The sequence below is a fragment of the Streptomyces sp. NPDC055506 genome, assembly GCF_053643595.1.
Genome location: NZ_JBSHKH010000001.1, coordinates 1 through 56,220, shown reverse-complemented (window position 1 = coordinate 56,220; position 56,220 = coordinate 1). Strand labels below are relative to the sequence as shown.

Sequence of the window (56,220 nt, the reverse complement as noted above, 5' to 3'; positions counted from 1 at the left end):
CGCGACCTGCGTGACCCGCTCCCCAAGCCAGCTGTTCCAGGTCGCCGCCGTGCGCCCCAGCTTCTTCGCCTGGTCGTACTCGCCGCGCAGCCGTGCCCCGACCTCGGGAACGGCCTTGACCTGCGCATCCAGGTCGGTCTCTGCCGCTTTGACCTGCTTCTGCAGGTCGCTGAGGAGGCTCTTGCGGTCGATCACGGACTGCTCCTGAAGTGGTGACTAAAAGGCGAGACGAGAAGGGGGAGAGAGGACAGAAGAGGCGACAACCAGCCGCACGTCAGGCGACGCCCGGCGCCAGATGTTTCCGCGCCACCCACGCGTCCGGCACGACGATCCACTCGTCGAACCCGGCCTGGTACGGAACACTCTGCCCGGCCAGCCTCGGCGCGCGGGCCGGGTCGGACTGGGCGACGAGCAGCCACAGCGGGCTGCCGCCCTGCCGGGACTCCTCCGCGAGGCGGCCCAGGAGGTCGAACGCGTCGTAGCGGGCGAGTGCCGCCGTGTCGGTGAGCAGTAGCGGACCGCCAGCCTGGGCCAGACGCTCGCGGAGCAGCGGCTCGACGCGTCCCCACGCCCTGTCCGTACGGACCCGCAACTGCTGGTGAGACCGCGTGCCCGCCTCGGCGGCGTCCGCCTTGAGGACGGTCTCCCAGGTCGGCTTGGCCGCCTCGGCGATCACACCGCGCAGCTCGGCGAGGAACAGCCCGGTCAGCGAGACGACCGCGGCCCCGTACGGCTGGCCGGCCAGCCGTCGTACCGCCGTCTCCGCACCCAGGTGCGGCACGGTCAGGACCCGGAAACCGTCCTGCCCCGCCGAGTGCACGAGCCGCTGCTCGGCCTTCACTGCCGCCGCGACCGCCGCGTCCGCGTCGTACTGCGTCGGCGCGGACCGCCGCGCCGCCGAGCCCGCGACACCCCAGCTCGCGGACGTCAGTCCGCTGGTGAACTCCCCGGCGGGTCGGTCCGGGACGAGCCGGAGGGTCTTGTCGTAGCGGGTCGCCAGCTTCAGCTCGAAGCCGGCCTGCTTCAGCAACCGCACCAGCGCGCTGCCGACCGGCAGTTCGCGCGGGACGAGGGGATCGTCGCCCAGGTCGGGGAAGCGGGTCGCGACCCGCTTGTGCAGAGCGTCGACGGTGAGCCCCGGCTGGCGCTCCTCCTCGACACCCGGCTGCACGGCTACCACACCGGCCTGGGTGATCCGCAGTGCGCGTACGAGGTCCAGATCGCGTGGATAGATCTCCAGGCGGGGCGTGAGCGCGGCCCCCGGGGAAGCCGCGACCGCGATCTCGGCCGTCCGCCGCTCGTCCCAGCCGAGCGCCCCCGGCGGCTGCCGGATCGCGGCCAGCTTGGTGAGGACCGTGCTCGCCGTCGGCAGGGACTCCAGGCTCGCCAGCTCGTCCGCCTGCGCGCCCAGCTTGAGCGCGTACTCCCGGAGAGCCGGCAGGGTCGGGGTGTCCGCCCCGTCGTCACTGTCCTCTCCGTCGCGGACGTCGATGACGATCAGTCCGAGCACCGGGTCGGCGCCCTTGGGCAGCCGGGCGTGGAAGTAGCGGAAACGCGGTGGCGTCTCCTCGTACTGCTCCCGGAACTGCTCCCGCTCCACCACCGCACGCAGCAGCGACAGCGCCAGCGCACGCCGGTCCCGACGCTTCGCCACCTTGCTGCCGCGCTGGGCCAGCAGTGCGTCGGCGAGTTCGAGCACCGGCACGACCCGGCCGCGCTCGGCGACCAGCTCGATCACCTGCTCGCTCAGCAGCTTCAGCGCGAGATCGTTGTACCAGCGCTCGCGCGCTTTCTTCACGATCTGCGGGATGCGGCCCACGGTGAGGCCGAGGGCCTTGGCGACGTCCGCCTGCCGGACCCAGGGCAGCCCCGCGGGCAGGTCACCGTTCTCGTCGGGAAGCCGGAGCAGCAGCCGGACAGCCTCACGCTCCTTCGCGTTGGAACGGGCGTTGCCGCCCGATGGACGCGGCACCAGGCGGGAGGCGAGTGCGTCCAGACTCAGTGCGCGCAGCACCTCCAGGCCGGTGTCGCCGCCGTCCGCCGCGACCGATTCGGCGGCCGCCCGCTCCAGCTCGGTGGCCTCCTCGCGGGCGGCCTTGAGCGCCTCCTTGCTCATCGGCGCCGGTGTTTTGCCGAGTCGCAAGTTCCACTGCTTCTGCCGGTTCTGGATCTCCGTGCGGGTCCGAGCGCCCATGCCCGGCGCGGTCAGGAACTTCCGCACCGAGTAGTCGAGGACGTCCCCCACGGTGTTCAGGCCCAGGTCGAACAGCTGGGACTGCGCCGCGAGCGTCAAGCCCGCCACCGACAGCGGTGTGGAACGGTCGGCCCGCTCCGCCTGCTCGTCGCGGATCTCCTCGGCCGAGGTCTCGTCGTCGCTTTGGCCGATCCGCGGCGCGGCGCTTTCTACCGCCACCGCCTTGTTGCCGTGCCCGGAGCTCGGAGCGGTCGTCCGCTGGGCGTCCAGGAAGATCGCGTTCCAGGCGCGCTCCATCGGCTTCAGGTCCGGGAAGCGGTCCTTCACGTCCCGGGCCAGGGCCTTGCGGAAGAAGGCCACCAGGCCGTCCCGTACGGGGTCGTCGAAGGCGTCGGAGGCCAACTGCGGGTACGGCCACTCCTTCGGATCGGTCTGCCGGGGCGTGACCGAGCCGTCGCCCCATCGGGGCAGCTCGCGGGACGCCATCTCGTGCAGCGTGACGGCCAGCGCGTACCGCTCGGCGTGGCCGTCGTACGAACCGCGCGTGATGATTCCGACGAAGGGGTCGAGATAGCCCTCGGTACCCGCCTCGATCTCCTTCGCGGGGTATCCGGCCAGCGAAAAGTCGATCATCACGAGCTGCCGGGTGCCGTTGGGACGGATCCGGATCGCGATGTTGTCCGGCTTCAGGTCCCTGTGCCAGATGCCCTCCGCCTCCAGGTGCTCCACCGCGCCGAACAGGTATTTTCCGTACGTCTCCAGCTGGTCCATACGGAGGCGGCCGTAGTCCCGCAGCTGACGGGCGACGGTGTCCTCACGTCTGCGTGCGGCCTTGCCCGTGCCCCCCTCCGTGTCCAGTGCGCGGCTGTCGCCCACGTACTCCAGGGCGAGCACCCTGCGGCCCGCGAGGGTCAGCGGCTCCCGCTCGTACAGCGCGATGATGCTGGAATCCCGGTGGATCCGGCCCAGGACATCGGCCTCCCGGTCGAGCACCACGTGCTTCGCCTCGCTGAGCGCGACCTTGAGCACCGCCACCGGCATGCTGCCGCTGCGACGGGGCTCGCCGGCCAGGTCACGGACCAGGAACGCCCGCGACGTCGAGCCCGTGCCGAGACGGCGCACGATCTCCCAGCGCCCGGCGAACACATCACCGGCCACCGCTTCCAGCGGGTCCTTCTCCGGCTCGGTCTGTTCTCCACCGGCCTCCGAGGCCGGGGAGGCGCCGACAGCCGACTCTCCACCCGCGGCGTCCTTCTCGGCGAACGCCTCCTCGACGAATTCCAGCATCTCCAGGAAGTCGTCGACCGTGGAAAGACGGCGGCTCGGCTCGTACGCGGTGGACGCCTCCACCAGGTCGTCGATGTCGGGATTGAGGCCGTCCACCAGCGCGCTCGGGGCGAGCGTCTCACCCGCCTCCAGACGGGACAGGACCTCACTCTGGGTCGCACCCGGCGCCTGGCCGGTGACCAGGAGATACGTGAGAACGCCGAGCCCGTACACATCGAGCCGGACCGGGTCTGCCTTCGGGATCCGCAGCTCGGGCGCCAGATACGGGTCGGCCTGCTGGGAGACGTGCAGACCGGACACATGGGAGGTGGCCAGCGTCAGCGGCTTGCCCTGACTGGCGCTCTGCCCGGAGGCGATCTGCCAGTCCGCGATCTGCAGCCGAGGGCTCAGCCAGCGCTGCTCCTCGCCCAGTTCGCGCCCGCGCGGACCGCGGTTGCGCGGGATCACGTGCACCGCGTGCGCCGACAGCGTGCGGTGATGGAGCCGGTTGGAGTGCGCGGAACGGAGCGTCTCGGCGAGCTGGCGGACCAGCGCGAGACGGCCGGGCAGGCCGAGGAGCTCTCCGTGCTCCACCAGGTAGTCGTCGAGCCTGAGGGTCTCCGGGTGGTAGTCGAAGAGAATCGTCGGACCTGCGGGATGTCCCGACGGCAGGTAGCTCTTCAGCTGGACGGCGCCCGGGTGCCGGAACCGGCTGAGCACCGCGGCCTCACGCGCGGCGGCCTTCTCCACCGAGGCGCGCTCAGTGTCCGAAGCACCCCGCTCGCTGAGGAAGACCCGCACCCGCGCCAGATCGTGGAGCTGGGTGTGACGCCCCAGGTAGTCGGCCCAGGTCGGACCGGAGTCGAACGACTTCGTCTCCAGGAGGTACGACCCCACCTCGTGCTGACGGCGGACGGACGCGATGCCGAGCTGCTTGAGGGCCGCGTCGACCTGGCGCGAGACCCCGGCGGTCACCTGCCCCCGGGCCCCCTCCGGCGGAACGGCGAGCATCTCCACCAGCTGCCTGATCTTGAAGACGCCATTCAGGTCGGCGCCCGTCAGATTCACGCGGAACCTGTCGTCGGTGAAACAGACCGCCTCACCCACCCAGATCCTCGGCCGCCCGGGGCCACGCCCCACGACGTTCCCGATCAGGCCCGCCAGCTCCTTGGCCTTCTGATTGGTCAGATGCAGCGGATTGCCGTGCCGACGCTGGGTACCGCCGGGTGTCGTCTGCACCCAACTGTTGCCGCCGCCACTCACCGACCCGTGCCAGTCCTTCAGCTCGACCAGGAACACTCCGGCCGGCGCGGTGACCATGAGATCGATCTCGCGGACGTGCCCGCTGTTCGCCGTGAAGGTGAAGTTCGACCAGGCACGCCAGGGCTCCTCGTTCGGCAGGAGCCTCCGGATGGCCTCAAGACCGCGGCGCTCGTGCTCGAACTCGGACTCGGTGACCGTCGTCCACCGGCCGTCCTCCATGTCGCTCCCGCCCCGTGTCAGCTCATGTCCGTGCGTGCCGGTCGCATTCTTGCTGGTGCGGCCTAGGCAGCCCGGCTGAATTCCCGGAAGAAATCCTAGACGGTGACACCGACACCGAGCGGTCCAGAAGTGACAGCGGCCACACCACGGCAGGCCGGGGAGCGGACGGCGTGGGCGAGTGACCGGAACGCGCGCCCTGTGGTTCGTCCGAAGATGTACTGGTCGGAACGCGCCACTCTCCCATACATATGAAGGATTGTGCGGGGGGATCAGGGGGTTCAGTGCTACTTGTCATGGGATTGCTTGGCATAGGCGGATGTGTGCTGGTGTCCCGTTGCGGTGGACCGACGCAGTACCACCGGCCGTGCCGCCGCAGGCGCAAAGGGCTGTTCGCCCGTTGCCAGGATCACGGCTTCACCCTTGTCACAGTCACCGACCTTGCGGGACTCGCGCTGTTCGGTCTGGCCTTCGGAGTGTGGACGCTCTTCGGGGCAGCCGGCTGATGCGGCGCAGCCGCAGCCAGGGCGGGTGGGCCGCGATTCCCTGGTGGGTGTGGGGGCTCGGAAGCATGGCAGGGCTCGTCGTGCTGTGGCAGGTGGCCCAGCAGTGGCCGGTGCGGACCGGGTTCGGGCTGGCTTCCGCAGCTGCCGGGCTGACGCTGAAGCCGGGGGGATCGGCCGTAATGGCGTGGGCTGGCCGCTCGGCGCTTGCCGCAGGGCCCGTGCGCTATTCGCTGGCACATCTCGATTCCCTGGACCCCACGGCGTTCGAACTGGCGATCTGCTCCCTGCTGCGCAGGGACGGGCTGGCCGCGCAGCATGTCGGCCGAGCAGGGGACAAGGGAGCCGACGTACTGGTCGTCGACGGGTCCCGACGGCGGGTGGTCGTGCAGTGCAAGCGGCTGCGACCGGACCGAAGGGTCGGAGACCAGGACGTAAGCGGGTCAACGGAACCTACCGCCACGACCACGGTGCCGAATTCGCTGTGATCGTCACCACCGGAGGGTTCACGACGGCCGCGAGAGCCAGTGGCCCGCGCTACGGGATCCACCTGGTCGACCGGGACGCGCTGGAGCGGAGCTCGTCCAGCGATTCCGGCAGACGACGCCGGAACTTCTCCCGGTAGGGCGCGAGGTCGTAGGCGACACCTCGCTGCCCGAGAGGGCTGACCAACTCCGTTTTAGGAGAAGTCACTGGGGTGAAGCGGTTCCCGGTGACGATGCCTGCGACAACGGCGCGATCAACGCAGGGGCTCGGCGGCCGGTGCGAGGCCACCCGGGCGAGCTCGTCCACACGAAGGCTGCCGGCTTTGGACTTCTCCGTCAGGTCGAGCACCAGCAGTTGTCCGAACGGGACGTTGGTGTTGCTGTGCTCGGCGGCCTGCGCCAGGTATGTCCCTTCTCTTCCCTCCAGCCGAGCCCACGAAGGCGGTTCGCGCTCTGCGTTCGAGCGCAGCCTGCTCGACGGCAGTCCGATCTCACAACAGTGTCGCTCACGCGACGAAGTCGCCCGCTCCCTTGGATTCCCTGATGTGCACGAGGGTCGCTCCGACGAGGCAGGCAGCGGCCCCCACGGACAGGAACGCCCGGCTGGAGCGCCAAGACAGAACGGACCACGTCGACTGAGCTGAGAGCACCGATCCCGTGCTCAGCCACGATCCGGCCGAGAGCAGAGACAGTGATGATCCGATCGAGCCGACGGACAGAGAACTTCCGATCGACCCGATTGAAAGAGCGGAACCGACGGAGCCGATGGACAGCACGGATCCCACTGAACCGATGGACAGGATGGAGTCTTTCGACCACAGAGACAGTACGGATCCCAGCGACGTCGGCTGGGACTCGGCGGAGGTTCTTCTTCTCATGTACCCATCCTGACCGTCCGCCGCTGCGTGCGCGCCGTCATCGGCCGGCACACGCGCTGCCGGCCGGCAGCCTCGGCAGCTCCGACCCTCGGCAGGCCACACTCACCTCGTCACATCCGGCGAGCGCCTTCGAACACCGCCTCAGGCGAACCGCCGGGAGTCGGCATCGCCCTCCGAACCTCGTCCAGCCCCGGACCCCATGCCCGCTGGGGCCGGTGGACGCCGAGATCCGGTCCGGCGTAGGGCTCACAGAGGTCACGTCCGGTCTTTGTCCTGCGCGTGGAAAAAGTAGTGCCTTAACCATGCGTAAGTACTTCCCAGTCTGGAAAATCGTTGTTACGTTCCTCCCTGAGAGGTGGGATCGTGAGACGGATGACTGCTCGACCTGAGAACGCGCATCAGGCGCGGCTGCTTCGTCTGCTGCGTGACAACGGATCCAACTCTCGTGCCCAGATGGGTGATCTGGTGGACCTGTCCCGTTCGAAGCTGGCAGTCGAAGTGGACCGGCTGCTGGAGACGGGGCTGGTTGTCGCGGACGGGCTGGCTCCGTCCCGGGGCGGCCGGCGGTCGCACAACATCCGGCTCGCGCCGACCCTGCGTTTCCTCGGTGTCGACATCGGTGCCACGTCGGTCGATGTCGCCGTGACCAATGCGGAGCTGGAGGTCCTGGGTCAGCTGAATCAACCGATGGATGTCCGGGAAGGGCCGGTGGCGGTCTTCGAGCAGGTGTTGTCGATGGCCGCGAAGCTGAAGGCCTCCGGTGTCGCGGAGGGTTTCGACGGCGCCGGTATCGGCGTCCCGGGACCGGTCCGCTTCCCCGAGGGCGTACCGGTCGCACCGCCGATCATGCCCGGCTGGGACGGCTTTCCCGTACGGGAGGCGCTCAGCCAGGAGCTCGGCTGCCCGGTCATGGTCGACAACGACGTGAACCTGATGGCGATGGGAGAGCAGCACGCGGGCGTCGCTCGTTCCGTGGGCGACTTCCTGTGCGTCAAGATCGGCACCGGCATCGGCTGCGGCATCGTCGTCGGCGGTGAGGTCTACCGGGGGACGACCGGCAGTGCCGGCGACATCGGTCATATTCAGGTGGAACCGGGAGGTCGCGCGTGTATGTGCGGCAACCGGGGCTGTCTGGAAGCTCACTTCAGCGGTGCCGCGCTGGCCGGTGACGCGGAGCAGGCCGCACGTGAGGGCCGGTCGGTGCAGCTCGCTGCCCGGCTGGACACGGCCGGGCGTCTGACGGCCGAGGATGTGTCGGCTGCCGCGGCGGCAGGGGACGCGGTGGCTCTGGAGCTGATCCGGGAGGGCGGGAAGCGTCTGGGGCAGGTCATCGCCGGTCTTGTCAGTTTCTTCAATCCTGGGCTGGTGGTGATCGGCGGCGGTGTGACCGGGCTCGGGCACACGTTGCTGGCCAGCGTCCGGACCCAGGTGTACCGGCAGTCGTTGCCGCTGGCCACGGGCAATCTGCCGATCGTGCTGGGCGAGTTGGGACCGGCCGCCGGAGCCATCGGCGCGGCCCGGCTCATCAGCGACCACGTCTTCTCACCGGCCTGATCGCTGCCGCCTCTTCGGCGACGGGCCACCACTCGGGCCACTGCAACTCTGCGGCGCCATACAACCAAGCGCCACTACAACCAAACGTCCGTGCAACCAGGCGTCACTGCAACCGCATTGGCGATGCTGCACCCATTACGCCTCGGCAACCCCATGGCGCCCCCGCGATACCCGTAGAGCCATCGCACCACCCACATCACCGCCGTAACACATGAAGTGTCGGCGGCTGCCACCACCGCATGGTTGCCAGGCCATCAGGCCTGCCCTGCTCTTCTCAGCCCCTACGCCCCAGCGCACACGACGCCAGGGGCTCCAGAGTCGTCTCCCCGAACCACCCAGCCCTGCCCGCTCACGGCCCGCATCCGCCGAGGGGATTCCCAATGGCACCACAACCACCCCTGCTCGCCATGTCCGGTATCACCAAGTCGTTCCCGGGCGTTCGCGCCCTGGACGGCGTGGATCTCGAGGTCCAGGCCGGCGAGGTCCATTGCCTGCTCGGCCAGAACGGGGCAGGCAAGTCCACTCTGATCAAAGTGCTCGCCGGAGCCCACCAGCCGGACAGCGGCGAGATCACCTGGCGCGGTGAGCGCGTGACCCTGGGGTCGCCGGTCGCTGCCATGCGTCTCGGCATCGCCACCATCTACCAGGAACTCGACCTGATCGAGGGGCTGTCCGTCGCGGAGAACGTCTTCCTCGGGCACGAACCCACCTCCGCAGGATTCGTCGTGCGCGGCTCTGCCGCCCGTACGGCGACCGCGGAACTGCTGAAACGTCTGGGACACTCGGAGATCGATCCGACGACGCTCGTCGGCGACCTGTCCGCGGCGCAGCAGCAGATCGTCTCGATGGCCCGCGCGCTGTCCCACGAGGTTCGTTTGATCGTGATGGACGAGCCGTCGGCGGCGCTCGACCCCGAAGAGGTGGACAACCTCTTCAGGATCGTGGGCGATCTGACGGCGGAGGGTGTCGCCGTCATCTACATCTCCCACCGTCTTGAGGAGATCCGGCGCATCGGCGACCGGGTCACGGTCCTGAAGGAGGGCCGGTCGGTCGCGGGCGGTCTGCCCGCCGAGTCGACGCCGACCGATGAGGTCGTGGCCCTGATGACCGGGCGGAATGTGGAGTACGTCTTCCCCGAGCGCCCCAAGGCCGGGTTCGCCGCGGGGAGAGAACCAGTGCTGAAGGTCGAAGCGCTGACCAGGCGAGGGGAGTTCGCGCCCGTCGATCTGGAGCTGCGGCCCGGTGAGATCGTCGGTCTGGCCGGGCTCGTCGGGTCCGGGCGCAGCGAGATCCTGGAGACGATCTACGGGGCTCGCAAGCCCGACGGCGGCCGAGTCCTCGTCGACGGCACACCCCTGCGCCCTGGAAGTGTCCGCGCCGCCGTCCGCGCCGGCATCGGCCTCGCGCCCGAGGAACGCAAGGCTCAGGGCCTGCTGATGCTGGAGTCCGTCAGCAGCAACGTCTCGATCTCCACCCTGTCCCGGTTCGCCCGCGCGGGCTGGCTCGACCGGCGCGCCGAGCGAGCAGCGACGCACCAGGCGGTTCGGGAACTGTCCCTCCGGCCGGACAATCCCGATGCCGCGATCAGGACCCTGTCCGGCGGCAACCAGCAGAAGGCGGTGCTCGCACGGTGGCTGTTGCGAGGCTGCAAGGTGCTGCTGCTGGACGAGCCGACCAGAGGTGTCGACATCGGCGCCCGGGCGGAGCTTTACGCAGTGATTCGCCGGCTGGCCGACGAGGGCCTGGCCGTACTTCTCGTGTCCAGTGAGGTGCCCGAAGTCCTGGGTCTCGCCGACCGGGTGCTGGTGCTCCGTGAAGGCAGTGTCGTGCACACGGCGGACGCCCGGGAGCTCGACGAGCACCGAGTACTTGATCTTGTGATGGAAGGGAGCCTGACGCCATGACGCAGCCGGCCACTGCGGCGCAGAAGGAAGCGCCGACGTCCGCCGCCAAGTCCGCGGGGGACCAGCAGAGTTCGCGCCGATCCGGACTGCGGTGGGATGTGCGCACTCTGTCCCTGCTCGGAGTGCTCGCCGTCCTCGTCGTGGTCGGAGGGATCACCGCGCCGGACCAGTTCCTGGCGACGAGCAATCTACAGCTCGTCCTCACTCAGGCGTCCGTGATCGGCGTCGTCACCGTCGGCATGACGTTTGTCATCACCAGCGGCGGGATCGACCTGTCGGTCGGCGCGATGGTGGCCCTCGCCTCGGTGTGGGCGACGACCGTGGCCACACAGGAGTTCGGCTTCGCGGGCATCCTCTTCACCGCCGTGATCGTCGGTGTGGGCTGCGGGCTCGTCAACGGTCTGCTGATCGCCTACGGCAGGATGGTGCCGTTCATCGCGACGCTGGCCATGCTCGCCTCCGCCCGCGGTCTGGCGTTGCAGATCACGGACGGCAGCACCCAGGTCGTGACCGTCCCATCGGTGCTCGATCTCGGTGCAAGGGATGCCTACATCCTCGGCATCCCGCCCCTCGTCCTGATCTTCGCCGCTGTCACGGTCATCGGCTGGCTGCTGCTCAACCGCACCACCTTCGGCCGTCGCACCGTCGCGGTCGGCGGCAACGCGGAAGCGGCACGCCTCGCCGGCATCGACGTCCGCCGCCAGCGTCTGTACCTGTACCTGCTGTCCGGACTGTGCTGCGGTATCGCCGCGTTCATGCTGATCGTGCTCGCCGGCTCGGGGCAGAACACCAACGGCAACCTCTACGAACTGGACGCCATCGCCGCGGCGATCATCGGCGGCACCCTGCTCAGCGGCGGCCGCGGCACCATCATCGGCTCCGTCCTCGGTGTCCTGGTCTTCACCACGATCACCAACATCTTCGCCCTGAACAACCTCGAGACCGCTGTCCAGCAGATCGCGAAGGGCGCCATCATCGTCGCCGCCGTCCTGGTCCAGCGCCGCTCGATGCGCGGCGGCGATGCCTGACGCCGTGCAGCGCCGCCGTACGGCGGCCCCTGACACCGCCGTACGGCACCCCCACATCCTCCATCTGACGCACACCGCCCAGCCGAAGGGTCCATCCGCCATGGCACGAACCCCCGCCACCAGCCGCAGATCACTCCTGTTCGGCACCGCAGCCGTCTCCGCCGGCGCGCTGCTGACGGCCTGCACCAGCAATGAGCCCACGAACCAGGAAAAGGCCGCGGACAACGCCGCCCCGGTCGCGGACGACAAGCCGGGCAAGCCCGTCACCATCGGCTTCGCCGGCCCCCAGGCCGACCACGGCTGGCTCAACGCCATCAACGACAACGCCAAGTCGCGTGCGAAGAAATACTCCGACGTCACGCTGGAGATCACCGAGGGGTCCAACGACACCGCCCAGCAGATCGGCCAGATCCAGACGCTGATCAACAAGAAGGTCGACGTCCTGGTGGTCCTGCCGGCCGACGGCAAGGCGCTCACCCAGGTCGGCCTGCAGGCCATGAGGGCGGGTATCCCCGTCGTCAACCTGGACCGTGTGTTCGCCTCCCCGCAGGCGTACCGCTGCTGGATCGGCGGCGACAACTACGGCATGGGCCTCAACGCCGGCCACTACATCGGCGAACAGCTCAAGGGCAAGAAGAACGCCAAGGTCGTCGAACTGGCCGGCCTCGACAACCTCGAGCTGACCCAGCAGCGCACCAAGGGCTTCAACGACGCCTTGAAGAACTACCCGAACATCAAGAAGGTGGCTCGCCAGGCGGCCGACTTCACGGTCGAGTCCGGCCAGGCCAAGATGGCGCAACTGCTGCAGGCCCAGTCGAGCTTCGACGCGCTGTGGAACCACGACGACGACCAGGGCGTGGGCGCGCTGCGCGCCATCGACCAGGCCGGTCGTGACGACTTCCTGATGGTCGGGGGCGCGGGTGCCAAGTCCGCGATGGACGCCATCAAGGCCGGCAACAGCGTGCTCAAGGCGACCGTCCTGTACCCGCCGACGATGGCCGCCTCCGCCATCGATCTCGCCCGGGCGCTGGGCCAGGGCAAGGGCGTCGGTGGCCTCGCAGAGTTCGAGATCCCGTCTTCGCTGACCCTCTACTCGGCCGTGGTCACCAAGGACAACGTCGACCAGTACCTGCCGACCGGCTTCATCTGACCGGTCCGGGCCGTGCGGTGACCCGTCGCCGCGTGCCCCGCGAACACAGCGATGAGTCAGTGACACTCCGACGAGGAGGAATCCGTATGGAACAGAGGGACAGTCGGACCGCACCGCCGACACTCGGCGTGGGCATGGTCGGCTACGCGTTCATGGGCGCCGCCCACTCACAAGGATGGCGCACCGTAGGGCACGTGTTCGACCTGCCGCTGCGGCCGGTCCTGGCCGCGATCGCCGGCCGCGACGCGCACGCCGTGCGGGCGGCTGCCGACAAGCACGGCTGGGCCGCGGCGGAGACCGACTGGCGCGCCCTCATAGCCCGCGACGACGTGCAACTCGTCGACATCTGCACACCGGGCGACAGTCATGCGGAGATCGCCATCGCGGCGCTGGAGGCGGGCAAGCACGTACTGTGCGAGAAGCCGCTGGCCAATTCGGTCGCCGAGGCGGAGGCCATGGCCACGGCCGCCGAAGCGGCCCGCTCGCGCGGCCAGTTGGCCATGGTGGGCTTCAACTACCGGCGCGTGCCCGCCCTCACCTACGCCCGCAGGCTCATCGCCGAGGGCAGGCTCGGCACCTTGCGCCACGTGCGCGTCAGCTACCTCCAGGACTGGCTGGTCGACCCCGACTTCCCGCTGACGTGGCGGCTGCAGCGGGAGCACGCGGGGTCGGGAGCGCTCGGCGACCTCGGCGCGCACATCGTCGACCTCGCCCAGTTCCTGGCGGGTGAGGTGCTGGTCGGGGTCTCCGCCCAGATGGAGACCTTCGTCAAGGAACGCCCCCGCCTCGACGGTGCCTCTTCCGGCCTGACCGCCTCCGGCGGCACCCGGCGCGGGCCGGTGACGGTCGACGACGCGGCCGTCTTCACCGGCCGGCTCGCCTCGGGGGCGCTCGCCACGTTCGAGGCGACGCGGATGGCGACGGGGCGCAAGAACGCCCTGAGGCTGGAGGTGAACGGCGAGTCCGGTTCGCTCGCGTTCGACCTGGAGCGGCTCAACGAGCTGTCCTTCCACGACCATCGGGAGCCCGCCGCCACGGCGGGGTTCCGCAGGATCGACGTCACCGAGGCCGAGCACCCGTACCTGGAGGGCTGGTGGCCACCGGGCCACGCGCTCGGCTACGAGCACACCTTCGCCCACCAGGCCCGCGACCTCGTCGAGGCCATCGCGTCCGGTACCGATCCGAGGCCGTCGTTCGCCGACGGTCTGCGGGTGCAGCGGGTGCTCGCCGCGGTGGAGGAGAGCGCGCAGAAGAACTCCGTCTACACCCCTGTCCAGGCCGTCGAGGCCGAAGTCCGGTAGAGATCCGGCAAGGAACCCCGCTCGGAGGCACCATGCCACGCCCGTTCACCCTGTTCACCGGTCAGTGGGCCGATCTGCCGTTGGAGGAGGTCTGCCGACGGGCCGCCGACTTCGGCTACGACGGTCTCGAACTCGCCTGCTGGGGCGACCACTTCGAGGTCGACAAGGCCCTGGCCGATCCGTCCTACCTGGCCGGTCGGCACGCCCTGCTGGAGAAGTACGGCCTGAAGTGCTGGGCGATCTCCAACCATCTCGTCGGCCAGGCCGTCTGTGACAACCCCATCGACGAACGGCACCAGGGCATCCTGCCCGCCCGGATCTGGGGTGACGGGGAGCCGGAGGGCGTGCGCCGACGGGCCGCGGCCGAGATCAAGAACACGGCGCGGGCCGCGGCCGCCTTCGGCGTCGACACCGTCGTCGGTTTCACCGGATCGTCGATCTGGCATCTGGTGGCGATGTTCCCGCCGGTACCGGAGCGGATGATCGAGCGTGGCTACGAGGACTTCGCGGAACGCTGGAACCCGATCCTGGACGTGTTCGACACCGAAGGCGTCCGCTTCGCCCACGAGGTCCATCCGAGCGAGATCGCCTACGACTACTGGACCACCAAACGCGCCTTGGAGGCCGTGGACAACCGCCCTGCCTTCGGGCTCAACTTCGACCCCAGCCACTTCGTCTGGCAGGACCTGGACCCGGTCGGCTTCCTCTACGACTTCCGGGACCGGATCTACCACGTCGACTGCAAGGAGGCCCGCAAGCGGCTGGACGGGCGCAACGGGCGGCTCGGCTCCCATCTGCCCTGGGGTGACCCGCGGCGCGGTTGGGACTTCGTCTCCGCCGGGCACGGCGACGTCCCCTGGGAGGACGTGTTCCGGATGCTCCGTTCGATCCGTTACGGCGGGCCGATCTCCGTGGAGTGGGAGGACGCCGGCATGGACCGCCTCGTCGGTGCGCCGCAGGCACTCGCCCATCTGAAGCGCTTCGACTTCGACCCGCCTTCGGCGTCCTTCGACGCCGCCTTCGGAGGCGGCGACAACTAGGCGCTCCGCTGTAAGGGTTCCTTGCACTGGGGCGCGACATGCCGTCGCTATTGAGCGGCGATCAGTGCCCGGCAGTGGAGAGCCGCCGGGCTGGTCCGCGCTGCCCGGAAACTGCTTTGTCCTGACCCGGGAAGAAGTCCGCCGTCTTCGTGCGCAAGGGGTTCCGGCCAAGGACGAACGGGGCTACGGTCCCTTCGTGCACAGGCACCACACAGTGGTTCGAGACTGACGGCGTGTTCAGGTCGCACGGCGCGCAGCTCGTTCGACCGGCCTACGGAGGAAGGCCCTCCACAGCGCAGGGCCAAGAACCCCTCAGGTAACCCGCATTCCTCACCGGCGGCCATTTGCCGCCCACTCGCACGCCGTAACCGCGCCAACCACGGGGCAGTTCTCCCGGGTCGCGGCCAAAGCCGCCCAAATGCCGGCGGTGGACGGGAGGCACTCGAGCCCCCGCCCACCGTCCTCCATCCACATCGGAACATCGACATGGCAGGGAGGCAGCCCGTGAACAACGACGGGAACGCATCGGAGCCCCAGACCGGCGTGCGGACCGCACGCACAGGTGTCTGGTTCATGGCCCCCGGGGGCGCGGGGCCGGGGCGCGGGCGGCGGGCACGGCTGCGGGGCTGGGCCGAACTGCTCCGTGTCTCCGCGCTGTTCACCGTGCCCGGTGACGCCCTCGCCGGTGCCGCGGCCACCGGGCTGCGGCCGGGCCGGGGCACGGCGTACGCCGTGGGCGCCTCGCTCTGCCTGTACGAGGCGGGCATGGCGCTCAACGACTGGGCCGACCGCGACGAGGACGCCGTCGACCGTCCCCATCGACCCGTCCCCTCCGGCCGGATCTCTCCGACGGCGGCGCTGGGTGCGGCCGGACTCCTGACCGCGGCGGGACTGACGCTCGCCGCCCGCGCCGGCCGCCCCGCGCTCGCGGTGGCGTCGGCACTGACCGCCACGGTCTGGGCGTACGACCTCCGGCTGAAGCACACCGCTGCGGCCCCGGCGGCGATGGCCGCGGCCCGCGCCCTGGACCTCCTGCTCGGGGCCACGGCCACCATGTCGGCGCCAGGTGCGACGCCCTCCAGGCGAAGGGGCGTCGGCACGGCACCGTCCGCTCGCCGCGAGCTGCCGGGCGAGTCTGTCGCCGGGAGCGGGGAGCCGCGATACCTGATGTTCCGTCATGAGCGAAACAACGGTGAGGGGTTGGGCGGGAGGTATGGCGCACCGCCCGGTGCCGCCCGCCGCACCGCCGCCTCCGCCGTCGCGCTGGCCGCCCACACCTACGCCGTCACCTCCGTCTCGCGGCACGAGGCGCACGGCGGTTCCACACTCACCCCCCTGGCCGCGCTCGGCGCGACCACCACGCTCGGACTGCTGTTGGCACGGACACGCGCTACCGCAGGGCACCTCCCGGCATTGACGGCCGCCGCGTACGTCCGTACCGCAGCCATTCCTTGCCTGCACGCCGCTCTCAACCCGTCCCCGCCCCTCACACAGCGCGCCGTCGGCGGCGGGATCCGCGCCATGATCCCGCTCCAGGCCGCGCTCGCCGCCCGGTCCGGGGCGAACGTCACCGCTCTCGCCGTGCTGGGGCTCGTCCCCGTGGCACGCACCCTCGCACGGAAGGTGAGCCTCACATGAGCCGCCGCAAGCGACTCCGCCTCGGTTACGGCACCAACGGCCTCACCGACCTCCGTCTCGACGACGCCCTCGGCCTGCTCGCCGACCTGGGCTACGACGGCGTCGGGCTCACGCTCGACCACATGCACCTCGACCCGCTCGCCCCCGATCTCGCCGCCCGCACCGCCCGGGTCGCCCGGCGGCTCGGCGCACTCGGTCTCACCGTGACCGTCGAGACCGGCGCCCGCTACGTGCTCGACCCGCACCGCAAGCACGGTCCGTCGCTGCTCGACCCGGACCCCGAGGGGCGTGCAGCCCGCACCCGACTGCTGGTCACGGCGGTCAGGGTCGCGGCGGACCTCGGAGCGCACGCCGTGCACTGCTTCAGCGGCATCACGCCGCCCGGCACCGACGACGACACCGCGTGGCAGCGCCTTCAGGAGGCGCTCGCGCCCGTGCTCGACGCCGCGGCCGCCGCCGGCGTGCCGATCGCGATCGAGCCCGAACCGGGCCACCTCCTCGCCACCCTCGCCGACTTCCATCACCTGCGCACGTCCCTCGGCAGCCCTCCTCCTCTCGGCCTGACCCTCGACCTCGGCCACTGCCAGTGCCTGGAGCCGGATCCGCCCGCCGAGTGCGTCCGCGCGGCCGCGCCCTGGCTGCGGCATGTGCAGATCGAGGACATGCGCCGCGGGGTGCACGAGCATCTGCCGTTCGGCGACGGCGAGATCGACTTCCCGCCCGTGCTGGACGCGCTCGCCGCCACCGGCTACCAGGGCCTCACCGTCGTCGAACTGCCCCGCCACTCCCACGCCGGCCCTGAACTGGCCCGATCCTCCATCGAGTTCCTCCGGACCGCGGCAGCCACCACCACGAAGGGAGCGTCGGCGGCATGACGCAGACCTCTACCTGGACCCGTGACAACGTCGCCGCGGCGCTGCCCGACGACACCGCGCGCGCCTGGTTCGACGAGGCGCTGGCCGACGCCGCGTGTGCGGCACCGGCACCGTCGGCGGCCTCTTCCCCGTACCCCGCCCGTACGTGGGAGCTGCGGTTCGCCGCCGCCGGGCGGTACTGCGGCCACGGCAACGCGGATGCCGTCCGTACGCTGCTGCTGGTCGAGGCCCGGGCGGGACTCGAGACCCTGACCCGGCTCTGCCAGCACGGCAGCGCCGCCGAACGCCGCCCCGTGCTACGGGCGCTGCCGGCCCTGGTTGAAGGACCACACGCCGTACACCTCGTCGAGGACGCTCTGCGCAGCAACGACACCCGGCTCATCTCCGCCGCCGTCGGCTCCTACGCCGCCGCCCACCTCGATCCGCACGCCTGGCGTCACGCCGTCCTGAAGTGCCTGTTCACCGGCGTCCCCGTCGACTCGGTCGCGAGCTTGGCGCAGCGGGCGGCCGGCGACGGCGAACTGGCCCGCATGCTCACCGACTACGCCGCCGAGCGAACAGCCGCCGGCCGCGAAGTCCCCGACGACCTCGGTCGCGTGCTGACCCTGACGGGCGAAGAGCCCAAGGAGCTTTGATGCGTATCTTCGACCCGCACATCCATATGACGTCCCGCACCACCGACGACTACGAGGCGATGTACGCCGCCGGTGTGCGCGCCGTCGTCGAACCGTCCTTCTGGCTGGGCCAGCCCCGCACCTCGCCCGCCTCCTTCTTCGACTACTTCGACGCCCTCCTCGGCTGGGAGCCCTTCCGCGCCGCCCAATACGGCATCGCCCACCACTGCACCATCGCGCTCAACCCCAAAGAGGCAGGCGACCCGCGCTGCACGCCGGTCCTGGACGCCCTGCCCCGCTACCTCGTCAAGGACGGCGTCGTCGCCGTCGGCGAGATCGGCTACGACTCCGTGACACCGGCCGAGGACACCGCGCTGGCCGCCCAACTCCAGCTCGCCGCCGACCACGGCCTGCCCGCTCTCGTGCACACGCCCCACCGCGACAAGCTCGCCGGCCTGCACCGCACCGTGGACGTCGTCCGCGAGTCGAGCCTGCCCATGGAGCGGGTGCTGCTCGACCACCTGGGGGAGACGACGGTCCAGCAGGCGAAGGACAGCGGCTGCTGGCTCGGGTTCTCCGTCTACCCGGACACCAAGATGGACGAGGACCGCATGGTCGAGATTCTGAGGACGTACGGAACGGAGAAGGTCCTCGTCAACTCGGCCGCCGACTGGGGAAAGAGCGACCCGTTGAAGACCCGCAAGGTCGCCGACGCCATGCTCGCGGCCGGCTTCGGCGAGGACGACGTCGACCAGGTGCTGTGGCGCAACCCGGCCGCTTTCTACGGACTCAGCGGCCGTCTCCGGCTCGACGTCCCGGAGGCGGAGGGCCTGCACGAGGGCAACTCCATCCTGCGCGGGGGCGAGTAGGGCATGCGCTTCCGCCACCCGGACGGCTCCACCGTCCACCTCGCCTACTGCACCAACGTCCACCCCGCCGAAACCCTCGACGGCATCCTCGCCCAGCTCCGCGACCACTGCGAGCCGGTCCGCAAAAGCCTGGGACGAGACCGCCTCGGCATCGGCCTGTGGCTCGCCAAGGACGCCGCACGCGCACTGATCACCGACCCGGCGGCGCTGCGAGGACTGCGTGCCGAGCTGGACCGGCGCGGCCTCGAAGTCGCCACCCTGAACGGCTTTCCCTACGAGGGATTCGGCGCACAGGAGGTCAAGTACCGCGTCTACCAGCCCGACTGGGCCGACACCGAACGCCTCGCGTACACCACCGACCTGGCCCGGCTCCTGACGGCGCTTCTGCCGGACGACGTCACCGAGGGGACCATCTCCACCCTTCCGCTCGCCTGGCGGACCGACTTCGACGAGCGCGCCGCCGCCACCGCCGGTGCGGCCCTGACCACGCTGTCGGGGCGGCTCGACGCGCTGGAGGAGCTGACCGGCAAGTCGATCCGTGTCGCCCTCGAACCGGAGCCCGGGTGCACGGTGGAGACGACCGCCGACGCGATCGGACCGCTCACCGCCCTGCCCGGCGACCGTATCGGTGTGTGCGTCGACACGTGCCACCTCGCCACCTCCTTCGAGAGCCCGGCATCGGCGCTGGCCGCGCTCGAGGCGGCCGGTGTCGGCATCCCCAAGGCGCAGCTGTCGGCGGCCCTGCACGCCGAGGAACCCCGTCGGCCGGAGGTACGCGACGCCCTCGCGGCCTTCGCGGAACCGCGCTTCCTGCACCAGACCCGCACCCTCACCGCCGCCGGACTGCGCGGCACCGACGACCTCGGCGAGGCGCTGGCCGGCGATGCCCTGCCCGACGACGCACCCTGGCGCGCCCACTTCCACGTCCCCCTGCACGCCCCGCCCGCCGCACCGCTCACCTCCACCCTGCACGTGCTCCAGGAGACCCTGACCCTGCTGGTGGGAGGCGCGGAGCCGCTCACCCGTCATCTCGAGGTAGAGACCTACACCTGGCAGGCACTCCCGCCCGAGCTGCGCCCCCGCACCAAGACCCAGCTCGTCGAGGGCATCGCCGCCGAACTGGCCCTCGCCCGTGGCCTGTTGACGGACCTCGGCCTGAAGGAGCTGCCATGAGCACCCGCCCCACTCCGCTCCTGGTGCTCGACGTGGTCGGCCTCACCCCCCGTCTCCTGGACCACATGCCCCGCCTCAAGGCGTTGGCGGCCTCCGGCTCGCAGGCGAACCTGTCCACCGTGCTCCCGGCCGTCACCTGCACCGCGCAGTCCACCTTCCTCACCGGCGCGCTCCCCACCGAGCACGGCATCGTCGGCAACGGCTGGTACTTCCGCGAACTCGGTGACGTACTCCTGTGGCGCCAGCACAACGGCCTGGTCAGCGGCGACAAACTCTGGAACGCGGCCCGCCGCGCGCACCCCGGCTACACGGTCGCCAACATCTGCTGGTGGTACGCCATGGGCGCCGACACCGACTTCATCGTCACCCCCCGTCCGGTCTACTACTCCGACGGCCGCAAGGAACCGGACTGCTACACCCGGCCGCCGGCCCTGCACGACGAACTCACCGAGAAACTCGGCACCTTCCCGCTCTTCCACTTCTGGGGCCCCGGCGCGGACATCGTCTCCAGCCAGTGGATCGCCGACGCGACCCGCCATGTCATGCGCACCCGTCGGCCCGACCTGACCCTGTGCTACCTGCCGCATCTCGACTACGACCTCCAGCGGTTCGGCCCCGACGACCCGCGCTCCCACCGGGCGGCCGCCGAACTCGACGCCGTCATCGGCCCGTTGCTCGACGACGCCCGAGCCGAGGGCCGCACGGTCGTCGCGCTGTCCGAGTACGGCATCACCCGCGTCAGCCGCCCCGTCGACATCAACCGCGCCCTGCGGCGTGCCGGACTTCTCGAGGTCCACACCCAGGACGGCATGGAGTACCTCGACCCGATGGCCTCCCGCGCCTTCGCCGTCGCCGACCACCAGCTGGCGCACGTCTACGTCCGCCGGCCCGAGGACCTGGCAGCCACCCGCGAGGCGTTGAAGGACCTGCCGGGCATCGACGAGATCCTCGACGACGACGGCAAGAAGGCGAACGGGCTCGATCACCCGCGTTCCGGGGAACTGGTCGCGATCGCCGCACCGGACGCCTGGTTCACGTACTACTACTGGCTCGACGACGCCCGCGCCCCCGACTTCGCCCAGCTGGTCGAGATCCACCGCAAACCCGGCTACGACCCCGTCGAGCTGTTCATGGATCCCGAAGACCCTTACGTGCGGATCAAGGCGGCCAAGGCGGTGGCCCGCAAGAAGCTCGGCATGCGCTATCGGCTCGCCGTCGTACCCCTTGACGCCTCACCCGTACGCGGCAGCCACGGCCGCCTCCCCACGAGCGACGAAGAAGGTCCGCTCGTCCTGGTCTCCACCCCCCGCGCAGTGTCCGGCCGCGTCGCGGCCACCGAAGTGAAGTCCCTTCTCCTGCGGCTCGCCGGCCTCTCCTGAGGGCGGCGAGCCGTCGGGCACCCGCAGCACCGCGACAACGAAAGAGAGAACCACTGTGACCGCGTTCAACGACGAAGCCGTCACCGGCGATGCCCTGCGCCGGGCACTCGGCGTCAGCCGCCGCCGTTTCCTCAGCACCTGCACGGCCGCCACCGCCGCGGCGGTCGCCGCCCCGGTCTTCGGCGCCGCGCCCGCCCTGGCGCAGGACAGCGCGGAAGCCGCCGGCCATGGCGGTGGGCGTTCCGCTCTGGTCCCGCCGCACAAGCGCGGCATCATCCTCTACACCGTGCGTGACGCGGTCGGCCGCGACCCACTGGCATCCGATCTGCCCTCCGGCTTCCGCGAGGTGTTCAAGCAGCTGTCGCGCTTCGGCTACCGCCAGGTGGAGTTCGCCGGCTACGGCCAGCACGCGGGCGCGCCGGGCGGCGCCGATCTGGGCACCGTCCAGGGCGCGAAGCTGCTGCGCGCCTGGCTCGACGAGTACGGCCTGCGGGCGCAGGGCAGCCACGGCTTCATCCCCCCGTCCTGGCCGCTGACCCCGTCCGACCTGGACACCTTCAAGCGGTATCTGGAGATCGCCAACATCCTCGGTATGGAGCACATGGGTACCGGCGCCGACCCCACAGGCACCCCCTACCGGGCCGACTGGGACGTCGCCGCGCAGAAGTGGAACACCCTGGGCGCCATCGCCCGCCGTGAGGGCATCAAGCTCTACACCCACAACCACGACAGCGCCTACGACTTCCTGCTCGACGGCGGCCCGCTCGACGCCCAGGGCCGGCCGACCCGCAGCTCCGGTATCCGGAAGCTGGAGTACTTCCTCAAGGTGACGGACCGCAAGAGCGTCTATCTGGAGCTGGACGTCTTCTGGGCGCACGTGGCCCAGTACAAGTTCCACACGTACACCGCCCACGACGGCTCGCAGCGTGAGCGTGTCTTCGACCCGGCCGGACTCGTGGTCCGCAACACCAACCGCTTCCCTCTCTTCCACGCGAAGGACGGCGTGGTCAATCCCCAGAGCGGCCTGGGCTACGACATGGTGCCGTTCGGCACGGGCGACATCGACTACCGGAAGTTCTTCACCCGGGTGGGTGCGAAGAACTACCACAACCCCATGGTCGAGCAGGACACCGCACCGAGCGCGAGCGCTCCCGGTCAGTCCCTGGAGTTCGCCCGGATCGGCTACGACAACCTCGCGGCCCTGCGCGCCCGTAACTGACGGAACGTCATGTGCAGTGCCCGCCCGGCGTCCTGGCGCGGGGCGGGCCTCTCAGATGTGCCCCGAAAAGGAGTGAAATACAAGGGCAAACTTTCCTTGAAGCGACGGGAACTTTGTCCTTGACGAGTTGAAAGTGGTCGCCTTAGCGTCCAACTCACGCATTTCGCCTGGCTTTTCACCCGCTGGCCGGACCAAAGGAGTTCTGAGTGCGCAACAGACGGATTGTCACCCTCGTGGGGGCGGCTGCGTTGGCCGGAGCCGTCGGCCTTCTGCCCCTCTCCCCAGCCCAAGCCGCCAAGTCAGACCCCGTACCGCCGGCTTCGTCGGACTTCCAGAAGGTCACCCTCAACGACCGCCCGGGCGAGCCCATGGCCCTGGCGGTCCTGCCCGACCGGCGGGTGCTGCACACGGCGCGTACGGGAGAGGTCCGCATCCACGACCCCAAGAGCGGCGTGAACTTCCTCGCCGCCGACATGAAGAAGAGCCCCGCCGGGCTCTACCAGCACGACGAAGAAGGCGTGCAGGGCATCGCCGTCGACCCCGGCTTCGCCAAGAACCACTGGGTCTACCTCTACTACTCGCCCCGCCTCGACACCCCCATGGACGACCCGGCCACCCCGGGCGTCAACGAAGGGGACGCACCGCAGTCCGGCACGGCCGATGACTTCGCCAAATACAAGGGCGTCACACGGCTGTCGCGGTTCAAGCTCGCGGGCGACAAGCTCGACTACGCCTCCGAGCAGAAGATCATCGACGTACCGGCCGACCGCGGACTCTGCTGCCACGTCGGCGGCAAGATCGACTTCGACGGCAAGGGCAACCTGTTCCTGTCGACCGGTGACGACTCCAACCCGTTCTCCTCCGACGGCTACGCCCCGATCGACGACCGACCCGACCGCAACCCGGCCTACGACGCGCGGCGCACCTCGGGCAACACCAACGACCTGCGCGGCAAGGTCCTGCGCATCAAGGCCAAGCGCGACGGCGGCTACGTCATACCGGGCGGCAACCTCTTCGCGCCGGGCACCCCGAAGACCCGCCCGGAGATCTACGCCATGGGTCTGCGCAACCCGTTCCGCTTCGGGGTGGACGACAAGACGGGCGAAGTCTACGTCGGCGACTACTCACCCGACGCCAAGAGCGCCGACCCCGACCGCGGCCCCGCCGGCCAGGGGCGCTGGATGGTCATCGACCGCCCGGCCAACTACGGCTGGCCGTTCTGCGTGACTCAGGACATGCCGTACCAGGACTACGACTTCGCCACCAAGACCTCCAGCGGGGCGTTCAACTGCGCCAAGCCGGTCAACGACTCGCGGCACAACACCGGCCGGAGCGTGCTGCCCCCGGTCACGGACGCGGAGATCGTCTACGGCTACGACGCCTCCCCGACGTTCCCCGAACTCGGCACGGGCGGCATCGGCCCCATGGGCGGCCCGGCGTACCGCTACGACAAGCGCAACAAGGCCCAGAACCGCTGGCCCCAGTACTTCGACGGCAAGCCACTCTTCTACGAGTGGACCCGCGACCAGATGAAGGCCATCACCCTCGGCAAGAGGAACGAGGTCCAGAAGATCGAAGACGCGATCCCCTCGATCAAGACGGACGGCCCGATCGACGCCGAATTCGGCCCGGACGGCGCGCTGTACGTCCTCGAATACGGCACCGGGTACTTCGCGGAACTGCCAGAGGCCCAGCTCTCCCGCATCGACTTCACCCGGGGCAACCGCACTCCGGAGCCGAAGGTCGCCGCGGACGTGGTCAACGGCACCAGCCCGCTGACGGTCCAGCTCTCCAGCGCCGGCACGAAGGACGCCGACGGCGATGCCCTGCGCTACGCCTGGGACTTCGACGCCGACGGCACCGTGGACTCCAGGGAGGCGAACCCGAAGCACACGTTCACCAAGAACGGCGTCTACGACGCCACGCTGAAGGTCACCGACAGCACCGGGCGCTCGGCCTCCGCTTCCGTTCCCGTCGTCGTCGGCAACAAGGCACCGGTCGTCTCGCTCACCACCGACCCGGCTCCGCACGGCGGCACGGCGTTCCACTGGGGTGACACCGTCACCTGGAAGGTCACCGTCACCGACGACCAGCCGGTGGACTGCTCGAAGGTCAGCGTCTCGTTCATCCTCGGCCACGACTCGCACGGCCACCCGCTGTCGACGAGCAACGGCTGCTCCGGATCGTTCAAGACGTTCGTGGACGGCGGTCACTCCGGTTCGGACAACCTCAAGGCGGTCTTCAACGCCACCTACACGGACACGCCCCCGGACGGCCTGCCGTCCCTCTCGGGCAGCGCCGAGGTCGCACTGACCCCGGCCGACTGACCGGCGGCTACACCGCGGCGGGGCGCCCACCCTGGGCTGCCCCGTTGCCGTGGCACCGCGACCCGATTCCCAGACGTCCACAGGCGCGATACTCCGGGCAGTAGTGGACGTATCCGCTGCGGGCCTTACGGTTCTCCGGCCGTGAGGCCCGCAGCGTTTCGCCGCGCGGGCAGGTGTTCGCGGGCGCTTCGTATCGCTACGTCACCGATGTGGCGAATTCGGGGTGAGTAATCGAGCCCTCAGGCGGCAAAGGCTTCGTCGTCGGTCCACTCGGCGCCCGCGAGGTTCGTCGATCTGGTCCGGCGGCATCAGAAGGGCCTTAGGCCTCGCCGCCTTCGGCCAGTCGCAATGGATGCAGCGGATGCCTGCGTACACGTCATCGCGGTTGGTGTCCACGGCGCTCCAGCTCTCCCATTCCGAGCTGGGCGCCCCGCAGCGGGGCAGCCAACGGCCGCGCTGTACCCAGGGAAGTGCCTCTCCTCGATGCCGGATTCCTCGAGGGTCTGCCGCATCGCTTTGTTGATCTCTGCTTGGGACTTGATTCCCGTGATTTCCCGAGCAGCTCGGTCAGCATCCCCTCGGCCGGCGAGACCCACAGTCCGCATAGTCCCCGATCGCCACGTCGTCGCAGAAGGTCTCCCAGAACCCGTCCTCCGCGAGAGCGGTCACGTCGACGCCGGAGAGGAGCTCGCGCAGGTCTTCCGCCACCTCCTCGCACCTCTCCTCGCCGCCCTCCGCGTAGAACGGGAAGCGTGCGATCACGGCCGCGATGCATCGGCTGAAGGAGTCGAGGTCGCGGTTCACGTGATGGGTCGTCGATGACTCGACATTGGGGATCTGCACCACGTGACCACCTGCCACGTCGACGGCGATGCGTCCGAACAGGTCACTTGTCGCGATGGAGACCAGCCCCCGTTCACCGATCCCCACGAAGTACACCGGCTCTCGCTCAGTGGCCGGTACTCGTATCCGATCACCCTGCCTGGGATGCCGGTCTCCCTGAGATCTGCAGTGATCTGGGTGGGCACCTCGGGTGGGGCCTCGATGGGATCAAGACGAACTCGGGCTTCGACAACTGCGGCAGGGGCTGGCTCACAGGAAGATCCTCTCCCGATGGACTGCCCGACAACACTCATAGGCCCGCGAGGCGGGCAACTCCCGCCGGGCAGCCGGCCCCGGCATCACCTATTCAAGTTCAGTAGTCGCGGCGTACTGGCGCATGAACTGGACGATGTGCCATCTCGCCTAGGACATCGCCTTAGGGCCATGTGGCCGATCTTGTCTTGCGCGGCGGCTCCGAACCCCAGAGCATCCATTACATCATCGCAGCTTCCCCACCTTCGACTGCCCGGGAGATCAGCATGTCCAGAACAGGTGACTCATATTCCAAGGTTCCAGTGAATCCATTGGTGGCCACGCTCATCGAGAAAGACGTGGGGAACAATGTAAGGATTATTCGGGGATTCGTTGGCCCGTCAGACGATGACGCCACTGTCGTCGTCTACCAGCGGCTAGACCGCCTGTCTGACAAGGTGGAAATCCCGGAGGCTGACATCCTGCACCACGCCGAGGCACCGTCTTCCCCTTTCGGATGCATGATTCTCTGGGTCAAGAAGGATGCCGAAGTCCTCATCAATCGAGTTGAGGAATCAGAACCCTCGGACGGTCCTCTAAAGGGTGAGATGCGAGAATCCAGAAAGGGAAGACTACGCATGCACGTTCCAGAACGCCAGGTATGCACCTCGAATTGTGCACCCTGCTATTCACCGTACTGCGAGGTGTGCACGTCGTCCTGCTGGATTCCGCTGCGATGAGATTCGACGATTTGTGTACAGCACTGCAGGCACTCGAGTTCCCATCGGACGGCGAGCGGGACCACCCGGAACTCCGAGCCGTTCTCGCTGCGCGATCGAGTATCCAGGATGCCGTCCTCGATGACGATTTCCTCGCGAGCTGCCTTCATTTGGAGTTGCAGCTGCTCGAGAGAAAAGACTTGCGGCGGGGATTGGTGCCGTTCTTCACGATGCCGGGGCTCGGGATTCGATTCGCTTTTGGGTACTGGCCCCCGGGAGGCTCGCCAGGGCCACACGAGCACACAGCTTGGACGATTACTGCCGTCTGCCGCAATGAACTCGAGGTAGTGACCTACGACCGAGAGGAATCGTATTCTCGTCGGGAGTTGGTTCTCAAGAATCGATTTCCCGCCTCGGCCGGGAAAGTCGGCTACATCTACAAACCATGCATCCATGCGCCGATTAATAATTCGTCGCGCTGGTCGCTGTCTTTCCATATGACCAGCCCGAGGGACGGCGAGGACCCAGGCGATGGATGCGGCGATCCCCTCCCCGGCCTCTTGGGGAGGGCACGCCTCGACCGGACGAACAGCGACCACGTCTACCGAAAGGTCATTGAAGCGCGGCGACGGGTAAGGCGCATCCGCGCCATCGGCGATATGATTCCCTCCCTGAACAGCGCGAAAGCCTCGTCTCTGTTGGATAAATGTACCGCTCTCGGTGGCTTCATGACCGATAGGCCTGAGTCTGGCAAGCCGACCCGACACGGGTTTGCACTGGAGCGTGTGCACAGGGACCTTGAACTGAGTTACCGCCTAGACGCCGGGATGGCAGTCCTCTATTCGGAGACTCCGACTGGCTCGTTGAAGGAACTCGCTGTCGACAGCCTCGGGTGCGAGGCGATCGCCTTTATTTCCAAGGAGCGAAGTTTCACAATCGAAGATATGCCAGGAAATCTATCTCAGGAAGAGCGTCTACACATTGCAGACGCTCTGGTAGAGACTGGCCTGTACGTGAAAATTGGTGATGGTTGTGCATGCACGTCAGATTGAGGTCGCATCGGACTCGCGGCAGGTTTTCGACGCCCTGTCCTACGAGGCTCCATTTGTCATCGAGAAGCTAGTAAAGGATCGTGTCGTAGACACACCGGAGGAAGGTCAAGCGCTTTTTGAGGAAGTCAAACGATACCTCGTGCTCGTCAGCGTGAGCGGTGGGGCGGCGTGGCCCATGTACTCCCTGCGCGTCGACGAAGCGTGGCATCAATTCATCCTCTTCACTCGGCAGTACATGGAATTTTGCCATAAATATTTTGGTAGGTACCTGCCTCACAGTCCGAGCAATTCTCCGACGGACGGTCAGGAGAAACCTGCAGCCGCAAAATCCTTCAGGCTCTTCGCGGATCGTTATAAGGAGCTCTTCGGCGCCCAGTTGCCGAGTATCTGGCTTGATGCGGAGACTGTCACAATCCGTCGGCGGGTAATCAATGACAGTGTTGGGTCAGTCAGAGTCCGGGCAGACTTGGACGCGGTAGACCTGCTGACTCCGAGCGGTGAAATTTTGTTTTCCGTTAACAGGCTTGCCGAGGATGCCCTGACATTCATCGCCCATACCGGGGCCTTCTACGTCAGAGAGTTGCCCGGTGACCTGAGTGACGATGAGAAGACGGCTCTTATTTCGGCTCTGATGGAAATCAGGATCCTCCGTTCAGCCCCATGACATCTCCTCGCGCTCTCGATCAGGGGCAACCGAACCGTTTCCCCAGCCCGGCGGATGGACTCACATGGGTGCTGTCATCTGCGACGTCAGCTTTCAGCCCCGGTGCAAGTACGAAGGGACTCTCCGACCGCGGCTCCTCCATCTGCAATCGAGCTGGCCTGATGGAAGAACAGTCCGCGGCTTCCAGCGCCGGCCCGTCACGAAAGACCTTGCCGTGGCCATGAGGTTCAACCACGCACAGAAGGTTGCGACGGCCCACGCCATCACCGACCTCCTCGCCGCCCACGGGGTCGATACCCGCGAGGACCTCCACACGTGGCTCGATCGTCAGGCCAATCGCGCCGCTCTGCCCACGGTGAAGGGGATGGGGCCGAAGACGCTTCGGCTCAGCCGCGGAGAGGCTGCTTCACCCAGCCCTGGTCCCAGTTGGAGACCTGGTGGGTGCGCCCGCGCAGCTCCTGGAAGTACCACTGGCCGTCGCGCTTCACGAACTGGTCGGTGTAGTCGAGCGTGATGATCACGGGGTCCTTCCCCTCGGGATCCTCATTGCTCGCGATGGTGCACAGGCACAGGAGCCGGAAGTTGCCCGTGGCCGACGCGCCGTCGTCGGCGACTTCCACCTGGGGGTTGAGGACCTAGTGCTGGGCCCAGCTGATCTTCTTCGGGAGCTCGGTGAAGTGCGCGATGATCTCGGCCCTGCCGTGGTTGTCGGCCCCCTCCCCGTCGACCACCCAGCGCCCGTCAGGGACGAACAGGGATGCGATGCCCTCGGCGTCGTAGGAGTTGTCGCAGTGGGCGGCATAGCGGTACTTCAGCCACTCGACGGCGCGCGCGTCCTCAAGGCGGCCGAGGCGCTGCTCCAGTGCGGTCACGGCGCTCTGGAGTGCAGGAGATTCGGACATGGCGTGTTCTGTGGCCCGTTCCCAGAGGAGCGCGGCCCGAATGGCTCACAACCTGTGGGCGAGTCGTTCGAGGGTGTCGCTGACGGGTTCCGCTCTGGCCTGGCGGTGACCGGCTCCGGCCCAAGGTGGATGAGGCCCGTGTCTCCGACTGCCGTGGCTGCCTTGCGGAGGGCGCCCGTGAGGTGGTGGAGGGGGGTAGCCGATCGGGGCGGTGGGGCCGTATCGGTCGGTGAAGTGGTTTCGCAGGGCGCGCGGGGCGTCCGGTGAAGGCGTGGGTGACGACAGTGGTGTCGAAGGCCGGGTCGACCAAGGCCGCCTGGTGCGGTGCGGACGCGCCGCTCTCGTGCGTGCGCAGCAGGACTGTGCCGACCATGACAGCTTGCGCACCTGCACCCAGCGCGCCTGCCACGTCGGCGGCGGTGGTGATTCCGCCCGTGGCGATGAGGGGCAGAGCGACGGCTCGGCGCACTCCGGCGATCAGGTTGGGCAACGAAACCTGTATGGGAGCGCTGACGACCGTGCGGTCCGGGATGGCGAAGGTGAAGGACACCCAGGGGACGGGAGAGGAGATGAGCAGGTCGACCTTGTCCGTCCAGTGGTCGTCGTCCTCGATCGGTTCCTTGGGCAGTGTGAGGCCGTAGCGGTCGGCCTCCGCCTGTACCTTCCGGGCGTAGCGCCGGTACGCCTCCCGGGAGGGGGCAAGGGGTTGGGGACGAACAGGTTGACGCCGAACGGGACGCCTTCCGCGCGGGTGGTGTGGATCTGGCCGGCGAGTCCCTGTGCGGTCTTGTACCCACCGGCCAGGAAACCCAGGCCGCCCGCCCGAGCGGCGGCGGCGACCAGAGCGGGCGTGCTGGGTCCTCCGGCCATGGGAGCCGTGATGAGGGGCAGGTCTGCTCCGAGGTCGGAGAGCGGGGTGCTCATGGCACCTCCTCTTGGAACGTATGAGCGTCAGGCCGAGGGGGCCACGGGGCCGAGGCGGTGCGGGAAGCGGACGCAGACGGCGGCGGCCGCGACCGCGGAGACGACGACCAGCGCGCTGCCCAGCAAAAGCGCCTGGTGGTAGCCGTTTCTGAGCAGCGGGGCGGCGAGGAGCGGACCAAGGATCTGGCCGACGCTGTATCCGGCTGTCAACAGGGCTACGGCCCGCGGCACTTGAAGGTGCGCGCCGATCGACAGGGCGATCGTGCTGACGCCCATGAACGTGGCGCCGAACAGCACGGCGGACACGAGTGCCGTCGTGGCACCGCCCAGCAGGGCCGGCAGGGCGATGCCGACGGCCTGGATGGTCAGGGAGGTCAGCAGCAGGGCGGGCCTGGACCAGCGGCCGGCCAGCCGGGTCCACAGCGCGCACGAGGGCAGTGCGGCGAGGCCGACCACGATCCAGGCCCCTGAGCCGAGTCGGCCTGGGACGCCCTGTTGAATCGCGGCGACCAGGAAGGTGCCGGCGATGATGTAGCCGATGCCTTCAAAGGTGTAGCTGGTGAACAGGGCGAGGAACCAGCGGTGGGTACGGGGCCGTTCGGTTTGCGCGGCCGGGTCGGATCGCGCGGGTTCCGGCTGTGGGGCCAGGGGCCAGGCGATCGCGGCGAGCAGGGCGGCCAGGGCCGCGCAGGCCCACCAGGCGGCCTGCCAGGTGGACGCGGCCTGCACGGCGACGACCAACAGGCCGGACAGGGCGATTCCGGCACCGACTCCGCCGAAGGCCCAGCCGACCAGGTGGTGGGCGTGCGCGCGCAGGCCGGAGAGCATCGCGCTGACGGCGATGACGAAGATCAACGCGCTGGCGGCGCCGGCCGCGAGACGCAGCAGGAACCAAACGGTGCCGTCGTCGCTGACCGGCATGAGCGCCAGCGTCGCCACCAGCACGACGAAGGAACCACGCAGAGCCGCGACCGACCGCACGACGGCGGGTGCGGCGATGCCGGCCAGGGCACCTGCGAGGTAGCCGATGAAGTTCGCGGTCGCCAGGTCGGCCCCGAGTGCGGTGGAGAGTCCGGCCTGGGCGTGCATGAGGGGAAGGATGGGGGTGTAGACGAAGCGGCCGATCCCCTGTCCCGCGGCGAGCGCTGCCGCGGCCTGGACCACGAGTGCCCAGGGAGACCGCGTTCGCGTACGCGGTGGGGCTGATGACTGCACGGTCTTGGGCACCTTCCTGGTGGCGTTCTGGGGCGGCCTCCGACGCTAGGCAGCGCTCGTGACGCTGTGAAATGCCGGTTAAGGTGCCTCTATGCACGGCAGGCATGGATGCCGGGGAGGGGCGCGAGGAGCATGGACGTCGAACTGCGTCACCTGCGGGCCTTCGCGTCCGTGGCCCGCCATCGCTCGTTCTCCCGTGCCGCCGAGGAACTGCTGATCACGCAGCCGGCGCTGAGCCGCACGATCGCGCAGTTGGAGGGCAATCTGAGCGTCCGCCTGCTCGACCGGTCCTCTCGGCACGTCGAACTGACCGATACCGGCGCGGAGTTCCTCCTGCAGGTCGAGCGGGTTCTCGCGACCCTCGATCAGGCCCTCGCCGTGGTGAGCCACCGCATCACCCTGCGGCTCGGATTCAGCTGGCTGCTGCCCGACCCTTGGACGCAGCAGACCGTCAGCCGCTTCGAGGAGACCACGGGTGCGACGGTCGCCCTGACCCGGACCGACGATCCCCTTCAGGCGCTGCGTCAGCGCACGCTCGACATCGCGGTCGTACGGGGCGAGTTCGACGCACCACGAGGCGCGCGCACTGTGCACCTGTTCGACGAGCCGCGCATCGCCGTATGCTCCGAGCACTCCGACCTGACTCGTTTCGACCATCTGGACTGGACGGACGTCCAGCACTGGACCCTTGTCGTCAACACGGTCAGCGGTACGACCGGGCCCTGGTCGTGGCCCGTGGATCAGCGCCCGGACCGGATCATCGAAACGGCCAACTACGACGAATGGCTGGAGACGGTGGCCGCCAACCGCGGTATCGGCATCGTCCCCGAAGTCGCGCAGCGCCGTTCCCCTCACCCCGCCGTGCGCTTCGTTCCCCTCACCAACGCACCGGCGAGCCCGGTCAGCCTCGTCCACTTCCCCGACGCCCAGCGAACGCTGATCCGCCGGTTCCTGGACGCCGCGGTACGGGGCGCCCCCCGCCGGTGATCGCGCCCCGCGAGCCGAATCCATGCCTGACACACATAGCTGGGCCACCAAGGGCATTTCCGCCGGATGCGGGAAGTCACTAGCGTCGAAGGCATGAGCGAAACCCGCAGTACAGGTCTGTCCCGACAGGAATCCGCGATCACCGTCCTGGGCGGCCCCACGGCCCTGATCGACCTCGGCGGCCTGCGCATCGTCAGTGATCCGACCTTCGACGACGCCGGTCCGCACGGGTATCTCACCAAGACGGCGGACACCGCCGTCGACGAGGACGCCGTGGGACCGGTCGACCTCGTTCTGGTCAGCCACGACACGCATCCCGACAACCTCGACGAGCGCGGCCGCGCGTTCGCGAAGGCCGCCCCGCTGGTACTCACCGGCCCCCTGGCCGCCGGACGGCTGGGCTCACCGGCCGTCGGCCTCGCATCGTGGACCAGCCACTCCGTGCCCCGCCCGGACGGCGGCGGCGACCTGACCGTGCTGGCGGTCCCCGCGGTCCACGGTCCCGAGGACGGCGAGCGCGACGCCGACGGGAACGTCAACTGCGAGGTCACCGGGTTCGTCCTGTCCGGGCAGGGGCTTCCCACCGTGTACGTGAGCGGCGACAACGCCTCGATCCGCACCGTCGCGGAGATCTCCCGCCGGGTGCCGGACATCGACGCAGCCGTCCTGCACGCGGGAGCGGCCCGCGTCCCGGCGAAGTTCGACGGCCGTCCCCTGTCCCTCGACGGCCGCGCCGCCGCCGCCGCGGCAGCGGTCCTCGGCGCGGACACTGTCGTACCGGCCCACTACGACGCCTGGGCCCACTTCTCCGAAGGGCTGCCGGAGATCGAGCTGGCCTTCCACGAGGCGGGCCTGTCCTCCGTGCTGCAGGTCGCTGCCCACGGAACATGGGTGCGGCTGACCCGCTGACCGCCGTCGCCGACACACTCCGACAAAGACGAGCAAGGAAGAACGCATGCCATTCGTACGCATCGATCTCATCCGTGGACGTCGTCCCGATGAGGTGAGGGCGATCGCCGACGCGACGCATCAGGCGCTCCTGGATGTGCTGGGCATCCCCGAGCGGGACAGGTTCCAGGTCATCACCGAGCACGACGCGGACCACGTCATCGCCCTCGACGCCGGCCTCGGCTTCGAGCGCACCGACCGCCTGGTGATGATCCAGATCTTCACCCAGTCGGGACGCAGCACCGAAGTCAAGCAGCGACTCTTCCGCGCCCTCGCCGAGCAGCTGGAACCCCTCGGCATCAGCGGTGCGGACCTCTTCATCGGCATTGTCGAGAACGGCCCTCAGGACTGGTCGTTCGGCTTCGGACGCGCCCAGTACACCGAGGGCGAGCTGGCCGTACCCGGCCGCTGACACCATCCGCCTCGCATTCGGCCGCAGGCCGCTCAGGAACTGCACACCGTGCAAGATCGAGTCGGCGCACCCTGGCCGAAAGTCTGCCCGCCCGGCTGCCTATGGCTTGGGCGCGGGTTGCTCCCCCGAGCCCCGGACGATCAATCGGGTGGGCACGGTGATGGTGCGAGCACGGGAGCGGTCGCCGTCGAGTCGGGTCAGGGCGGTGGTCGCCACTGTTCTGCCGATTTCCTCCGGGTCCTGGGCGACGACGGTCAGGGCCGGTTCGAGTGCCTCGGCGAGTGAGACGTCGTCGAAGGCGACGACGGCCACGTCCTTGCGCTTGCTGCGGGCGAGTTCGGCGACTATGCCCAGCGCCATGATGTTGTTGCCGGCGAAGAGGGCCGTGGGCGGGTCGGTGAGGTCGAGCAGCTTCGAGGTCGCGGCTTCTGCCCCTTGCTGGTCGTGTGCGCTGGCGACGAGCGAGCGGTCGTAGGGGAGGTCGGCTTCCCGCAGTGCCGAACGGTAACCGGCGAGGCGCTCGCGGCGGGTGTAGAGCTTGGTGGGCAGGTCGCCGATGAAGCCGATGCGCCGGTGTCCGTGGGCGACCAGGTGGGCGACACCCTCGTGGGAGCCGTCGCGGTTGGAGCTGACGACGCTGTCCGTGGCCAGGCCCGCCCCCGGGCGGTCGATGAAGACGACGGGCAGCCCGGCGGCGCGGTGGGTCTTGAGGTGGGAGTGGTCGGCGCCGACCGACGGCACGACCATCAGGACGCTGACGCGGCGGGCGAGGAACTTGTCCGTCAACGACCGCTCGCGGTCGGGATCGTCCGCGGAGGAGCCCATGAGCAGGGTCAGGCCGCGGTCGCGGACCGTGTCCTCGATGCTCCTGGCCACGGCTCCGAAGAAAGGGTTGGCCAGGTCGGGGATGACCAGTCCGATGGTGGTGTCGGGCCCGCCCACTCGGATGTTGCGGGCCATGAGGTTCGGCTGGAAGCCGAGCCTGGCCACGGCGGCGAGAACCTGTTCCCTGGTCTCGGCCGAGGCGGGGCCGTCCTCGTTGAGGACGCGGGAGACGGTCTTGGCGCTGACACCCACTTCTCGGGCGACGTCTGCCAGGGTCGGGCGGCGGTTCGCTGCCATGGAGGAAACAGTCTCCTGTGCTCGTCGGTCCCGGCCGCGGCCTCGGCCGGAACCTGTGAGTGCTTCAGTTGGCCTGGACTCCCGCGGCCTTCGCCGCTTCGGAATCGGCTACGACAGTACCTCCGGCCGCGTCGACGGTGAGCGCGCCGGTCATGATGGCCACGACCTCCGCCATCGAGTAGTCGGACGGCTTGATCACGGCAGCGCGCCGGCCCAGCCGGTGGACGTGGATCCGGTCGGCGATCTCGAAGACGTGCGGCATGTTGTGGCTGATCAGGACGACCGGCATGCCCTTGTCCCGGACCCGGCGGATCAGGTCGAGTACCTGACCGGACTCCTTGACGCCGAGGGCCGCCGTGGGTTCGTCCATGACGACGACGCTGCGGGCCCAGGCGACGGCGCGGGCGACCGCGACGGCCTGCCGCTGTCCGCCGGAGAGCGTCTCGACCGGCTGGGTCAGCGAGCGCAGGCCGATCTTCAGGTCGGCCATGTGATCGGCGGCCTCCTGACGCATGCGCTTCTTGTCGAGCATGCGGAAGGCGCTGCCGAGGAGGCCCGGACGGCGCAGCTCGCGGCCGAGGAACATGTTCGAGGCGATGTCCATCGAGGCTGCTACGGCGAGGTCCTGATAGACCGTCTCGATGCCGTGGGCGCGTGCGCTCTGCGGCCCGGAGAACTGGATCGGCTTGCCGCCCAGACGTATCTCGCCCTCGTCGGGGACCAGCGCGCCGGTGAGCGCCTTGATCAGGCTGGTCTTGCCGGCGCCGTTGTCGCCGATGACGGCGAGGACCTCGCCGGGCAGCAGGTCGAAGTCGGCGCCGTCGATGGCGGTGACGTGGCCGTAGCGCTTGACCAGCCCGCGAGCCTGCAGAACGGGGGTCTCGGTGGTGGTGGTCATCGGACCTTCCTCCGGGAGATCTGGTCGACGGTCACCGCGAGGATGACCAGGACACCGGTGATCAGCGTCTGGTAGATCGAGGCGACGCCCATCAGCTGAAGCCCGTTGCGGAAGACGCCGACGATGAGGACGCCGATGAACGTGCCCAGGACCGATCCGCGTCCGCCGAAGAGGCTGGTGCCGCCGAGGACCACGGCGGTGATGCTGTCGAGGTTGTCGGTCTGCCCGGCCTGCGGGTCGCCGACTCCGGTGCGGGAGATGAGCAGCAGGGCGGCGATGCCGTAGAGGAGACCGGCCACGGTGTAGACACCGATGGTCAGCCGGGAGGTGCGGATGCCGTTCAGTCGCGCCGCTTCCGGGCTGTTGCCCAGCGCGTATACGTGCCTCCCCCAGCCGGTGCTGCTCAGCGCGTAGGCGAGGAGGAGGAACAGGGCGATGGTGACCAGCGAGCCGTAGGTGATGTCGGTCTTGCCGAGCGGGAAGGTCTGCCCGAGGGCCGTCAGCGGGCCGGGCAGGTTGCTGACCGTCTGCTCCTCGGAGTAGATGTGCGTCAGCGCGAACGCCACGTTGAGCATGCCCAGGGTGACGATGAACGGCGGCAGCGGGATCTTCTTCACCAGTGCCCCGTTGAGCATGCCGAAGCCGGCGCAGACGACCAGGCCCAGCGCGATCGCGGCGAGCGGCGGCAGGGATCCCTCGGCGGCCATCTTGGCGATCACGATGCTGCCGAACGCCATCACCGCCCCGCAGGACAGGTCGATGCCCGCGGTCAGGATGATCAGCGTCTGGCCGATGGCCAGCGTGCCGACGACCATGACCTGCTGCACGATCAGCGAGAAGTTCCCGCCGGTGAGGAACTGGTCGGTCGAGACGGAGAAGAAGACGCAGGCCAGCAAGAGGGCGACCAGCGGACCCGTGGTCGGTTGCGTGAGCAGTCTGCGGACCGTGGTCGGCGCTTTGAGCTCCGCGTACGGCGTGGACGTGGAGGGTGGCGTGGACGTGGCAGTCATGCGAGGTCCTTGTCGGAAGACAGAAGTCCTTGTCCGTCCTTGCCGGGCGGCAGGAGGACGAGGGGGCGGCCGTACCGGGTCGGAGAGGAGGGGCCGGCCGCCCCGCTGAGGGGTGTCGAACGGCAGCGGCTACGAGGGCGGCTGGGGGCGGCGGCTCAGCCCCAGCAGTTCTCCAGGCCGTAGGCGGTGTCCTTGGAAGCGGCCCCGTCCTGCGCCTTGTCGGTGATCAGGGTGACGCCGGTGTCGGTGTAACCGGATGTCTTCTTGCCGTCCTTGGCGTAGGTCACCACGGCCTTGACGCCCTCGGCGGCCATCTTCAGCGGGTACTGCTGCGAGGTCGCGGCGATCTTGCCGTCCTTGACGGCCTGGGTGCCGGTGCAGCCGCCGTCGACGGAGACGATCAGGACGTCCTTCTCCCGGCCCTTGGCCTTGAGCGCGGTGTACGCACCGAGGGCGGCGGGCTCGTTGATGGTGTAGACGACGTTGATGCCGGGTTCCTTCTGGAGGCAGTTCTCCATCGCCGTCTGGCCCTTGGACTGGTCGCCGCCGGTGTCCTGAGCACAGGCGACGTCCTTGTCGGTGACGCCGAAGCCCTTGAGGAAACCGTTGTGGCGCTGAACACCGACGGACACACCCGGCGCGAGGTCCAGGGCGGCTATCTTCGCGGTCTTGCCCTTCATCGCGGCCTTGGCGTACTCGCCGATCAGCTCACCGGCCTTGAGGTTGTCGGTGGCGAAGAGGGCGTCGACCGCGCTCTGCGGCTCGGTCGGGGTGTCCAGCGCGATGACCAGAACGCCCTTGGCCTTCGCCTTCTCGATCGCGGGCACGATCGCCTTGGAGTCGCTCGGAGTGATCAGGATGCCCTTCACGCCGGAGGCGACCATGTTCTCGATGGCGGTGACCTGCCCGGCGTTGTCTCCGTCGAACTTGCCGGCCGCGGTCATGAGCTTGACGCCCTCGGCCTTCGCGGTCTTCTCCGCGCCCTCCTTCATCTTGACGAAGAACGGGTTGGTGTCGGTCTTGGTGATGAGGCCGACCTTCACCTCGCCCGAGCCGGTGCTCGCGCTGCCCGATCCCGATCCGGATCCACAGGCGGTCAGGGCGAGCGCTGCGACACCCGTGCACGCAGCGGCTCTGAGCAGAGAGGAGGGCAGACGAGAGGTGCGTGACATGAACGACTCCAGCGGGATCTCGGGCGGTTGGCCGGCAGCGGGGCCTGCCGTCCCGCGATGTCAACGATGACTGATGTCATCGTTGACACTGCTTGGCGAGGATGATGGACTCCGTTCCCCGGCAACGTCAATGCCTTTCACTCGTCACAAATCCGCAACGCCCCTCGGCGGTCGCCCGCCCGAAGCCGTTCGTCGGCGTGCCCGGGTCATGCCCGTTTCCGCTCCGCGCGTTCCCAGAGAAGAGCAGTCATGAGCCCACCCCCGATCACCGTCCTGGGAGAGTGCGTCGCGGACGCGTTCACCGAACCCGCGAGTACCGGAGACGAACTCGCCCTGCGGGTGCTGCCCGGCGGCGGACCTGCGAACACGGCAGTGGCCCTCGCCCGGCTCGGCACCCCGGCCCGCTTCCTAGCGAGGTTGTCGGGCGATGTGTTCGGGCGCCTGTTCCGCGCCCGCCTGGAGGCCTCGGGAGTGGACCTGTCGAGCGCCGTCCCGGCTGCGGAACCCAGCACGCTCGCCGTGGCGGAACTGGACGCCCAGGGGCAGGCGGCGTTCTCCTTCCACGCGCAGAACACGGCCGACTGGCAGTGGACGGCCGAGGAGTTGGCCCGGGTGGATCTGTCCGGGACCGCCTGCGTGCACACCGGATCCCTGGCCCTGGTTCAGGAGCCCGGAGCGGTGGTGGTGGAGGAGTTCCTGGCGGCGGCAGCACCTCACGCGACCATCAGCATCGACCCCAACGTCCGGCCGCTGCTGGTGCACCCCGACGTCTACCGTGCCCGGCTGGCGCACTGGTGCGGCCTCACCGACGTGCTGCGGCTGAGCGAGGACGACCTGGAACTCCTGCTGCCGGGCACGGCGCCCGAGGAGGCGTGCGACATCTGGCACGCCGCCGGGGCGCGCCTCGTGGTGATCACCCGAGGTGCCGACGGTGCCCTGGCCTCGCTCGACGGGGAGCGGGTCCGGATGCCGGCGGTGGCGACTCCGGTCGTCGACACAGTCGGCGCGGGAGACTCCTTCACCGCCGGACTGCTGCACCACCTCGGCGCACACGGCCTCCTCGGCGGCAGACTGACGGGCCTCGGTCTCGGCGATGTCGAGGCGGCCTGCCTGTTCGCCGTGAAGGTCGCGGCGCTGACCTGTTCGGTTCCCGGTCCCAACCCCCCGTGGCGGAGCCAGTTGGAGCAGCTCGCCACGGCCGATCGCGCATGACGGACAGGCGAGTTGCGTAGCGGGCATCTCGGCCGAACCGTTGACGTGCCGACCGGATTGCGTCCATCATCGGGCCCACTCGATGTCATCGATGACACCAGTCAACGATGACACTCCTGCTCGGCGCTGTGGACGACGGCGCCGAGCAGGCGTCACTTTTGGTCGGTTCCGCTCCGGGCATCAGGCTCCGCCGCGCGGACGGCCGCAGCACAGGAGACACCATGAGCTCAGGACGTGTATCCCGGCATGCCCGTACGCGGATGATCGCGGCGGTGGCGACAGTCTGCGCCCTGTCCGCGGCGCCGCCGGCCCCTCAGGCCGTCGCTGCCGACGCCCCGCCGTACTCCGAGATCTACCGGCCCCAGTTCCACTTCACTCCGGAGATGAACTGGATGAACGACCCCAACGGTCTCGTGTACCACAAGGGCGAGTATCACCTCTTCTACCAGTACAACCCCAATGGAAACTCGTGGGGCGACATGTCCTGGGGGCACGCGGTGAGCAAGGACCTCGTGCACTGGAAGGAGCTGCCGCTCGCCCTGTCGCACGACGACAAGGAGATGGTGTTCTCCGGCAGCGCGGTCGTCGACCGGAACAACACCACCGGCTTCGGCACCGAGAAGAACCCGCCCATGGTGGCGATCTACACCAGCTTCGACAAGGGAACCGGCATCCAGGCCCAGTCGCTCGCCTACAGCACCGACCGCGGCCGCACCTGGACCAAGTACCAGGGCAACCCGGTCCTCGACATCGGTTCCAAGGAGTTCCGCGACCCCAAGGTCCAGTGGTACGAGCCGACCAAGAGCTGGCTGATGAGCGTGTCGCTGTCCACCGAGCACAAGGTGCGGTTCTACTCGTCCAAGAACCTCAAGGACTGGAAGCTGCTCAGCGAGTTCGGGCCGGCCGGCGCGACAGGCGGCGTGTGGGAGTGCCCCGACCTCTTCCCGCTCGCGGTCGACGGGGACAGGAAGAAGATCAAGTGGGTCCTGGTCGTCAACATCAACCCCGGCGGCATCGCGGGCGGTTCGGCTGCCCAGTACTTCGTCGGCGACTTCGACGGCAAGAAGTTCACCGCCGACGACAAGGGCACCTACACCCCGCCCACCGGCACGGTGACGCAGGACTTCGAGAGCACCGACTTCGGCGGGTGGACGGCCACCGGCGCCGCGTTCGGCGACGGACCGGCAGCCGGTGCGGTGGCCGGGCAGGGGACCGTCGAAGGCTTCGAGGGCAAGGGCCTCGCCAACAGTTTCCACGGAGGTGACGCGGCCACCGGCATCCTCACCTCGCCCGAGTTCACCGTCGACAGCCGCTACCTGAACTTCAAGGTCGGTGGCGGACGGCACCCGCACGAGTCCGGGACAGTCCTGGAGCAGCCGGGCCCGCCCGCGGGGACGGTCCTGGCCGACTTCGAAGGCGGCGGCTACGGCGACTGGACGACGACCGGAGACGCCTTCGGCTCGGCACCGGCCACCGGCACCCTCCCCGGCCAGCAGGAAGTCTCCGGCTTCCTGGGCAACGGCCTGGCCAACAGCTTCCTGAACGGCGACTCCACGACCGGCACCCTCACCTCGCCGGAATTCACCATCGACAAGGACTACGTCAACTTCCTCGTCGGCGGCGGCAACCACCCCTCAGGCTCCGCCGCCCCCACCGCCGTCGAACTCCTCGTCGACGGCCAGGTGGTGCGCAGCACGACCGGAAAGGACGGAGAGGCGCTCAACTGGGCTGCCTGGGACGTCAAGAACCTCGCCGGCAAGAAGGCGCGGATCAGGATCGTCGACGACAACACCGGCGGCTGGGGCCACATCAACGTCGACCACATCATGCTGTCCGACACCAAGGCCCAGCCCGTCTCCCAGGAGACGTCCGTCAACCTGATCGTCGACGGCCGGGTGATCCGCAGCGCCACCGGCGCCAACAGCGAGACCCTGGACTGGGCGTCCTTCGATCTGCGCCCCTACGCCGGCAAGAAGGCGAGCATCCAGATCGTCGACATGAACAACGCCGGCTGGGGCCACATCCTGGCCGACCGGTTCACCGCCGCCGACGCCCCCGCCAAGTCCGTCGTGCAGCGCGCCGACTGGGCCGACTACGGCAAGGACTACTACGCGGCCGTGTCCTGGGAGAACGCCCCAGGCGGCAAGCGGTACATGGTCGGCTGGATGAACAACTGGGACTACAGCGGGGCCATCCCCACCTCCCCCTGGCGCGGCGCGCAGAGCGCTCCACGGGAGATGGCGCTGCGCACCGTCGACGGCCGGGTCCGGCTGACCAGCCGGCCGGTCGACAGCCTGGAGTCGCTCCGCCACAAGCGCCCGGCGACGGCGTCCGGCGTCACCGTCAAGAGCGCCACAAAGCCCCTGATCGGCCCCGCGGCCAAGGGCAAGGCCCTCGACATCGAGGCGACCTTCTCCCCCAAGGATGCCGAACGCTTCGGCCTGAAGGTACGCACCGGCGCCGGGGGCGAGGAGACCGTGATCGGCTACGACACCACGACCCAGGAGCTGTACGTCGACCGCACCCGCTCAGGGGCCGTGGACTTCAACAGCACCTTCCCCGGCGTCCAGTCAGCACCGCTGAAGGCCGAGAACGGCAAGGTGAAGCTGCGGATCCTCGTCGACTGGTCCTCCGTCGAGGTCTTCGGCGGCAGCGGCGAAGCAGCCATCACCGACCAGATCTTCCCCGACCCCGCCAGCCAGGGAGTGCAGGTCTTCGCCGAGAACGGCTCGGTGAAGCTGGACCAGGCCCGCGTCTGGCACCTCGACTCCGCTCACGACTGACAAGGAGACCAGAGCATGACGAAGACCCTGCTCGCCGAGTTCACCGCCCGCGAGGATGCCGAGGAAGAGGTCGCCCGCATGATCCTGGAGTACGCCGAGAAGGTGCGCCAGGAGGAGGGCAACCTCACCTTCGAGGTCTACACCAAGGCGGCCAGCCCTCGCGCCTACTGGATCTTCGAGGCGTACCGGGACGAGGACGCCTTCCAGGCACACCTGAAGGCCCCGTACGGCGGCCCGTTCAACACCGCCCTCGCTCCGCTGATCGAGGAGGACGCCTCGGTGCTGACCTTCCTCGATGAGGTGACCTGACGGCCCTCGGAGCGGGACTCGGCACCCAGGTGACGGAGTGGTGCAGAACGCGGGCAGCGCGGTCGGGCATCGCCGGATCAGCAGCAGCCGCCCGCGGCGACCGGTTCCTTCGAGTCGGCGTCGACCGAGGCCGGGGTGGCGCAGCAGGTGCTGCCCTGTTGCTTGGCCAGGGAGTCGGCGTCGGCCTTGACGACGTAGACCTCCCAGGGCTCCTGGCCGGGCCCTTGGACCCAGACCTTGTCCTGGAGGGCGTAGCAGCAGGTGGTGTCGTTCTCCACGTCGGTGGTCATGCCGGCCTCGCTCAGGCGGGTGGTGGCGGCGTGGACGGCCTCGGTCGTCTCGACCTCGACGCCCAGGTGGTCCATCCGCGTTGCCTCACCCTCCTTGCCTTCGATCAGGACGAGCTTGAGCGGGGGTTCGGCGATGGCGAAGTTGGCGTAGCCGTCGCGGAGTTTGGCGGGCTCGGTGCCGAACAGCTTGCTGTAGAAGGCGACGGACGCGTCGAGATCAGGGACTCGCAGAGCGAGCTGTACGCGAGACATGGTGATCCTCCCTTGTGTAGGTGTGGGGGTCAGCAGCCGCCCGATGAGGCTGGGGCTCCGGTGCCGATCTGCAGAGTGGCCGGGGCGACGCAGCAGCCGCCGTCCTGGCCGGCCTGGGCCGCCTCGGGTTCGTCGAACAGGCCCGCGCCGCCGCACACGCCGGTCTCCGGCAGGGTCAGCTCGACGCGCTCGGCGGCCTCACGGTCTCCGGCGAGGGCTGCGGTGATGGAGCGGACCTGCTCGTAGCCGGTCATGGCGAGGAACGTCGGTGCACGGCCGTAGGACTTCATGCCTACGAAGTAGGCGCCCTGTTCGGGGTGGGAGAGCTCGCTCACGCCGTGCGGGTAGACGGTGCCGCAGGAGTGGACGTTGGGGTCGATCAGCGGGGCGAGCGCGGTCGGGGCCTGGAGGCGTTCGTCGAGGCCGAGGCGGATCTCGGAGAGGAAGGACAGGTCGGGGCGGAAGCCGGTCAGGACGATGACCTCGTCGACCGGATCGAGGCGGCGGCCGTTGTCGTCCACGAGGACGAGCCGGTCGCCGTCGCGCTCCACGGCCTGTGTGCGGAACCCGGTCGCCGTGCCGGCGTGGCCGGCTTCGACGGCGGCCTTGGCGCGCAGGCCCAGTGCGCCGCGGGCGGGCAGTTGGTCGGCCTCGCCGCCGCCGAAGGTGGAGCCGGTGATGCCGCGGCGCAGGATCCACACCGCGTGGGTGCCCGGCTCGTCCTTGGCCAGGTCCGCGAGGTAGGCGAGGGCGGTGAAGGCGGAGGCGCCGGAGCCGACCACGGCGGTGCGCTTGCCCGCGTACCGGGCGCGTACGGCCGGGTCGCCCAGGTCGGGCACGCGGTAGGAGATGCGGTCGGTGGCGGACTTCTCGCCGAGGGCGGGCAGGCCGTCGGCGCCCATCGGGCTGGGGGTGGACCAGGTGCCGGAGGCGTCGATGACCGCGCGGGCGCTGATGCGCTCCTCGCGGCCGTCGGCCAGCGTGATGTGCACGGTGAAGGGCTGCTCGTCGCGGCCTGAGTCGACAATGCGATCGCGTCCGGCGCGGGCGACACCGGTGACCGTCGTGCCGTAGCGGACCTTGTCGCCCAGGACCTCGGCGAGGGGCTGCAGGTACTGCTCGGCCCAGTCGCCGCCGGTCGGGTACGCGGAGCCGTCGGGGCGGGTCCAGCCGGTCGGGGCCAGGAGCTTCTCGGCGGCCGGGTCGGTGATCTCCGACCAGGGCGAGAACAGCCGCACGTGCGCCCACCCGCGCACGGCGGTGCCGGCCGACGGTCCGGCCTCCAGGACCAGCGGCTCAAGGCCGCGCTCGACGAGGTGAGCCGCGGCGGCCAATCCGATCGGACCGGCCCCGATGACCACGACGGGCAGCTGGTCGGTGGTGGGCACGCTGTTGATGGGCACGGCCACGAGATTCCCCTTTGCTTCGACATTCGTCGATGGCTTGCATGGCCAGCATGGCACTTGATTCGATGGCCGTCAACATAGACAGATGTCGAATTGGGGAGCGAGTGGAGCACGTTGACTTCGTGGTGCTCGGAGCGCCGGCTCGGCCCTCGCCGACCTGGTTCGACGTGTGTCAACATAGATGCATGTCGAATACGAAGGTGCTGCCGCTGCTGGAACCCGAGGTTTCCGGGACCGTGGCGCCGTGCTGCCCGCCCCTCACCGAGCGCCCGTTCACCGCCGATGAGGCCGAAACGGCCGCGCGGATGTTCAAGGCTCTGGGCGACCCGGTGCGGCTGCGACTGTTCTCGGCGGTGGCCTCACACGCGAGCGGCGAGGCGTGCGTGTGCGACATCTCCGATGTCGGCGTCTCCCAGCCGACGGTGAGCCACCACCTGAAGAAGCTGAAGGAGGCCGGGCTGTTGACCTCCGAGCGGCGCGGCACCTGGGTCTACTACCGCGTCGAGCCGTCCGTGCTGGCCGCGATGGGCAAGCTGCTGACCATCGCGCCGGCCGTCGCCTGACTGTCTTGCGCAGTGTGCGGCGAGCAGTTGCCCGACGATGGGGGTGGGCCGTAGCGGCTTGGGCAGCCACCAGCGAGGATGCCCGTCGTGGCGACTGACGAAAACCTCGTTCCCCTCCGCTCGACGCACTCAGCACCTGTGGTGTTCGGTGCGGGAGCGTCCATCGGCGTTCTGGGCGGGATGATCGGGCTGGGCGGTGCGGAGTTCCGCCTGCCGCTGCTCATCGGCCTCTTCGGGTTCGCCGCGCTCTCGGCCGTCATCCTGAACAAGGCGATGAGCCTGGTCGTGGTCCTGGTGGCTCTGCCCGCCCGGCTGGTGGCGATCCCGGCCTCCGAGGTGGCCGCACGCTGGCCTGTCGCGGTCAACTTGCTGGCCGGCAGTCTCCTGGGGGCCTGGGCGGGAGCGACCTGGGCGGTGCGCATGCGCAGCGCCACCCTCTACAAGGTGCTGTCCGCTCTGATGGTGCTCATGGCGGCCGCCCTGGTGGTCACACACATCACCACCCTCGACTCGCTCTCGCTGCCGCTGTGGGCTCAGGTGCCCTGCGGGGTCGTGGCCGGGTTCGGCATCGGGGTGGTCGCGGCGATCATGGGCGTGGCCGGAGGCGAACTGCTGATCCCGACGATCGTGCTGCTCTTCGGCGAGGACATCAAGATCGCGGGAAGCCTCTCCCTGCTGGTGTCGCTGCCGACGATGCTGGTCGCCTTCGCCCGCTACAGCCGTGACGGCAGCTTCGCCGTACTCGGCATGAACCTCCGCTTCACCCTGGTCATGGCCGCAGGCTCCGTCGCCGGTGCGGTGCTGGGCGGGTTGCTGCTCGGTGTGTTCTCGGACCTGGTGCTCATCCCCGTGCTGGCCGTCATCCTGCTCGTCTCGGCGGTCAAACTCGCCCGTCACGAATGACATGTGGTGGGTCCCCCGGGAGACGGCGTCCTCGGGTACCCGGGCCGCAGTTCGAGCGGGGCGAGGCGGGACAGAGGGGGCCGAGGCCACCCTGACGTGTGCCGCGAACGGAGTCCGGATGTGGTTCCGGATGCGGCTGCCCTGCGAGTGGGGCGTCAGACGGTGGCCGCGACCGGCTCGTCCACGGCGGGGGAGCCGCTCGCGCCCGCATCGGCGAGTGCCGCGAGATACCGCTCCGCGTCCAGCACGGTCGCGCAGTCGCTCGCGGCGGCGGTGATGGCCAGGTCCAACTGGTCCCTGAACAGTTCCGTGCGCGGGTTGTGGCCGACGGAAGAAGAAGCCGTCGCAGGTCGCGCACCAGGACACACCACGGCCGGACGGCTCGTCCTCCTTGGGCAGGCCGAGCTTGCGGTAGCCGGAGCCGGTCGCGACGATCACCGCCCTGGCCCGGTGGACGGTCCCCGCGGAGTCGGTGACTCCCTATGACCTCACCGGTGAGGTCGACGGAGACGATGTCGTCCTCGACGATCTCGGCGCCGAACCTCTCGGCCTGAGCCCGCATGTTCAGCATCAGGTCCGGGCCGTCGATGCCCTTGGGGAAGCCGGGGAAGTTCTCGACGTCGGAGGGCGGCGGTGTATCCGGCGGGGCCGGAGCCGATGACGATGACCTCGCGTATCCCGGGGTCGGTGACTGGGTCACGCCCGCTGCTTGGCGTCGATCTCGGCGATCAGGGCCTCGATGCGGGTCTTGATCTCGTCGCGGATGGGGCGGACGGCGTCGACGCCCTTGCCGGCCGGGTCTTCCAGGGCCCAGTCGAGGTACTTCTTGCCGGGGAAGATCGGGCAGGCGTCGCCGCAGCCCATGGTGATGACGTAGTCGGACGCCTGGACGGCCTCGGTGGTGAGGATCTTCGGCTTGGCGCCGGCGATGTCGACTCCGACCTCCTTCATGGCCTCGACGGCGGAGGGGTTGACCTGGTCGCCCGGGATGGAGCCGGCGGAGCGGACCTCGATCCGGTCGCCCGCGAGGTGGGAGAGGAATCCGGCAGCCATCTGCGAGCGTCCGGCGTTGTGGACGCAGACGAACAGCACGGAGGCGAGCGGGCTGGAGGACATCGGTTCTTCCTTCGTGAGTGGTTCTTGCAGGTGGTGCGGGTGCGGATTCAGGTGCTCGGCAGGGAGGCGAGCAGTTCGGTGATGTGGGCGTCGATCTCGTCGCGGATGCCGCGGACGACGGCGATCGGGGCGCCCTCGGGGTCGGTGACCGGCCAGTCCAGGTAGCGGCGGCCGGGCAGGACGGGGCAGGCGTCCCCGCACCCCATGGTGATGACGATGTCGGCGGCCTGCACGACCTCGTCGGTCAGCGGCTTGGGGAACGCGTCCGTGAGGTCCACGCCCGCCTCGGTCAGCACCTGGGTGACGACCGGCTCGACCTCAGCGGCCGGGCGCGTGCCCGCCGAGGAGACGACGACGTGTCCGCCCGCGCGGTGTGCGAGCAGGGCGGCGGCCATCTGCGAGCGGCCCGCGTTGTGGCTGCACACGAACAGCACCCGTGGCAGACCACAGCCCGGTGCGCCCTCGATGTGCGCGAGTGCGTCCAGCCGCTCGGTGGCCAGGTGCTCGGCCAGCACGACCAGGTGGGTGCGGATACGGGCGTGCTCGGCGAGACGCTCGTAGGAGTCGGTGACCAGGCGCTGGATGGTCTCCGGGGAGAAGCGCCCGCGGTAGCGCAGGGCGAGACGGGCGATGCCCGACGCCAGACGCTCATCAGGCAGGACAGGAGGAGGGGATGCGGTCACGGGAACCCCCTTCGGGGCGGAGGGATACGGGTCCCAGGTATCAGCCCCGGCTGGTATCAGCTCGGAGTGATGTGACAGTATCAGCCCATGCTGACGTCAGTCGACACTGATCTGATCCGGGTTCTGGCCGACCCGCTCAGGCTCCAAATCGTGACCTTGCTGGCCAAAGAGACGCTCTGCACCACCCACCTGGTGGAGGAGACCGGTGCCCGGCAGACCAACCTCTCCAACCACCTGAAGGTGTTGCGCGAGGCCGGGGTCGTCGAAACGGAGCCGTGCGGCCGGTACACCTACTACCGGCTCCGCCCGGACGTCATCGCCCAGCTCGCCGGCCGGTTCAACGACCTGGCCGAGTCCGCTCGCCACGCCGCCGACAACAAGAGGGCCTGCCCGTGACCCGCACCGAAGCATCCGCGACCGCCGAGGAGCCCTCGGTCGTCGCGAAGCTCTCGACGCTCGACCGCTTCCTCGCCGTGTGGATCCTGCTCGCCATGGCCATCGGCCTCGGCCTGGGCCGCGCCATCCCCGGGCTGAACGACGCCTTGGCAAAGGTCGAGATCGGCGGCATCTCCCTGCCGATCGCCATCGGCCTGCTGATCATGATGTACCCGGTCCTGGCCAAGGTCCGCTACGACAAGCTCGACGCCGTCACCGGTGACAAGCCGCTCATGGTCTCGTCGCTGGTCATCAACTGGATCGTCGGCCCGGCGGTCATGTTCGCGTTGGCCTGGATCTTCCTGCCGGACCTGCCCGAGTACCGCACCGGCCTGATCATCGTCGGCCTCGCCCGCTGCATCGCGATGGTCATCATCTGGAACGACCTCGCCTGCGGCGACCGCGAAGCCGCCGCCGTACTCGTGGCTCTGAACTCGGTCTTCCAGGTCCTGGCGTTCGGCCTGCTCGGCTGGTTCTACCTCGATCTGCTGCCCGGTTGGCTGGGCCTGGGCAACGGTGAACACCTCGACATCTCCATGTGGAAGATCGCCCTGAACGTCGTCATCTTCCTCGGCATCCCGCTGCTGGCCGGGTTCCTCACCCGCCGCATCGGCGAACAGAAGCTCGGCCGCGAGAAGTACGAGTCCGGCTTCCTCCCGAAGATCGGCCCCTGGGCCCTGTACGGCCTGCTCTTCACGATCGTCATCCTCTTCGCCCTCCAGGGGAAGACGATCACCTCGCAGCCGCTCGACGTCGCCCGCATCGCGCTGCCGCTGCTGGTGTACTTCGCCGTGATGTGGTTCGGCACCTTCGCCCTCGGCAAGGTCATCGGCCTCGCCTACGACCGCACCGCCACGCTCGCGTTCACGGCGGCCGGCAACAACTTCGAGCTGGCCATCGCGGTCGCCATCGCCACCTTCGGCGTCACCTCCGGCCAGGCCCTGTCGGGCGTCGTCGGCCCGCTGATCGAGGTCCCGGTACTGGTGGCTCTGGTGTACGTATCGCTGGCCTGGCGGCGGAAGTTCGGAACGGGTCGGCAGCTGACGGCGGCACCGCAGGAGAGCTGATGCACTGCCTGGACCGCACCGGCATGGTGCGCACCTCGTGACGGACGACCGGCACACGCAGGTGGTGATCGTCGGCGGCGGCCAGGCCGGGCTCGCCGCCGGCTACCACCTGCGCCGCCTCGGCCTGGACTTCGTCATCCTCGACGCCCAGGCCGGGCCGGGCGGCGCCTGGCAACACGCCTGGGACTCGCTGCACTTGTTCTCCCCGGCCGCCTTCTCGTCCCTGCCGGGGCGGCTGATGCCACCGCAGCCGGGCCAGGAGTACCCGGACGCCGAGCACGTGGTCGCCTACCTGCGCGAGTACGAAAAGCGCTACGAGCTACCGGTGGAGAGGCCGGTACGGGTGAACGGCGTGCACCGGGACGGCCGACTCCTGCGCGTGGAGACGGACTCGGGCACCTGGCACGCCCGAGCGGTGATCAGCGCCACCGGCACCTGGTGGCGGCCCTTCCACCCCGCTGTACCCGGGGGCTCGGCTTTCGAAGGCCGCCAACTGCACACCGTCGACTACCGGCGACCGCAGGACTTCACCGGCCGCCGGGTGATCGTGGTCGGCGGCGGCAACTCCGGCGCCCAGATCGCCGCCGACCTCGCCCACGACACCCAGCTGACCTGGGTCACCCAGCGCCCGCCCCGCTTCCTGGCCGACGACATCGACGGCCGGGCCCTGTTCGACGCCGCCACCGCCCGCCGTCGCGCCCTCGACGAGGGCCGCACCGACACCGGCGGCGTCGCCTCACTCGGGGACATCGTCGCCGTCCCGCCCGTACGCGAAGCCCGCGACCGCGGACTGCTCAAGGCCGGCCCGATGTTCTCCCGCCTCATCCCCGGCGGGGTCGAGTGGGCCGACGGCACCCGCGCCGAGGCCGACGCGATCATTTGGTGCACGGGCTTCCGGCCCGCCCTGTCCCACCTCGCACCGCTCCGACTGCGTGGCAGACGCGGCCACATCGCCATGGAAGGCACCAGCGCGCGGGACGAGCCACGCCTGCACCTGCTCGGCTACGGCGACTGGACCGGCCCAGCCTCCGCCACCCTCATCGGCGCCGGACGCCCTGCCCGGGAGGCGGCACGCCGGATCTCAGGCCGGTAAACCATGCAATCCGCTCTCCGACTCCTCAGGCCGGATACGCGTGCGTCTGAGCAGCCTTGACGGTTGCCCAGACCGTGGCTCCGGGGCGGAGGTCGAGTTCGGCAGCGGCCACTGTGGTGAGATCGGCGGCCAGGGGGAGTTCGCCGGTGAGCGCGACGCGGATCTGGTCGCCGTGCGTCTCCATGCCGGACACCTCGCAGCGCCACAGGTTGCGGGCACTCGCGCCGCTGGGGCGGTCCTGGTAGAGGGTCACCGCGCTCGGGGGGAAGGCGACGAAGACCGGACCGGTGAGGTCCTCCGTGGTGGTGACCGTCGAACCCCCGTCGGCGTGGACCACGTGTCCTTCGGCCTCGCCCCGGTAGAGGTTGAGGCCGACCAGGTGGGCGATGTAATCGGTGCGTGGACGGCGTGCGATGTCGGCGGGGGTGCCCCGCTGGACGATGTGGCCGTCCTCGATGACGACCAGATGGTCGGCGAGAACCATGGCGTCGAGCGGGTCGTGAGTGACGAGGACGGCGACGGCCTCGAAATCGGCCAGATGACGGCGGAGCTGGGCGCGGACGTCGAGGCGCGTACGGGCGTCGAGGGCGGCGAGCGGCTCGTCGAGGAGGAGCAGACGGGGGTGGGTGGCCAGGGCGCGGGCGAGGGCGACGCGCTGAGCCTGCCCGCCGGAGAGACGTCGGGGCTTCGCGGAGCCGTGCTCGGCCAGGCCCAGGCGCTCCAGCCATCCGGCGGCCTGGGCTCGGGCCTCCGCCTTCGTCGCCCCGTGACAGCGCGGCCCGAAGGCCACGTTGTCCAGGGCGGACAGATGGGGGAAGAGCAGATAGTCCTGGAAGACGACCCCGACCGGCCGGGCTTCCGGGGGCGTACGGTCCAAGTCCTCGCCGTCCAGGTGGAGATGGCCGCCGGTGAGGGGAACGAGGCCGGCCAGTGCCCGCAGGGCCGTGGTCTTGCCCGCACCGTTGGGGCCGAGCAGGGCGACGACGTCACCCGGGGCTGCCGTCAGCGTGACGTCGAGACGGAAGGAGCCGCGCTCGACCACGAGCCGGGCATCGAGCCCCTCACCGGCCGGGTCGGGAGCAGCAGCGGCGGCGGTGTTCTCGAGGTGGGTCATGAGGCGGTCATCCAGCGGTCGCGCAGACCGGCGAGTACGGCGATGGATACGGCCAGCAACACCAGGCTGAGGGCGATCGCCGCCTCCGGATCGTTCTGCAGGGCCAGGTAGACGGCGAGCGGCATCGTCTGGGTGCGGCCTGGGAAGTTGCCGGCGAAGGTGATGGTCGCGCCGAACTCGCCGAGTGCCCGGGCCCAGGCCAGGACGGCGCCCGCCGCGATACCGGGAGCGATGAGCGGCAGGGTGACGCGGCGGAACGCGGTGAAGCGGGAGGCCCCCAGCGTCGTGGCCGCCTCCTCGTAGCGCGGGTCGGCGGCGCGCAGCGTGCCCTCCACGCTGATGACGAGAAACGGCATCGCCACGAAGGCCTCCGCGATCACGACCCCGGTGGTCGTGAAGGGCAGCGTGATCCCGAACCACGAGTCCAGCCACTTCCCTACGACCCCGTTCCGGCCCAGTGCCATCAAGAGGGCAACACCACCGACCACGGGCGGCAGCACGAGCGGGAGGGTGACGAGGGCCCGTACGAGACCGCGCCCGGGGAACTCGACGCGCGCCAGCAGCCAGGCCAGCGGCACCCCGATCACCAGACTCACCGCGGTCGCCGCCGTCGCGCAGACCAGGGACAGCTGAAGGGCCTGCCACACTTCGGTGCTGGTCAGCAGGTCGGGCATGCTGCGCCAGGGGGCCCTGATCAGCAGGGCGACGAGCGGCAGGACCAGGAAGGCCAGGCCGATCAGCGCGGGCAGGAGGAGGGGCAGCGGGGCGCGCCCGCGAACGCCCCCGAGGACGCGGCGGCGCCGCGGGCCACGGGCGAGGGTGTCCGCGGCGTCGGCCTTGTCCAGGGAGGGAGATGTCATGGCTTGAGGAACCCGGCCTCGTTCAGGACCTTCTGGCCTTCGGGGGACTGCACCAGCTCCATGAACGCCTTGGCGGTCTCGGTGTTCTCCGAGCTCTTGAGGAGGGTGATGGGGTAGTCGTTGACAGCGTCGGCGGACTCGGGGAACTCCACGCCTTCCACCTTGTCACCCGCCGCCTTCACATCGGTCTTGTAGACGACGGCCGCGTCGGCTTCCTTCAGGACCACCTTGTTGAGGGCGGACTTGACGTCCTCCTCGTAGGAGACCGGGGTGAGCTTCAGCCTGCTCGCGTCGAGGGCCTTCTGGGCGGCGGCGCCGCACGGCACCGCCTTGTCGCACAGCACGACCTTCAGGTCCGAGTCGGTGAGGTCCTTCAGGGAAGAGACCTTGCCGGGGTTGCCCGGCAGGGTGGCGATCTCCAACTGGTTGCGCACGAAGGTGGCGGGCGTGCCGGAGGCGTCTCCGGCGTCCGTGACGATCTTCATCGTCTTGGGGCTGGCGGAGGCGAACACGTCGGCCGGGGCGCCGCCGGTGATGCTCGCGGCCAGTGAGTCGCTGCCGCCGAAGCTGAAGTCGACCTTGGTGCCGGGGTGGGCCTTCTCGAACTCCTTGCCCAGCGTCGTGAAGCTCTCCTTCAGCGAGGCGGCGGCGAAGACGGTCACGTCTCCGGACAGCTTCGGCGAGCCGGAGCCCGAGGCCGAGGAGCCCGACGCCGCCGAGGAGTCGTCGGAGGACGAGCAGGCGCTCAGGGCCAGCAGCGCGGCGGCACCTGCGCCGGTCACCTGCAGCATCCGGCGGGTCCGGCGGGTCCGGCGCACGGTACGGGTCATCACGGGTCCACTCCCTCTGGTCCTGACGGACACGACTACGCCTTGAAGACGAACGACCTGGCCTGGATCTCCACCTGTGCGGAGACGTCCCCGAAGGTCACGTCGGTGACGGCAGCATCCCCGATCGGTAGGTGTGCATACGCCGATCATACTGCCGCAGATGCAAGGCGAAAGTCTCCTGTCATATCGCATGAGCCGGGCCCTCCATGCGTTGGCATGGCATGTGCGTTTGTACGGGACCGCAACCCGGGTACGGTCATCCGGCAGGTGGCAGCCAGTGAGCCAGACCCGCGCAGCTGCCCGCACGGCCGCGGGACCCGCGGCGGAACTCGCCCTCATGGGGGACCTGGACCGACTGACCCGCCTGACGGTGCCCAGGCCTCTCCTGCACGACGTGCTCATGGAACGCGGGCCCCGTCTTCGACCCCGCCCGCCGCAAGGACCGCCTGCGCTTCCTGATCGCCGTACACGGCACGGACGGTCACCACACCCTTTTCCGCACGGCCCCGGGCCGCACCCGCCTGATCCCGGTCACCTGGGACGGCACGACCGCCCACCCCGTGGGCGGCCATCGCCCCGCGTTCCTGCACGGCGCGGCGCTCGCGGATGGCATCGTCCAACCCGTTCGGCCCGGGGCTACGTGGGCCGACGCGCCATTCCACAGGGGAATGTCCGCCAGCGGGCGGGGCTCATCACCAAGCGTGACAGCCCGAGGTGCGCGGGGGCGGCGGGGCTGGTTTCTTGGAGGGACATTCGTCCGCCTCAGTCATGCGGAAGCCCGCCGAGGTGACGAGATCGCCCACGGGCGGCAATCGGCTGTGGGCGCGGACAGCCAACACGGAGGAAAGCAATGGCGAGTGGTCGGACGACGAACGCGTTCATCTGCCTGAGGGTCCCGTCCGAGCTGGTCGACGCTCTGGTCGACCTGCAACGCGAGTTCCAGGACCGCGTCGACCCGCAGTACCCGGAGCACATCCACATCACCCTGGGTTTCCTGCACGGCGCCGACGACCGGAAACTGGCCGACGCACGCTCCTTCATCAGCGAAGGAGTGTGGTCCGCACCTGCCGTCCGCCTGACCGGCGAGGTACGCCACGGCAGCTGGACCCTGCGCAAGAACCCGTCCTACCGGTACGACGAGGCCACCGTGCAAATGGGGGAACAGGTCCGCCTCGGTGTCGAACACAGCCCCGAGTTGGCCCGCATCCAGCAGGACATCACTCAGCACCTGAACATCGTGGAGGACGGCTTCTGGCCCCACGTGACGCTCGGCCTGGCCCGGGAGGACTTCCCCGCCTCCGAGGTCAAGGCGCTCAGGCTCCCCTCGGTCAGCGGTGCGGCTCCCGCAGTCGACATGCAGCAGGAGGCGTCAGCAACCTCGTTCACCACCCTCGTCAGGAATGACTTCAGCGCCTGACCCGAAGTGGACCTCGGTGCGCGGGATGTCGGCATACTTGGGGAGCCGGTAGCGGCGGAAGGCGGCTGTCTCGACCTCGCCGCGTTCGTCGACGCGGACGTGCTCGAAGAGGGTGGCGCCGAGGTCCTGGGCGATGCCGCCCTCGACCTGGCCGCGAAGACCGTCGACCGGGATACCGTGGACCGCGCCCTTGGCCGGCACGGGCGCCCACTCCTACTCAGTGAACAAGTGAACTGTGGAGGCCACCGCCGGTTTCGCTCAGACGCGGTCGATGTGCACGTTCGTCGACTTCACCCGGGCGGTGGCCTCCATACCGACCTCCAGGCCCAGCTCCTCGACCGCTTCCCGGGTGAGCAGCGACACCAGCCGATGGGGACCCGCCTGGATTTCCACCTGGGCTGCCACGTCACCGAGCTTGATCGCGGTGACGATACCGGGGAAGGCGTTGCGCACGGAGGTGTAGGAGGCGTCCTCCTCCCCGTTCCCGCCCTTGGCGAGCTCCACGGAGAACGCGGCCAGGTCCTTCCCGTCGATGAGCCGCTTCCCGCCCTCGTCGCGGTGCGTCGCCACTCGCCCAGCGTCCGCCCACCGCCGCGCGGTGTCCGGACTCACGCCGAGCAGCCGGGCTGCCTGGCCGATCGTGTATGACTGCATGCGGGCCAAGATAGGCCCATCTGCGGGGTGGCCCTTCCCAAGGCCCGTTCCTGCGTGGCCCGCCCCCGGGCTCGGTCACGCAGGCAACCTCGGAACCCAAGCTGACGATCCAGCCCCACGCCTCGATCACCACCGGTCGCCCGCGCAAGTCCTTCGGCAGCCCGATGACCTGCGACCCGTACCCCGATAAGCAATCCTCGGCGCCTGACCTGTTGAGCATCCCGCCCCATCTCCCATCAGGGCAGCCACGACTGTGCTGTCGCCTTCGCGGCGGGCGCACAGGAACAGGTACCGGGGGCCGTGGCCCGAGCCGATCTGAACCGCCGGTGTCCGCAGCGGTCGTCCCGGCGGGACAGCCATAGGGCCACCGCCTCCGAGATCGGCTGGCCGGTTTCCAGCTCGATGAAGCCGTACTGGCCGCTCTGGTTGCACTCCAGGAACCACCAGAGGCCGTCCTTGTCCTCGGTGAAGTCGAAGGCGGCGTACGCCAGTCCGGCCGCGGCGACGTAGTCGTGCACCGATGTGCCGACACCGTCCGGTACCAGAACCAGCTCCCAGGCGTGCTCGGTGTCGAGGCACTCAACTGCCACGGCTTCGGGCGGGCCCGGTCCGCGTTGCGCGGATCGTTGGTCCAGCGCGCGGAGGACGAGTAGAGCATCCCGAACAGTGCCTGACGGGTCTGCGGTCAGCCACGCGGAGGGCTCCGCCGCGTCGTGCAGCCCGGCCACCACCATGTCGGCGGTGGAGGCATGCGATCACGGACCGTCAGTCGTCGAAGTGTGCTTTGGAACCGGCCGTGGACACCGTCGTACCGGCGGCCAGGAGCAGGTCCGGGTCACCGACGGCGGGGCTGCCGTCGGGCAGCACGGCGTGGTTGCTGCGGTGATGCGCCGGCCCGGCCGGCGAAGGGGTGCGGGGCTACTCGCCGCCCTTGCCGCCGCCCGCCCGGCCGCTGCCGGCGTTCTCCTTGCCCGACGTACCTGCGTTCCCCGCCGAGCCCTCGCCCGTGCCGGAGCCCGTACCGGAGTCTCCGCCCCTTCCCGAGCCCGGCCCCGTTCCCGAGCTGGCGCCCGCCCCTGAGCCGGCGCCCGTCCCTGAGCCCGTGCCCGTTTTCGAGCCGGCGTCCGATCCGCGTTCGCCGGGGCCCTTTGTCCTGCGAGGTCCGTTCGGCGCTGCCGACGTCCGCGTCAGTCGTTCGGCGCAGTTTTGTGATCTTTGGAATGGTGTGCGCCCTTGGTGCGGCCGTCTGTTTCGGTAC

General features: G+C 69.3%; 52 protein-coding genes and 4 pseudogenes (1 of these 56 only partly in view). 31 read left to right on the top strand and 25 right to left on the bottom strand.

Annotation, left to right across the window (positions count from 1 at the left end; genetic code table 11):
* Positions 1-195, bottom strand: partial view of a BREX-2 system adenine-specific DNA-methyltransferase PglX gene (pglX, locus tag ACWIF2_RS00280; protein WP_454357763.1) — the 5' end (the start) only. The gene continues 3,480 nt to the left of window position 1, outside the view; the window shows 195 of its 3,675 coding nt (coding positions 1-195); it begins with the start codon at positions 193-195; its stop codon lies off the left edge, out of view.
* 79 nt (positions 196-274) lie between these two features.
* Positions 275-4,942: a BREX system serine/threonine kinase PglW gene (gene pglW / locus ACWIF2_RS00275; RefSeq protein ID WP_454357762.1), complete on the bottom strand. Its 4,668-nt coding sequence runs from the start codon at positions 4,940-4,942 to the stop codon at positions 275-277.
* Between the two features lie 568 nt (positions 4,943-5,510).
* Here pglW and ACWIF2_RS00270 point away from each other — a divergent pair.
* Together ACWIF2_RS00270 and ACWIF2_RS00265 are read left to right on the top strand one after the other, a co-directional pair.
* Positions 5,511-5,930, top strand: a complete 420-nt coding sequence (locus ACWIF2_RS00270; RefSeq protein ID WP_454357761.1) for a restriction endonuclease — start codon at positions 5,511-5,513, stop codon at positions 5,928-5,930.
* Positions 5,834-6,067, top strand: coding sequence for a restriction endonuclease (locus tag ACWIF2_RS00265; protein WP_454357760.1), 234 nt, complete (start codon positions 5,834-5,836; stop codon positions 6,065-6,067). The genes ACWIF2_RS00270 and ACWIF2_RS00265 overlap by 97 nt, the downstream gene beginning before the upstream one ends.
* 366 nt (positions 6,068-6,433) lie before the next feature.
* Here the strand turns inward: ACWIF2_RS00265 and ACWIF2_RS00260 are convergent, their stop codons facing one another.
* Positions 6,434-6,805, bottom strand: a complete 372-nt coding sequence (locus ACWIF2_RS00260) for a hypothetical protein (protein WP_454357849.1) — start codon at positions 6,803-6,805, stop codon at positions 6,434-6,436.
* A gap of 372 nt (positions 6,806-7,177) precedes the next feature.
* On the opposite strand from ACWIF2_RS00260, the gene ACWIF2_RS00255 reads away from it, so the two are divergent.
* The 14 genes from ACWIF2_RS00255 (at position 7,178) to ACWIF2_RS00190 (ending at position 24,876) form a co-directional block, all read left to right on the top strand.
* Positions 7,178-8,359: an ROK family transcriptional regulator gene (locus ACWIF2_RS00255; protein WP_454357759.1), complete on the top strand. Its 1,182-nt coding sequence runs from the start codon at positions 7,178-7,180 to the stop codon at positions 8,357-8,359.
* Between the two features lie 380 nt (positions 8,360-8,739).
* A complete protein-coding gene (locus ACWIF2_RS00250; RefSeq protein ID WP_454357758.1) occupies positions 8,740-10,263 on the top strand; it encodes a sugar ABC transporter ATP-binding protein in 1,524 nt (507 codons plus the stop codon).
* On the top strand, positions 10,260-11,291 hold the full coding sequence (locus ACWIF2_RS00245; RefSeq protein ID WP_454357757.1) for an ABC transporter permease: 1,032 nt from the start codon (positions 10,260-10,262) through the stop codon (positions 11,289-11,291). The genes ACWIF2_RS00250 and ACWIF2_RS00245 overlap by 4 nt, the downstream gene beginning before the upstream one ends.
* Positions 11,292-11,391: 100 nt before the next feature.
* Positions 11,392-12,441, top strand: coding sequence for a substrate-binding domain-containing protein (locus tag ACWIF2_RS00240; RefSeq protein ID WP_454357848.1), 1,050 nt, complete (start codon positions 11,392-11,394; stop codon positions 12,439-12,441).
* An 86-nt stretch (positions 12,442-12,527) separates the two neighbouring features.
* Positions 12,528-13,742 carry a Gfo/Idh/MocA family protein gene (locus tag ACWIF2_RS00235; RefSeq protein WP_454357756.1) on the top strand — a complete coding sequence of 405 codons (1,215 nt, stop codon included), beginning with the start codon at positions 12,528-12,530 and terminating at the stop codon, positions 13,740-13,742.
* A gap of 32 nt (positions 13,743-13,774) precedes the next feature.
* A complete protein-coding gene (locus tag ACWIF2_RS00230; RefSeq protein ID WP_454357755.1) occupies positions 13,775-14,782 on the top strand; it encodes a sugar phosphate isomerase/epimerase family protein in 1,008 nt (335 codons plus the stop codon).
* A gap of 573 nt (positions 14,783-15,355) precedes the next feature.
* Positions 15,356-16,420, top strand: coding sequence for an SCO3242 family prenyltransferase (locus tag ACWIF2_RS00225; RefSeq protein ID WP_454357847.1), 1,065 nt, complete (start codon positions 15,356-15,358; stop codon positions 16,418-16,420).
* Positions 16,417-17,295, top strand: coding sequence for a sugar phosphate isomerase/epimerase family protein (locus ACWIF2_RS00220; RefSeq protein WP_454357754.1), 879 nt, complete (start codon positions 16,417-16,419; stop codon positions 17,293-17,295). Before ACWIF2_RS00225 ends, ACWIF2_RS00220 begins: the two co-directional genes overlap by 4 nt.
* The gene (locus ACWIF2_RS00215) at positions 17,292-17,930 is read left to right on the top strand and encodes an EboA domain-containing protein (RefSeq protein WP_454357753.1); all 639 of its coding nucleotides are present in this window, start codon (positions 17,292-17,294) and stop codon (positions 17,928-17,930) included. Before ACWIF2_RS00220 ends, ACWIF2_RS00215 begins: the two co-directional genes overlap by 4 nt.
* Positions 17,930-18,778 (top strand): TatD family hydrolase, encoded by an 849-nt coding sequence (locus ACWIF2_RS00210; RefSeq protein ID WP_454357752.1) that lies wholly within the window; start codon positions 17,930-17,932, stop codon positions 18,776-18,778. Before ACWIF2_RS00215 ends, ACWIF2_RS00210 begins: the two co-directional genes overlap by 1 nt.
* Positions 18,779-18,781: 3 nt before the next feature.
* Positions 18,782-19,951, top strand: a complete 1,170-nt coding sequence (eboE, locus tag ACWIF2_RS00205) for a metabolite traffic protein EboE (RefSeq protein ID WP_454357751.1) — start codon at positions 18,782-18,784, stop codon at positions 19,949-19,951.
* On the top strand, positions 19,948-21,330 hold the full coding sequence (locus tag ACWIF2_RS00200) for an alkaline phosphatase family protein (RefSeq protein ID WP_454357750.1): 1,383 nt from the start codon (positions 19,948-19,950) through the stop codon (positions 21,328-21,330). The genes eboE and ACWIF2_RS00200 overlap by 4 nt, the downstream gene beginning before the upstream one ends.
* Positions 21,331-21,385: 55 nt before the next feature.
* Complete coding sequence (locus tag ACWIF2_RS00195) at positions 21,386-22,549, top strand: sugar phosphate isomerase/epimerase family protein (protein ID WP_454357749.1); 1,164 nt, start codon at positions 21,386-21,388, stop codon at positions 22,547-22,549.
* A gap of 206 nt (positions 22,550-22,755) precedes the next feature.
* Positions 22,756-24,876: a PQQ-dependent sugar dehydrogenase gene (locus ACWIF2_RS00190; protein ID WP_454357748.1), complete on the top strand. Its 2,121-nt coding sequence runs from the start codon at positions 22,756-22,758 to the stop codon at positions 24,874-24,876.
* Between the two features lie 567 nt (positions 24,877-25,443).
* On the opposite strand, the gene ACWIF2_RS00185 is transcribed toward ACWIF2_RS00190, so the two are convergent.
* Positions 25,444-25,815: an SUKH-4 family immunity protein gene (locus ACWIF2_RS00185; protein WP_454357747.1), complete on the bottom strand. Its 372-nt coding sequence runs from the start codon at positions 25,813-25,815 to the stop codon at positions 25,444-25,446.
* A gap of 841 nt (positions 25,816-26,656) precedes the next feature.
* Between ACWIF2_RS00185 and ACWIF2_RS00180 the strand changes: the two genes are divergently transcribed.
* Positions 26,657-27,721, top strand: a complete 1,065-nt coding sequence (locus ACWIF2_RS00180) for a hypothetical protein (protein WP_454357746.1) — start codon at positions 26,657-26,659, stop codon at positions 27,719-27,721.
* Positions 27,696-28,385: a glycine-rich domain-containing protein gene (locus ACWIF2_RS00175; protein ID WP_454357745.1), complete on the top strand. Its 690-nt coding sequence runs from the start codon at positions 27,696-27,698 to the stop codon at positions 28,383-28,385. The genes ACWIF2_RS00180 and ACWIF2_RS00175 overlap by 26 nt, the downstream gene beginning before the upstream one ends.
* 386 nt (positions 28,386-28,771) lie before the next feature.
* Here the strand turns inward: ACWIF2_RS00175 and ACWIF2_RS00170 are convergent.
* The 4 genes and pseudogenes from ACWIF2_RS00170 to ACWIF2_RS00155 form a co-directional block, all read right to left on the bottom strand.
* Positions 28,772-29,287 (bottom strand): annotated as a pseudogene (locus tag ACWIF2_RS00170) (nuclear transport factor 2 family protein).
* Complete coding sequence (locus ACWIF2_RS00165; protein WP_454357846.1) at positions 29,223-29,756, bottom strand: nitronate monooxygenase; 534 nt, start codon at positions 29,754-29,756, stop codon at positions 29,223-29,225. Before ACWIF2_RS00165 ends, ACWIF2_RS00170 begins: the two are co-directional and overlap by 65 nt.
* 8 nt (positions 29,757-29,764) lie before the next feature.
* Entirely contained in the window at positions 29,765-30,211 is a 447-nt protein-coding gene (locus ACWIF2_RS00160; protein ID WP_454357744.1) for a nitronate monooxygenase, read from the bottom strand.
* Positions 30,212-30,238: 27 nt separating this feature from the next.
* Entirely contained in the window at positions 30,239-31,426 is a 1,188-nt protein-coding gene (locus ACWIF2_RS00155; RefSeq protein ID WP_454357743.1) for a YbfB/YjiJ family MFS transporter, read from the bottom strand.
* Between the two features lie 132 nt (positions 31,427-31,558).
* Here ACWIF2_RS00155 and ACWIF2_RS00150 point away from each other — a divergent pair, with 132 nt between their 5' ends.
* The 3 genes from ACWIF2_RS00150 (at position 31,559) to ACWIF2_RS00140 (ending at position 33,773) form a co-directional block, all read left to right on the top strand.
* Positions 31,559-32,413: a LysR family transcriptional regulator gene (locus ACWIF2_RS00150; RefSeq protein ID WP_454357742.1), complete on the top strand. Its 855-nt coding sequence runs from the start codon at positions 31,559-31,561 to the stop codon at positions 32,411-32,413.
* A gap of 93 nt (positions 32,414-32,506) precedes the next feature.
* On the top strand, positions 32,507-33,322 hold the full coding sequence (locus tag ACWIF2_RS00145; protein ID WP_454357741.1) for an MBL fold metallo-hydrolase: 816 nt from the start codon (positions 32,507-32,509) through the stop codon (positions 33,320-33,322).
* A gap of 46 nt (positions 33,323-33,368) precedes the next feature.
* Positions 33,369-33,773 carry a tautomerase family protein gene (locus ACWIF2_RS00140; protein WP_454357740.1) on the top strand — a complete coding sequence of 135 codons (405 nt, stop codon included), beginning with the start codon at positions 33,369-33,371 and terminating at the stop codon, positions 33,771-33,773.
* A 99-nt stretch (positions 33,774-33,872) separates the two neighbouring features.
* Here the strand turns inward: ACWIF2_RS00140 and ACWIF2_RS00135 are convergent, their stop codons facing one another.
* The 4 genes from ACWIF2_RS00135 to ACWIF2_RS00120 form a co-directional block, all read right to left on the bottom strand.
* The gene (locus ACWIF2_RS00135) at positions 33,873-34,895 is read right to left on the bottom strand and encodes a LacI family DNA-binding transcriptional regulator (RefSeq protein ID WP_454357739.1); all 1,023 of its coding nucleotides are present in this window, start codon (positions 34,893-34,895) and stop codon (positions 33,873-33,875) included.
* Between the two features lie 64 nt (positions 34,896-34,959).
* The gene (locus ACWIF2_RS00130) at positions 34,960-35,793 is read right to left on the bottom strand and encodes an ATP-binding cassette domain-containing protein (RefSeq protein ID WP_454357738.1); all 834 of its coding nucleotides are present in this window, start codon (positions 35,791-35,793) and stop codon (positions 34,960-34,962) included.
* Complete coding sequence (locus ACWIF2_RS00125; RefSeq protein WP_454357737.1) at positions 35,790-36,803, bottom strand: ABC transporter permease; 1,014 nt, start codon at positions 36,801-36,803, stop codon at positions 35,790-35,792. Before ACWIF2_RS00125 ends, ACWIF2_RS00130 begins: the two co-directional genes overlap by 4 nt.
* Positions 36,804-36,958: 155 nt before the next feature.
* Positions 36,959-37,975, bottom strand: coding sequence for a substrate-binding domain-containing protein (locus ACWIF2_RS00120; protein ID WP_454357736.1), 1,017 nt, complete (start codon positions 37,973-37,975; stop codon positions 36,959-36,961).
* Between the two features lie 249 nt (positions 37,976-38,224).
* On the opposite strand from ACWIF2_RS00120, the gene ACWIF2_RS00115 reads away from it, so the two are divergent.
* From ACWIF2_RS00115 to ACWIF2_RS00105, 3 genes are all read left to right on the top strand, one after another.
* Entirely contained in the window at positions 38,225-39,187 is a 963-nt protein-coding gene (locus ACWIF2_RS00115; protein WP_454357735.1) for a carbohydrate kinase family protein, read from the top strand.
* A gap of 221 nt (positions 39,188-39,408) precedes the next feature.
* The gene (locus tag ACWIF2_RS00110) at positions 39,409-41,970 is read left to right on the top strand and encodes a GH32 C-terminal domain-containing protein (RefSeq protein WP_454357734.1); all 2,562 of its coding nucleotides are present in this window, start codon (positions 39,409-39,411) and stop codon (positions 41,968-41,970) included.
* Between the two features lie 15 nt (positions 41,971-41,985).
* Positions 41,986-42,279, top strand: coding sequence for a putative quinol monooxygenase (locus tag ACWIF2_RS00105; protein ID WP_454357733.1), 294 nt, complete (start codon positions 41,986-41,988; stop codon positions 42,277-42,279).
* A 77-nt stretch (positions 42,280-42,356) separates the two neighbouring features.
* Here the strand turns inward: ACWIF2_RS00105 and ACWIF2_RS00100 are convergent, their stop codons facing one another.
* A complete protein-coding gene (locus tag ACWIF2_RS00100; RefSeq protein WP_454357732.1) occupies positions 42,357-42,821 on the bottom strand; it encodes an ArsI/CadI family heavy metal resistance metalloenzyme in 465 nt (154 codons plus the stop codon).
* A 29-nt stretch (positions 42,822-42,850) separates the two neighbouring features.
* Positions 42,851-44,230, bottom strand: a complete 1,380-nt coding sequence (locus ACWIF2_RS00095) for an FAD-dependent oxidoreductase (protein ID WP_454357731.1) — start codon at positions 44,228-44,230, stop codon at positions 42,851-42,853.
* A 182-nt stretch (positions 44,231-44,412) separates the two neighbouring features.
* On the opposite strand from ACWIF2_RS00095, the gene ACWIF2_RS00090 reads away from it, so the two are divergent.
* Positions 44,413-44,790 carry an ArsR/SmtB family transcription factor gene (locus tag ACWIF2_RS00090; protein ID WP_454357730.1) on the top strand — a complete coding sequence of 126 codons (378 nt, stop codon included), beginning with the start codon at positions 44,413-44,415 and terminating at the stop codon, positions 44,788-44,790.
* Between the two features lie 87 nt (positions 44,791-44,877).
* Positions 44,878-45,693: a sulfite exporter TauE/SafE family protein gene (locus ACWIF2_RS00085; protein WP_454357729.1), complete on the top strand. Its 816-nt coding sequence runs from the start codon at positions 44,878-44,880 to the stop codon at positions 45,691-45,693.
* 155 nt (positions 45,694-45,848) lie between these two features.
* Here ACWIF2_RS00085 and ACWIF2_RS00080 read toward each other — a convergent pair whose 3' ends face one another.
* The 4 genes and pseudogenes from ACWIF2_RS00080 to ACWIF2_RS00065 form a co-directional block, all read right to left on the bottom strand.
* Positions 45,849-45,983 carry a hypothetical protein gene (locus tag ACWIF2_RS00080; RefSeq protein ID WP_454357728.1) on the bottom strand — a complete coding sequence of 45 codons (135 nt, stop codon included), beginning with the start codon at positions 45,981-45,983 and terminating at the stop codon, positions 45,849-45,851.
* 37 nt (positions 45,984-46,020) lie between these two features.
* Positions 46,021-46,370 (bottom strand): annotated as a pseudogene (locus tag ACWIF2_RS00075) (NAD(P)/FAD-dependent oxidoreductase); the annotation flags it as partial.
* 19 nt (positions 46,371-46,389) lie between these two features.
* Complete coding sequence (locus tag ACWIF2_RS00070) at positions 46,390-46,809, bottom strand: arsenate reductase ArsC (RefSeq protein WP_454357727.1); 420 nt, start codon at positions 46,807-46,809, stop codon at positions 46,390-46,392.
* A gap of 47 nt (positions 46,810-46,856) precedes the next feature.
* A complete protein-coding gene (locus ACWIF2_RS00065) occupies positions 46,857-47,492 on the bottom strand; it encodes an arsenate reductase ArsC (RefSeq protein ID WP_454357726.1) in 636 nt (211 codons plus the stop codon).
* Between the two features lie 87 nt (positions 47,493-47,579).
* On the opposite strand from ACWIF2_RS00065, the gene ACWIF2_RS00060 reads away from it, so the two are divergent.
* The 3 genes from ACWIF2_RS00060 to ACWIF2_RS00050 are packed head-to-tail and all read left to right on the top strand — an operon-like array spanning position 47,580 to position 50,087.
* A complete protein-coding gene (locus ACWIF2_RS00060; RefSeq protein ID WP_454357725.1) occupies positions 47,580-47,888 on the top strand; it encodes an ArsR/SmtB family transcription factor in 309 nt (102 codons plus the stop codon).
* Entirely contained in the window at positions 47,885-48,994 is a 1,110-nt protein-coding gene (arsB, locus tag ACWIF2_RS00055) for an ACR3 family arsenite efflux transporter (protein WP_454357724.1), read from the top strand. The genes ACWIF2_RS00060 and arsB overlap by 4 nt, the downstream gene beginning before the upstream one ends.
* 37 nt (positions 48,995-49,031) lie before the next feature.
* Positions 49,032-50,087, top strand: a complete 1,056-nt coding sequence (locus ACWIF2_RS00050) for an ArsO family NAD(P)H-dependent flavin-containing monooxygenase (RefSeq protein WP_454357723.1) — start codon at positions 49,032-49,034, stop codon at positions 50,085-50,087.
* A gap of 25 nt (positions 50,088-50,112) precedes the next feature.
* Here ACWIF2_RS00050 and ACWIF2_RS00045 read toward each other — a convergent pair whose 3' ends face one another.
* From ACWIF2_RS00045 to modA, 3 genes are read right to left on the bottom strand one after another with little or no spacing between them, the layout of a single operon-like run.
* On the bottom strand, positions 50,113-51,201 hold the full coding sequence (locus ACWIF2_RS00045; RefSeq protein WP_454357722.1) for an ABC transporter ATP-binding protein: 1,089 nt from the start codon (positions 51,199-51,201) through the stop codon (positions 50,113-50,115).
* Entirely contained in the window at positions 51,198-52,061 is an 864-nt protein-coding gene (modB, locus tag ACWIF2_RS00040) for a molybdate ABC transporter permease subunit (RefSeq protein ID WP_454357721.1), read from the bottom strand. The genes ACWIF2_RS00045 and modB overlap by 4 nt, the downstream gene beginning before the upstream one ends.
* Entirely contained in the window at positions 52,058-52,891 is an 834-nt protein-coding gene (gene modA, locus ACWIF2_RS00035) for a molybdate ABC transporter substrate-binding protein (RefSeq protein WP_454357720.1), read from the bottom strand. The genes modB and modA overlap by 4 nt, the downstream gene beginning before the upstream one ends.
* Positions 52,892-53,168: 277 nt before the next feature.
* Between modA and ACWIF2_RS00030 the strand changes: the two are divergent.
* Positions 53,169-53,397 (top strand): annotated as a pseudogene (locus ACWIF2_RS00030) (hypothetical protein); the annotation flags it as partial.
* Between the two features lie 344 nt (positions 53,398-53,741).
* Entirely contained in the window at positions 53,742-54,308 is a 567-nt protein-coding gene (locus tag ACWIF2_RS00025; RefSeq protein ID WP_454357719.1) for a 2'-5' RNA ligase family protein, read from the top strand.
* Here ACWIF2_RS00025 and ACWIF2_RS00020 read toward each other — a convergent pair.
* From ACWIF2_RS00020 to ACWIF2_RS00005, 4 genes and pseudogenes are all read right to left on the bottom strand, one after another.
* Positions 54,273-54,464: pseudogene (locus ACWIF2_RS00020) on the bottom strand (molybdopterin cofactor-binding domain-containing protein); the annotation flags it as partial. The gene ACWIF2_RS00025 and the pseudogene ACWIF2_RS00020 overlap by 36 nt on opposite strands.
* Before the next feature lie 102 nt (positions 54,465-54,566).
* On the bottom strand, positions 54,567-54,962 hold the full coding sequence (locus ACWIF2_RS00015) for a TOBE domain-containing protein (RefSeq protein WP_454357718.1): 396 nt from the start codon (positions 54,960-54,962) through the stop codon (positions 54,567-54,569).
* A gap of 236 nt (positions 54,963-55,198) precedes the next feature.
* Positions 55,199-55,552 (bottom strand): hypothetical protein, encoded by a 354-nt coding sequence (locus tag ACWIF2_RS00010; protein ID WP_454357717.1) that lies wholly within the window; start codon positions 55,550-55,552, stop codon positions 55,199-55,201.
* A gap of 175 nt (positions 55,553-55,727) precedes the next feature.
* Positions 55,728-55,829, bottom strand: a complete 102-nt coding sequence (locus ACWIF2_RS00005) for a hypothetical protein (protein WP_454357716.1) — start codon at positions 55,827-55,829, stop codon at positions 55,728-55,730.
* Positions 55,830-56,220: the final 391 nt, after the last annotated feature.

Bases quoted from the DNA above. Each gene is read 5' to 3' on its own strand.
- pglW (WP_454357762.1), bottom strand. From the start codon at position 4,942: ATGGAGGACGGCCGGTGGACGACGGTCACCGAGTCCGAGTTCGAGCAC.
- ACWIF2_RS00270 (WP_454357761.1), top strand. From the start codon at position 5,511: ATGGCAGGGCTCGTCGTGCTGTGGCAGGTGGCCCAGCAGTGGCCGGTG.
- ACWIF2_RS00260 (WP_454357849.1), bottom strand. From the start codon at position 6,805: ATGAGAAGAAGAACCTCCGCCGAGTCCCAGCCGACGTCGCTGGGATCC.
- ACWIF2_RS00255 (WP_454357759.1), top strand. From the start codon at position 7,178: ATGACTGCTCGACCTGAGAACGCGCATCAGGCGCGGCTGCTTCGTCTG.
- ACWIF2_RS00250 (WP_454357758.1), top strand. From the start codon at position 8,740: ATGGCACCACAACCACCCCTGCTCGCCATGTCCGGTATCACCAAGTCG.
- ACWIF2_RS00245 (WP_454357757.1), top strand. From the start codon at position 10,260: ATGACGCAGCCGGCCACTGCGGCGCAGAAGGAAGCGCCGACGTCCGCC.
- ACWIF2_RS00240 (WP_454357848.1), top strand. From the start codon at position 11,392: ATGGCACGAACCCCCGCCACCAGCCGCAGATCACTCCTGTTCGGCACC.
- ACWIF2_RS00235 (WP_454357756.1), top strand. From the start codon at position 12,528: ATGGAACAGAGGGACAGTCGGACCGCACCGCCGACACTCGGCGTGGGC.
- ACWIF2_RS00230 (WP_454357755.1), top strand. From the start codon at position 13,775: ATGCCACGCCCGTTCACCCTGTTCACCGGTCAGTGGGCCGATCTGCCG.
- ACWIF2_RS00225 (WP_454357847.1), top strand. From the start codon at position 15,356: ATGGCCCCCGGGGGCGCGGGGCCGGGGCGCGGGCGGCGGGCACGGCTG.
- ACWIF2_RS00220 (WP_454357754.1), top strand. From the start codon at position 16,417: ATGAGCCGCCGCAAGCGACTCCGCCTCGGTTACGGCACCAACGGCCTC.
- ACWIF2_RS00215 (WP_454357753.1), top strand. From the start codon at position 17,292: ATGACGCAGACCTCTACCTGGACCCGTGACAACGTCGCCGCGGCGCTG.
- ACWIF2_RS00210 (WP_454357752.1), top strand. From the start codon at position 17,930: ATGCGTATCTTCGACCCGCACATCCATATGACGTCCCGCACCACCGAC.
- eboE (WP_454357751.1), top strand. From the start codon at position 18,782: ATGCGCTTCCGCCACCCGGACGGCTCCACCGTCCACCTCGCCTACTGC.
- ACWIF2_RS00200 (WP_454357750.1), top strand. From the start codon at position 19,948: ATGAGCACCCGCCCCACTCCGCTCCTGGTGCTCGACGTGGTCGGCCTC.
- ACWIF2_RS00175 (WP_454357745.1), top strand. From the start codon at position 27,696: ATGGTTGTGCATGCACGTCAGATTGAGGTCGCATCGGACTCGCGGCAG.
- ACWIF2_RS00160 (WP_454357744.1), bottom strand. From the start codon at position 30,211: ATGAGCACCCCGCTCTCCGACCTCGGAGCAGACCTGCCCCTCATCACG.
- ACWIF2_RS00150 (WP_454357742.1), top strand. From the start codon at position 31,559: ATGGACGTCGAACTGCGTCACCTGCGGGCCTTCGCGTCCGTGGCCCGC.
- ACWIF2_RS00145 (WP_454357741.1), top strand. From the start codon at position 32,507: ATGAGCGAAACCCGCAGTACAGGTCTGTCCCGACAGGAATCCGCGATC.
- ACWIF2_RS00140 (WP_454357740.1), top strand. From the start codon at position 33,369: ATGCCATTCGTACGCATCGATCTCATCCGTGGACGTCGTCCCGATGAG.
- ACWIF2_RS00135 (WP_454357739.1), bottom strand. From the start codon at position 34,895: ATGGCAGCGAACCGCCGCCCGACCCTGGCAGACGTCGCCCGAGAAGTG.
- ACWIF2_RS00130 (WP_454357738.1), bottom strand. From the start codon at position 35,793: ATGACCACCACCACCGAGACCCCCGTTCTGCAGGCTCGCGGGCTGGTC.
- ACWIF2_RS00125 (WP_454357737.1), bottom strand. From the start codon at position 36,803: ATGACTGCCACGTCCACGCCACCCTCCACGTCCACGCCGTACGCGGAG.
- ACWIF2_RS00120 (WP_454357736.1), bottom strand. From the start codon at position 37,975: ATGTCACGCACCTCTCGTCTGCCCTCCTCTCTGCTCAGAGCCGCTGCG.
- ACWIF2_RS00115 (WP_454357735.1), top strand. From the start codon at position 38,225: ATGAGCCCACCCCCGATCACCGTCCTGGGAGAGTGCGTCGCGGACGCG.
- ACWIF2_RS00110 (WP_454357734.1), top strand. From the start codon at position 39,409: ATGAGCTCAGGACGTGTATCCCGGCATGCCCGTACGCGGATGATCGCG.
- ACWIF2_RS00105 (WP_454357733.1), top strand. From the start codon at position 41,986: ATGACGAAGACCCTGCTCGCCGAGTTCACCGCCCGCGAGGATGCCGAG.
- ACWIF2_RS00100 (WP_454357732.1), bottom strand. From the start codon at position 42,821: ATGTCTCGCGTACAGCTCGCTCTGCGAGTCCCTGATCTCGACGCGTCC.
- ACWIF2_RS00090 (WP_454357730.1), top strand. From the start codon at position 44,413: ATGTCGAATACGAAGGTGCTGCCGCTGCTGGAACCCGAGGTTTCCGGG.
- ACWIF2_RS00070 (WP_454357727.1), bottom strand. From the start codon at position 46,809: ATGTCCTCCAGCCCGCTCGCCTCCGTGCTGTTCGTCTGCGTCCACAAC.
- ACWIF2_RS00060 (WP_454357725.1), top strand. From the start codon at position 47,580: ATGCTGACGTCAGTCGACACTGATCTGATCCGGGTTCTGGCCGACCCG.
- ACWIF2_RS00045 (WP_454357722.1), bottom strand. From the start codon at position 51,201: ATGACCCACCTCGAGAACACCGCCGCCGCTGCTGCTCCCGACCCGGCC.
- modB (WP_454357721.1), bottom strand. From the start codon at position 52,061: ATGACATCTCCCTCCCTGGACAAGGCCGACGCCGCGGACACCCTCGCC.
- modA (WP_454357720.1), bottom strand. From the start codon at position 52,891: ATGACCCGTACCGTGCGCCGGACCCGCCGGACCCGCCGGATGCTGCAG.
- ACWIF2_RS00025 (WP_454357719.1), top strand. From the start codon at position 53,742: ATGGCGAGTGGTCGGACGACGAACGCGTTCATCTGCCTGAGGGTCCCG.
- ACWIF2_RS00015 (WP_454357718.1), bottom strand. From the start codon at position 54,962: ATGCAGTCATACACGATCGGCCAGGCAGCCCGGCTGCTCGGCGTGAGT.